Consider the following 57,428-nt stretch of genomic DNA (forward strand, 5'->3'; position numbering starts at 1 on the left):
GAAGCTAAGCCTGACAGCGCCGATGGTACTGCAACCGAAGGGTTGTGGGAGAGTAGGACACCGCCGAACTTACCTTCCGTACGGCCCGTTAGGATAGCCAGTTGGCTGCCCTGACGGGCCGTACGCGTATGTCCAGAACAAGATTTTTTCCATGGCAGGAGGCCAGGTGTCCGAGTTCGGTCGACGAGACTCAAGCGATGATGGGTCCGGCCGGTCGGCACGCCGGGACGAAGGCTCCCGGGGCCGGTCGGACGGATCCGGGGGAGACCGGCGCGGCGCGCGGCAGGACCGCGGCGGCCGCGACAGCACGCACCAGGGGCGCCCGCGCCGCGATGACCACGGCGTCCGCGGCGGCAGCAAGCCCTTCCGCGGCGGCGACGGTCCCCGTGACCGTGATCAGCGCGGAGGATCCGCAGGTCAGAGCCGTAGTGGCGGCCGCAGCTTCAGCGACCGCGACGACCGCAAGGGCGGCTACGGCAACCGCGACTCCGCCGGCCGCCCGTCCGGCGGCCGCCCGGGTGGCAGCCGCTTCTCCGACGGCCCGAGCCGCTCCGGCGGCGGCCGTTCCGACGACCGTGGCACCGGCCGGCCGGGGAGCCGGTACGAGGACCGGGGCAACAGCCGTTCGGGCACCCGCAACGACAGCTCGGGCCGCGGCTACGAAGACCGCGGCGGCCGGCCGCAGGGCAAGTCGTCCTACGGCGACCGCAAGCCCCGCTGGGAGGACCGCGGCGGTTCCGGCCGCCGCGACGACGACCGCGGCAGCCGCCCGGGAGGCTTCCGTTCGGACGACCGCGCCCGCGGCGGCCAAGACCGCGACGATTCGCGTGGCCCCCGGACGGGTGGTTTCCGCTCGGGTGGCAGCGACCGGCGTGACAGTTCGAGTGGTGGTTACCAGCGCCGGGACGACCGCGGTGGGAGCACCGGTGGCTTCCGCTCGGGCGGCAGCGACCGTCGCGACGATTCACGTGGCAGCTACCAGCGCCGCGATGACCGCGGTGGGAGCACCGGTGGCTTCCGCTCGGGCGGCAGCGACCGGCGCGACAGTTCGAGCGGTGGTTACCAGCGCCGCGATGGCAGCACCGGCGGTTTCCGTTCGGATGACCGGGGCCGTGGTGGCAGCGACCGTCGCGACGACTCCCGTGGCAGCTACCAGCGTCGCGATGATCGCGGTGGCAGCACCGGTGGCTCCCGCTCCGATGACCGGCGCGACGATTCGCGCGGTGAGCGTGGCGGTTACCAGCGTCGCGACGATGACCGTGGTACCCGGACGGGTGCTGCCCGTTCGGATGACCGCGGGCGCGGCAGCTACCAGCGGCGCGACGACTCCCGCAGCGACAGCCGGGACGGCAGCCGGGAGAACCGCGGCGAGCGCACCGGTGGCGGCTTCCGCGACTCCGGCAAGCCCTACGCCCGCGACAGCCGCAGCCAGAGCGACCGGCCCCGCCGGGACCCGCGGCCGAAGGTCGGCGCCCCGCTCGACGACGAAGCGCTCGCCCGGGAGCTGCTCGAAGCGCCCGAGCTTCCCGAGGACATCGAGTTCTCCGACCTCGACGAGGAAGCCCGCCGCGAGCTGCGGACGCTGCCGAAGGGCTTGGCCGAGACCGTCGGGAAGCACCTCGTCGCCGCCGGTGGGCTGATCGACAGCGATCCCGAGGCCGCTCTCGAGCACGCCAAGTACGCCAAGGCCAAGGCCTCGCGCGTGCCGATCGTGCGCGAAGCCCTCGGCCTGGTCGCCTACCACGCCGGCAACTGGTCCGAAGCCCTCTCCGAACTGCGGGCCGTCCGGCGGATGACCCGCAGCGACGACCACATCGCCATCATCGCCGACGCCGAGCGCGCGCTCGGCCGTCCGGAGCGGGCGCTCGATCTCGCGAAGGAAGCCGACACGACGAAGCTCGCGAAGGCCGTCCAGGTCGAGCTCGCGATCGTCGCGGCCGGGGCGCGGCGGGACCTGGGGCAGCTGGACGCCGCCGTCGTCTCGCTGCAGGGTGACGACCTCAAGGCCGAGAAGCGTGACCCGTGGAGCGCGCGGCTCTTCTACGCCTACGCCGACAACCTCGCGGCCGCCGGGCGCAAGGACGAGGCCATCCGGTGGTTCCTCAACGCCGCCGAGGCCGACGCCGAGGACGAGACCGACGCCGCGGAGCGCGCTGCCGACCTGTCGAACGAGAACGCCGACGAAAAGGCTGCCGAGGACAAGGACACCGAAGCGACCGATGAGTGACGCCCTCCTCGCGGCCTACGACGCGGTCCTCTTCGACCTCGACGGCACCGTCTACCACGGCACCCGGGTGATCCCGGGTGCCCCGGAGACGGTGCGGGCCGCGCGGGAGCACGGCACGCCCGTCCGGTTCGTCACGAACAACGCCTCCAAAGCACCCGACGAGGTCGTCGCGCACCTCACCGGGCTCGGCGTGCCCGCCGGGACCGATGAGGTGCACACCAGCGCCCAAGCCGGCGTGCAGCTGCTGAAGGAACGGCTCGACGGCGGCGCCGAGGTCCTCGTCGTCGGGACCGAGTCGCTTGCTGCCGAAGTGGCGCAGGCGGGGCTCAAGGCGGTGCGGGAAAACGGCGACGGTGTCCGGGCCGTCGTCCAGGGGCACTCGCCGGACAACACCTGGGCCGCGCTGGCCGAGGCCTGCCTGGCCATCCGCGCCGGTGCGCTGTGGGTGGCCTGCAACGTCGACGCGACGCTGCCCAGCGAGCGCGGCCTGCTGCCCGGCAACGGCTCGATGGTCGCCGCGCTGCGCACCGCCACCGATGCCGAACCCCTGGTCGCGGGAAAGCCGCAGCCGCTGCTGTTCGACACCGCCGCGCGGTCGGCCGGTGCGGAGCGGCCGCTGGTCGTCGGCGACCGGCTCGACACCGACATCGCCGGTGCGGTCGCCGCGGGCATCGACTCCCTGGTCGTCCTGTCCGGCGTGGCGACGCCGAAGCAGCTGATCGAGGCGGCCCCGGCCGAGCGGGCCACCTACCTCGCCCACGACCTCACGGCGCTCACTCAGCCGGCCGAGGACCTCAAGATCGGTCCCCGGCCGGGCTGGACCGTCAGCACCGAGGGCGGCGTCCTCACCGCAACGGGTGACGGCGACGACCTGGACCTGCTCCGGGCGCTCTGCCACACGGCCTGGGAAACCGGCGTCACGAAGCTCGGCGGCGACGCCGAGGCGCGGCTGGGCGACCGCTGACTGATACCGTTTGCACTGTGCAGGACCACCCCTTTCCCGTCCCGGGCCCGCCGCCCGGTTCGTTCTCGCCGCAGACCGACCCGCGAGCCGGCATCGACGAAGCCGTCGCCGGGCTGGCCGACCTGGACGCGCTGCCGCTCGCGGAGCACGTCGAGCGCTTCGACGCCGTGCACACCGAGCTGACGGTCGCCCTGTCCAGCATCGACAAGGTCTGATCGGCGTGCCCAAGCGGGCCCGCCTCGACGCGGAACTGGTTCGGCGCGGCCTCGCCCGCTCGCGCGAGCAGGCTTCCGCCCTGATCGCCGGCGGCAAGGTCACCGTCCGCGGCATGGTCGCGACCAAGCCCGCCACCGGCGTGGAATCCGGCGCGCCGATCGTCGTCAAGGACGAAGACGACCCCGGCTGGGCCTCGCGCGGCGCGCACAAGCTCCTCGGCGCCCTGGCGGCGTTCACGGACCTGAGCGTCGAGGGCAAGCGCTGCCTCGACGCCGGCGCGTCCACCGGCGGCTTCACCGACGTCCTGCTCCGCCACGGCGCCGCGACCGTGATCGCCGCCGACGTCGGCCGGGGGCTGCTGGACTGGCGGATCCGGACCGACGACCGGGTGGTGGTCATGGATCGCACGAACGTCCGCAACCTCACCCCCGAAGATCTCGGCGGCCGGGTCGACCTGATCGTCGGGGACCTGAGCTTCATCTCGCTCAAGCTCGTGCTGCCCGCGCTCGCCGCCTGCGCGCGCGACGGCGCCGACCTGGTACCGATGGTGAAACCGCAGTTCGAGGTGGGCAAGGACCGCCTCGGCAGCGGCGGCGTCGTCCGGGACCCCGAACTGCGCGCCGAATCCGTGCTCACCGTCATCGACGAGGCCGCGAAACTCGGGCTCGCGCTGCGCGGGGTGACCGCCAGCCCGCTGCCCGGGCCGTCCGGGAACGTCGAATACTTCGTGTGGCTCAAGAAAGAACAGGTGGCCGAGTCCACTGTGGACACGGTAGACAGGTCTGAGGCCGAGCGGCTCGTCCGGACCGCCGTCGAGGAAGGGCCCGCATGACCACCGAACGTGAAGTGCTCCTGATGGTGCACCCCGATCGCGAAGCGACGGGCGAAGCCGCGCGCGAGGTTTCGGCGCGCTTCGCCAAGGCCGGCATCCGGATCCGGGTGACCGAGCACGACGTCTGCGCGCTGATCAGCCCCGAGGAGCACGGCCTCGGCGCGACCTGCACGGTCGTCGACCCGGACGACAACCCCGCCGACGGCGTCGAGCTGGTCTTCGTCCTCGGCGGCGACGGCACGCTGCTGCGCGCGGCCGAGCTGGCCCGGCCGGCCGGCGTGCCGGTGCTGGGCGTGAACCTCGGGCGCGTCGGCTTCCTCGCCGAAGCCGACTCCGACGCGCTGCCCGACACCGTCCAGCGGGTGGTCGACGGCGATTACCAGGTCGAAGAGCGGATGACCATCGACGTCTCGGTCACCCACGACGGCGAAGAGGTGGCCCGCACCTGGGCGCTCAACGAAGCCAGCGTCGAGAAGAGCACCCGGGAGCGGGTGCTGGACGCGCTGATCGAGGTCGACGGCCGCCCGGTGTCCGCCTTCGGCTGCGACGGTGTGCTGTGCGCCACACCGACCGGCTCGACCGCGTACGCGTTTTCGGCGGGCGGCCCGATCATCTGGCCGGACGTCCAGGCGCTGCTGGTGGTGCCGAGCAACGCGCACGCGATGTTCGCGCGGCCGCTGGTCGTCTCCCGCGACTCGGTGATCACCGTCGGGATCGACCCGGACGGCTCGTCCGCGGTGCTGACCTGCGACGGGACCCGGCCGATCGACCTGCCGCCGGGCGCGCGGGTGCGGGTGACCTGCGGCAAGACGCCGGTCCGGCTGGTCCGGCTGTGGGACGGCCCGTTCACCGACCGCCTGGTGCAGAAGTTCTCGTTGCCGGTGAAGAGCTGGCGGGAGCGGCACGCGCGCCCCTGTGAGTAACCTCCGCTTGGCGCATTGTTCGAACATATCGGCGACTCGCCGGGTGCCCGCGCGCGCAGAGTGTCGGTGGTGGCCGCTACCGTAGGCGGCGTGCTGGCCGAGATGCGCATCCAGGGCCTCGGAGTCATCGAGGACGCCCTGCTGGAACTGCACGCGGGCTTCACCGTCGTGACCGGTGAAACGGGTGCGGGCAAGACCATGGTCGTCACCGGACTGCACCTGCTGTCCGGGGGCCGAGCCGAGGTGTCCAAGGTCCGGACGGGAATGCTCAAAGCGTTCGTCGAAGGGCGGTTCACCTACGCCGGCGTCGAAGGCGCCGAGCGGATCGTCGTCGATTCGGGCGCGGACGTGGACGAGGACGGCAGCGTGATCGCGCTGCGCGCGGTCGCTGTCGACGGGCGGTCCCGCGCCCACCTCGGCGGCCGGTCCGTGCCGGTCGGCGTGCTCGCGGAGCTGTCGGAACAGCTGATCGCGGTGCACGGGCAGAACGACCAGCTGCGGCTGCTGCGGCCGGCCGAGCAGCGCGCGGTGATCGACCGGTTCGCCGGCGACTCGGTGGCGAAGCCCCTGCGCACCTACCAGGAGATTCGGTCGGAGTGGCTGGCGGTGATCGCGGAGCTGACCGAGCGGTCGACGCGCTCGCGGGAGATGGCCCAGCAGGCCGACCTGCTCAAGCACGGACTGACCGAGATCGACGCCGTCGCGCCGCAGCCGGGCGAGGACGTCGAGCTCACCGACCGGATCAAGCGGCTCGCGGCGGTCGACGAGCTGCGCGCGACGGCGACCGAAGCGCACGTCGCGGTGTCCGGCTCCCCGGACGGCGACCCGGACGCGCCGGGCGCGATGGGCCTGGTTTCGGAGGCGCTGCGGCGCCTTTCGACGGCGGAGGACGCCGCGCTGCGGGAGCTGGCACCGCGGCTGGAAGAGGCGTCGGTGCTGCTCACCGACGTCGGCGCCGAGCTGGGCAACTACGTCGAGACGCTGGACGCCGACCCGGCACTGCTGGAGAAGGTGCTGGCCCGCCAGTCCGACCTCAAGCGGCTGACCCGCAAGTACGCGGCGGACGTCGACGGCGTGCTCGCCTGGGCCGACGACGCCCGGCGCCGGCTGGAAACCATGGACACGTCGGAGGAGGCGCTCGCCGAGCTGGCGCTGCGGCGTGACCAGCTCGCGATCCAGCTGGCCGCGCACGCGTCCGAAGTGTCGGCGGCGCGAGTCGACGCCGCCGCGGCGCTGGCGGCGGAAATCACCAGTGAGCTGTCCGGGCTGGCGATGGGCCAGGCGGCGATCGAGGTGACGGTCGAGCAGCGCCCGGCCGAGCACGGCGACACGCACGCGCTGACCATCGACGGCCGCGCGGTGCACGCGGGCCCGGACGGCGTCGACGACGTCGAGCTCCTGCTGCGCGCGCACGACGGCGCGCCGCCGCTGCCGGTCCACAAGGCCGCCTCGGGCGGCGAGCTGTCGCGGGTGATGCTGGCGATCGAGGTCGTGCTGGCGCACGCGGACACGGTCCAGACGCTGGTGTTCGACGAGGTCGACGCGGGTGTCGGCGGCCGCGCGGCGGTCGAGATCGGCCGCCGCCTGGCCCGGCTGGCCCGGACCCACCAGGTTCTGGTGGTGACGCACCTCCCGCAGGTCGCGGCGTTCGCGGACCAGCACCTGGTGGTGGACAAGGGCCACACCGGCGGGGTGACGCGAAGCGGTGTGAAGAACCTGAGCCAGACCGAGCGGGTCAGCGAGCTGGCCCGGATGCTCGCCGGCATGGACAACGAGACGGGCCGGGCCCACGCGGAGGAACTGCTGGCTACGGCGGAGAAGGACAAGACGGAGTTCGAGCCGAAGAAGAAGCGCGCGGCGAAGAAGAAGTAACGGCCCTCAGTCCTCGAGATCCGTGCTGATGTCGCGGAACACCTCCGCCAGCACGCGCGCCTGCTCGCCGGTCATCCGGTCGGCGAAGTGCCGCCGCACTCCGCGCACGTGCGTGGGCCAGGCCGCCTCCAGCGCCGCCAGGCCTTCGTCGGTCAGCACCACCAGCGTGGACCGGCGGTTGGCCGGGTCCGGCTCCCGGCGGGCGTAACCTGCCGACTCGAGGCCGTCGACGATCCGGGTCAGGCCGCTGGGGCTGTGCACCAGGGCGTCGGCCAGGTCCTTCATGTGCAGCCGCCGCTCCGGGGCCTCCGACAGCTGCACCAGTGCGTCGTATGTGCGGTGCGACATCCCGTGCGCGGCGCGCAGTTCGGCGTCCAGCACCCGCAGCAGCAGCGCCGAAGACCGCAGGAATCCCCGCCACGCCGCGTCGTGCTCTGGGGAAAGGCTCACCTCGGGAATACTACTCGCGCGAACAGTTGTTGTGCGGACTGTTCGCTTGCGAAGAAAGGACCCAGGATGCGCGCGGTGGTACTCCGGGAACCCGGTCCCGTCGAAAACCTCGAACTCACCGAACTTCCGCTGCCCGAGGTGAAACCCGGCTGGGTCCGGATCGCCGTCAAGGCGTTCGGCCTCAACCGGTCCGAGCTGCACACCCGGCTCGGGCTGGCCGACGGCGTCACGTTCCCGCGCGTGCCCGGGATCGAAGCCGTCGGGATCGTCGACGCCGGCGGTGACTTCACGCCCGGCCAGCAGGTCGCCACCATGATGGGTGGCATGGGCCGCACCTTCGACGGCGGCTACGCCGAATACACGCTCGTGCCCGAAAATCAGGTCATCCCGTTCCGCTCCGCCCTGCCGTGGGAGGTCCTCGGCCAGGTCCCGGAGACGCTGCAGACCGCGTACGGCTCGCTCACCACCGGCCTCGACCTGCGGGAAGGCCAGACGCTGCTGATCCGCGGGGGCACGTCCGCGCTCGGGTTCGCCACCGCGACCCTGGCGAAAGACCTCGGCGCCACCGTCTTCGCGACCACCCGGCAGCCCGGACGCATCGAAATCCTGCGCGAACACGGCGTCGACCACCCCCTGCTGGACGACGGGAACGTTGCCGGGCAGGTCCGGAAGATCGCTCCCGCGGGCGTCGACGCCGCGCTCGAACTCGTCGGCACCCCGACCCTGCCGGACACCTTGAACGCCACCCGCGTGCACGGGACCGTCTGCTTCAGCGGCATGCTGTCCAACCAGTGGACGATCTCGAACTTCTATCCGATCGGCTACCTTCCCACCGGCGTGCGGTTGACCGCTTATGGTGGTGAGGCGGACGACCTGCCGGCCTCCGTCCTCCAGCGCCACCTCGACCGGATCGCCGACGGCGAAGCGAGCCTCGGCCCGGCCAAGGTGTACGCCATGGACGAGATCCGGCAGGCGCACGACGACTTGGAGCACAACCGGACGGCGGGCAAGCTCGTCGTGCTGACCGGCCGAGCGGAGGGAGCCGCCCCGTGATCCTGCCGCCGCCCGCCGATGTCGAAGCCCAGCTCGCCGCCGCGCGGCGGGACGGCGACCTCGACCGCTACCTCGGCCTGCTCGCGGGCGAGGAGCTGTTCGTGCCCATCCGGCGGGTGGACGCCCGCAGCATCCTCGACGAGCGGGCGGAGACCTTCCCGAACGTCTACTTCGAGACCGGCGGCGACGAGTTCCTGCAGGTCTTCAGCCGCGGCGCGCTGCCGGACTTCGGCCCGGACGTCGTCGCCATGAGCGGCGCGCTCGACTGGGCGGTCGACGGCGTCGGGCGGCACGAGCGCGTGGTGTTCAACCGCGGCACCCGTGCCGAGTGGCGGCTGCCGGGGGCGACGCTGCAGCCGTGGCTCGACGCGCACGCGGGCGACGTCACGCCGCTCGAGGAGCAGGTCGAGCGGCTGATCACCGCGCCGTACGGGCACCTCGAGGGGCCGATCGCGCACGCGCTGGCCTGCGGTGCCCACCTGGCCGTGCTCAACGCGGCGCCCTGGAACCTCCTCGACGGCCGCTACCACGACTACGTCGCCGAGGTGCGCAGCCTGCGGGACTGGTGGGGCGTGCCCGACCCGGCCGGCTGGCGCGCGACCATGACCGACCTGGTCGGCGACGGCTACGCGCTGACGCCCGGCAACCTGGTCCTCATGCTGCGTCTGCGGTTCGCCGCCGAGTACGGGCTGCCGGGGGCCGAGTTCGATCCGCTGACCTGGGCGCAGCTGGTGGACCGGTGGTGCGCGGAGAACGACGCCGCCGACCAGGCCGGCGAGCTGCGGGACACCGTCCGCCGGGTGTCCCGGTACGAGCGGCGGCTGCGCGCCGACGGCCTGGTCGACCCGGACGGCTGCGTGACGACGGCGCTGTCCTGGGACGTCGGCCGGGCGGTCACCATCGCCCGCGGGGGCTTGGCGGCCGGGTACTGCGACGCGCTGAGCGCCGAGCTGATGGTGCTCGAAGCCGGTTCCCTCGCCCGCCGCTACCACCAGTCATGGGCCGACCTGTCGGCGGGGTACGTCATGGGCCGGGTGCTGGACGCCGGCGAGGACGAGTTCGGCGAGTGGTACCCGGCGGCCGTGCGCGTCCACCACCAGCTCCTTCAGGATCCGGCCAGCCCCTGGCTGAACCTCGATTTCGGCTCGCTGTCGGAGGAGTCGGAGGCCTGACCCGTGCGGGGGAGGTCACCACAACGAGTCACCCCGGCTACGGCGTGGCGTAGCTCGTCCCACGAGCAAATTTGTCACCATCGGCCACATGAAGCTCACGGGTCTGCTCACGCGGAATCAAGAACCCCTGCCGGGGATCACCGGGGTCGCCCGGGTCGACCGCCGCACCCGCGAGCTGCTGCGCCGGATCAGTCCCGGCGACATCGTCGTGCTCGACCAGCTGGACCTCGACCGCGCGACGGCCGACGCCCTGGTCGAGGCCGAGGTCGCGGGCGTGGTCAACGCGTCGCCGTCGATTTCCGGCCGGTTTCCCAACATGGGGCCGGAGATCCTCGTCGCCGCCGGTATCCCGCTCGTCGATTCGGTCGGCGGCGAGCTGCTGCGCTCGATCAAGGACGGCACGAAGCTGCGGCTGCTCGACGGCGTCGTCTACATCGGCGAACGGCAGGTCGCCTCCGGCATCGAGCAGACCATCGAGAGCGTCGCCGACCAGATGATCGAGGCGAAAGCCGGGATGTCGACGCAGCTGGAGGCGTTCTCGGCCAACACCATCGAATTCCTGCGCCGCGAGCGCACCCTGATCCTCGACGGCGTCGGCGTCCCCGAGCTGAAGGTGCCGCTGCGGGACCGGCACGTGCTGGTCGTCGCGGGCGGCAATGGGCACGCCGAGGACCTGAAGAAGCTCAAGAAGTACATCGTCGAGCACCGCCCGGTGCTGATCGGTGTCGACGCCGGCGCCGACACCCTGCGCGTGCAGGGCTACCAGCCGGACGTCGTCGTCGGCGACCCCACCGGCATCGGCACCGCGACCCTGCGCGGCGGCGGCGAGGTCGTCGTGCCCGCCCAGCCCGACGGGCACGCGCCCGGTGTCGAGCGCATCCAGGACCTCGGCATCGGCGCGGTGACGTTCCCGGCGTCCGGCAACGCCGAAGACCTCGCCCTGCTGCTGGCCGACGCGCACGGCGCGACCCTGGTCGTCACCGTCGGCTTCCAGGCCACGCTGCGCGAATTCCTCGACCACGGCCGGTCCGGTTCGAACCCGTCGACGTTCCTGACCCGGCTGAAGCTGGGCACGAAGCTCGTCGACGGCAAGGCGGTGGCGACGCTGCACCGCAACCGGGTGTCGATCGGCTCGGTCGTCCTGCTCGTCCTCGCCGCCGTGGTGGTGGTCGCCGCGGCGCTGCTGGTGTCCGACGTGGGCTCGGTCTACCTCGACTGGCTCCGGCACACCTGGACTTCGTTCTTCGCCTGGGCCAAGGGACTGTTCACGTGATTTCGCTGCGCTACCACGTAGTTTCCATCGCCGCCTGCTTCCTCGCGCTGGCCGTCGGCGTCGTGCTCGGCTCGACGGCGCTCAACGGCTCGCTGCTGTCCGGGCTGGCGGGGGAGAAGAAGGACCTCGGCAGCCAGGTCGCCGACCTGGAGGCGCAGCGCAACGCGCTCAACGCCCGGCTGGCCGACGCCGACGCCTTCGCCGGCTCGATGGGCCCGAAGGTCGTCGCCGGTGTGCTCGACAAGCGGTCGGTCGTGCTGGTGACCACCGAAGACGCGCGCCCGGCCGACCGGGACGCGGTCAAGCAGCTGATCGGCCAGGCCGGGGCCGCGGTGACCGGTGAGGTGCAGCTGACGGCGGCGTTCGCCGACCCCGGGAAGGCCGACCAGCTGCGCGACGTCGTCACGCGGCTGCAGCCGGCCGGTTCGAAGTTCCCGACCGCGGGCGACTCCGGCACGCTCGCCGGCGCGCTGCTCGGCTCGGTGCTGCTGCTGGACAAGACCACGGCGAAACCGCAGTCCTCGCCGGAGGAACTGGCGGCGGCGCTGAGCGGCCTCACCGACGGCGGGTTCGTCAAGGCGAGCCAGGACGTCAAGCCGGCGCAGCTGGCGATCGTGCTCACCGGCGCCCAGGCGACCGGCGACGGCGCGGGCGACCGCGCGGCGACGATCGCCCGGGTCGCGACGCAGCTCGACCGCAGCGGCGCGGGCGCGGTCCTGGCGGGCGACGCCGGTTCCGCCGACGGCACCGGCGCGCTGGGCGTGGTCCGGGCGGACACGTCGGCGACGTCGATCCTGTCCACAGTGGACAACGCGGACACGTCGGCGGGCCGGGTGAGCACGGTGCTGGCGTTGAAGGAACAGCTCGACGGCGGCGCGGGCCGCTACGGCGTGGCGGGCAACGCGCAGGCCCCGGCGCCGGGCGTCACCGCACCGGCCGGCAACTGACTTGGTCTGCCGCGGCTCGTCGTGAGTGGTAAGGCGGGTTAGAACCCGCCTTACCACTCACGACGGTTACTTGAGGGGCGGGTCGAGCGGGAAGCAGGACACCCGCGCCGGCCATGTGTCGCCGCCCGTGGGCAACGGCATCTGCTTGAGTGCCTTCGCCGCGTCCGTGTCGTGGGCTTCCTCGGCCGCCGCGTGGAAGATGTCCGCCGCGATCGACTGGTCGAACACGCCGATCTGCTGGTGGGGCCACACTTCCGCGCCGTGCAGCGCGGCCGGGATCAGCTGGTCGACGACCTTCCGCAACGTCACGCCGTTCGCCGCCCGGTACTTCCAGACGTCGACGCCGAGGTTCTTGCCGACCTCCGCCAGCCGGCCCCACGCCGTCAGGTTGAAGTTGACGTAGTGCCACGACATCGTGCGCGAGAGCTCGAGCGGCTGGCTGCCGTCCGCGGCGAACTGCACCGGGAACCGCTTCTGCTCCGCGTCCAGCACGATCTTCTTCGCTTCGGAGCGCTTCCCCAGGTACGCCGAGATCGTCGCGTTCTGCATGTCGAGGAACGTGCCGTGGTTGTTGGTGGCGGCCAGTTCCAGCTTGGCCTGCGGGCTGGTCTGCATCCAGCTCAGGTACTGCGTCAGCCAGGCCTTGATCCCGGAGCGGTCCGTCCCGGTCCAGCCCGGCGCGCCGCCGTCGAGGAGCGCGAACGCGTCCATCAGCTGGCTGAACGACTGCGTGGAGTCGATGATCCCGGTGCCGCTCACGGTGTTGCGGCACGGCACGATCTGCGAATACGTCATGTTCGGGTTCATCCGGGTGGCCGGGTCGAGGAACCACGTCCGGATGTCCAGCGCCGCCCGCTTCGCGTACTTCGCGTCCCCGGTGTAGTACCAGGCCAGCGAGAGGTAGTACATCGCGTCCCAGGCCCACATCCGGTAGGTGTGGTCGGTGATCGCGTCGGCCTCCGGGTTGCGCTGGCCGTCCTTGCTGACGTACGGGCAGCCCTGCGGGTTTTCCGGCGTCTTCGGCTGGCTCGCCCACCAGTAGGGCGCCTGGCTCGTGTAGTCGTGCTTGTCGCCGCTCGGTGGCGCGGACGGCTTGTCCATGACCGACCACGGCCCGGCGGTGAGCGCGGTGTCCGCCTTGGCCAGCACCGCCTTCAGCGCGTCGCGCTGGGCCTTGGTCGCGTGGCCACCGCGGATCGCTTGCTTGACGTTCGCGAGCTTGGCGCCGTCGGTGACGACGGTGTGCGGCGGGGACGCGGCCACCGCCGTCCCGCTCACCGGGACCAGGACCACGCTCATCGACAACGCCAGTGCGCCCAACACCCTTCGCACTTCGACCGCCCTTTCGGGGACGTCAAAATCCCCACTCGTCACCGGGCGGCGGTACGGCTGCAGGGATTCTGACCGGGCGGAGCGGCGGGTGTCAATCAGGCCAGGTACGGCGCTTGTCCAGCGGCTTCGCGTAGGACCCCGCGCGGCTCGTCTTGAGCCCGAGCGCCACCAGCGACTCCGCGAGCCGGACGGCGGCCGCGACGCCGTCGATGACGGGAATGTCCAGCATCGTCGCGATCTTCCGGTCCAGCCCGGTCATCCCCGCGCAGCCGAGCACCAGCACCTCCGCCCCGGCGTCCCGCGCGCGGCGGCCCGCGGTGAGCAACGCCGACTCGGTCCGGCGGCCGTCGGTCAGCTCCAGCACGCCGAGCCCGGCGCCGGTGACCGTGACGCAGTTCTGCGCCACGCCGGCGGTGTGCAGGCTGTCCTCGATCAGCCCGCACGTCCGGTCCAAAGTGGTCACCACGCCGTAGCGGCGACCGAGCAGGCAGGCCAGGTGCGCGGCGGCCTCGGTGATGTCGACGACCGGGACGTCCAGCAGCTCGCGCGCGCCCTCGCGGCCGTGCTCGCCGAACCCGGCGAGCACGACGGCGTCGAACGGTTCGTCCAGGCCCCGCAACAGGTCCAGCACGGCCGCGGCGGACAGGAAGCTGTCCAGCCAGCCCTCGGCCGACTCCGGGCCCCAGCGTGGCGTCCGGGCGAGGATCTCGGTGCCGGGGCTCGCGGCCGCGCGGGCCCCGGCTTCGATCTCCTTCGTCATCGCCTCGGTGGTGTTGCAGTTGGTGACGACGATCCTCATCGATGCTTCCTGGAAACCGCGTAGTACAGGGCAGCCGAGGACGCCGTGCCGATGAACCACGAGTACGGCGCGGCCGGGGCGAAGTACGGCACCAGCGCGATCACCGCGGCGAGCGCGGCGGTCGGGAAGAACGTCACCAGCGCGCGCGGGTTCACCCGCGGGTAGATCCCGCCGTCGACGAACAGCTGGGCGACGTCGACCTTGCCGCGCCGGATCAGGTAGTAGTCGACGATCATGATGCCGAACAGCGGGCCGAGGAACGCGCCGAGCCCGCCGAGGAAGTAGTTGACCACCGCCGGCGAGGAGTACAGCTTCCACGGCAGCACGCACAGCGCCGCCACCGCGCTGATCATCCCGCCGACGGTGAAGCTGATCCGCTTCGGCCAGATGTTGGCCAGGTCGTAGGCCGGGGAGACGAAGTTGGCGACGATGTTGACGCCCATGGTGGCGATCGCGAACGTCAGCGCGCCGATGATGAGCACCGGCGTGTTGTGCACCTTGGACAGCAGCTCGGCCGGGTCGGTGATCGCCTCGCCGAACACCTGCATGCTGCCCGCGGTGACGACCACCGACAGCAGCGCGAACGCCGTCGAGTTGATCGGCAGGCCCCAGAAGTTGCCGCGCCGCACGGTCTTCTGGTCCGGGGCGAAGCGGGAGAAGTCGCAGAAGTTGAGCATGAGCGTGCCGTAGGTGGCCAGGATGAGCCCGGCCGCGCCGAACCACTGCCGGATCTGCTCGCCGGTGGACAGCTGCTTCGGGCTGCTGGTGAAGGAGATGTTCCAGTGTCCGGCGGCGAGGATCCAGACGGCGAGCGCGATCATCACGACCCAGATCGCCGGGCCGCACCAGTCCTGGAACTTGCGCACCGACTCCATGCCGCGGGTCAGGATCAGCGCCTGGACCGCCCACAGCGCGACGAAGCAGATCCAGCCCAGCGCGTGCAGGCCGAGGAAGCCGTGTTCGGTCAGGGGTTTCAGGCCCGGGTCGATGGCGAGCACGAGCAGCGTGATGGCGACGCTCGCGAGGTAGGTCTGGATGCCGTACCAGAAGATCGCGATGACCGCCCGGATCAGCGCGGGCAGGTTGGCGCCGAACGTGCCGAAGCTGATCCGCGCCACGACCGGGAACGGTACGCCGGTGCGCTGGCCGATCCGGCCCATCAGGTTCATGCCCACGTAGATGATCACGAACCCGAACAGCAGCGCGGTGAACACCTGCCAGGCCGACAGGCCGAGCACGAACAGGCCGGCCGCGAAGGTGTAGTTGCCGAGGTTGTGCACGTCGGACATCCACAGCGCGAAGATGTCGTAGACCTTCCACCGGCGTTCCTTCGCGGGGCCGAGGTCTTCGTTCCAGAGGCGGGGATCGGGCGGCGGGGTGGTCTCTTGCGAGGGTTCGGTGAGCGGGGCGGCGGTCATGCGGAGCCCTCCGATCGACGTGCGGTGACGGCGATTTGGGATACCAAACTTTGGAATCCCAAATATCACCCCGGCGTCCGCCGCCGTCAACCCTCCGGCCGATAAACTCGGGTAACGACGTGTTACGGCGGTGTTGAGCGAGAGGGGTCCGGTGAGCGAGCGGCAACCCCTCGCGGCCACGCGGCAGCGGGTGCGCGACGAGCTGCGCGAACGAATTCTGACCGGCCGGCTCCGCCCGGGTGACCGGCTGGTGGAGCGCGAGCTGGCCGAGGACCTCGGCGTCTCCCGCGTCCCGGTCCGGGAGGCCATCCGCAGCCTGGAGGCCGAAGGGTTCCTCGTCGTGCAGTCGCCGCGCCGGGTCGTCGTCCGGCAGCTGGCCCGGGTCGACGTCGAGGAGCTGTTCGACGTCCGGGAGGCCCTCGAAGGGCTGGCCGCCGGGCTGGCGGCGGCCCGCGCGGGCGCGGCGGAGCTGAAGCGGCTCGACCGCGTGCTCGCCGACGCCGCCCGCGCGACGGCCCGCGGTGACGCGGCCCGGATCACCGCGCTGAACTCGCGCTTCCACGACGAGATCGTCGCCATCGCGGGCAACGCGCTGCTGACGACCATGCTCCAGCCCCTCGAAGGCCGGCTCCGCTGGCTCACGAGCCAGAACGAGCACTGGACCGAACTGCTCGACGAACACCGGCGGCTCTACGAGGCGATCGCGTCGGGGGACGCCGAGCGCGCCAAGGCGTCCGCGGTGGAGCACGTGCGGGTCAACCGGGACGTCACGCTGAGGTCGCTCTTTCCCCAGGTCACAGCTTGATGACGAAGGTCACGCTGCGTACCTGACAACTCACGCGTTAACATGATCGCGGGGCCCTCGCTCCTTGAGCGGCAGTGGCATATCCGACAGTGCGGAACTGCCCGGCCAACAGGCGCTTCCCAGCGGCTTCATGGGAAATTCACAGAATGGGTGGCAAGTCTGACAACGTGAACCACGCCGACGACGGTGCCGGATCGGCGGCACGATGACGACTGCCCAGGCCACGCTCGAGGCCCCCGCCCCCGCTGCGAGACGGGGCGGCAAAGCGCCCTACCTCCACCAGATCGACCTCTTCCGGTTGGTCACGTTCGCCTGCGTCATCCTCATCCACGTGGTGGGCGCGACGAACTTCGCGCAGGACGTCGGGGCCAACGCCGTCGAGACGCCGCTGCACTTCACCCGGGAAGCCTTCTTCGCGCTCACCGGGTTCGTGCTGGTGTTCCAGAACCGCCGCCGCGAGTTCACCGCGGGCGACTTCTGGCGCCGGCGGCTCCCGCTGGTCGCCACGCCCTACCTCGCGTGGTCGATGTTCTTCTGGGCGTACGGCCTGGTGACCGGCGAGCAGCAGCCGGGCTCGCTCGAGGCGTCGATGCGCCTGCTGCTCAAGGACCTCGTCACCGGCGGTGCCTGGTACCACCTGTACTTCCTGCTCGTGACGATGCAGGTCTACCTGCTGTTCCCGGCGCTGATGAAGCTGCTGCGGGCGACCGAGGGCAAGCACAAGTGGCTGCTGCTCGGCAGCGGGCTGCTGCAGGTCGGCGTGACGCTGTTCATGACCTACCAGCCGCTCGGCGTGAGCTACGAGACGATCACCCACCTGTACGGCACGATCCTGCCGTACCAGTTCTACACGCTGTTCGGCGCCGTGGTGGCCATGCACTTCGAGACCGTGCACGCCTGGGCCGGGCGGCACCGGCTGCTGCTCGGCGGCGCGGTGGTGGCGGTGCTGGCCGGCACCGAGTGGTACTACTTCCGGACCGTCCACAGTGGAACTTTTCCGCAGGTGGCCAGCGACCCGTTCCAGCCGTACCTGATCCCGTGGTTCCTCACCGTGATCGCGGCGATCTACGCGCTGGCGACGAGGTGGGCGGCGCGCCGCCGGGAAGGCAGCCGCGGGGCCCGGGTGGTCTCGTGGGCGGCGAACCGGTCGTTCAGCATCTTCCTCGTGCACCCGCTCGCCCTGGCGCTGCTCGGGCCGGCGATCCCGCACGTCGCGGAGCGGTTCGGGGCGCCGTGGCTGAGCGTGATCATCTACGCGGGGACGATCGCCCTGACCGTCGTGATCGTGGAGGTCCTGCGGCGGCTGCCGGGGAGCCGGGCGCTCACCGGCCGGCCGCGGCTCCGTCCGGTGAAGTTTGCGGCTTAAGTCACCCGGGTGGGTGGCTCAGGTCATATCCGGGGTCCCGGGCATGTCTGAGCGCGCGGATCCGCAGCGGTGGGATATGCTGGCGGCCCGTGGGACTTCAGTCACGGGCAACCAAGTACGTTTTTGTCACCGGAGGCGTTGCCTCCTCTCTGGGCAAGGGACTCACGGCTTCCAGCCTGGGTCAGCTCCTTACCGCACGCGGGCTTCGCGTCACGATGCAGAAGCTCGACCCCTATCTCAACGTCGACCCCGGGACGATGAACCCGTTCCAGCACGGTGAGGTGTTCGTCACCGACGACGGCGCCGAGACCGACCTCGACATCGGTCACTACGAGCGGTTCCTCGACCGCGATCTCGACGGCAAGGCCAACGTCACCACCGGCCAGGTCTACTCCGAGGTGATCGCCAAGGAGCGCCGCGGCGAGTACCTCGGCGACACCGTGCAGGTCATCCCGCACATCACCGACGAGATCAAGGCCCGGATCACCGCGGCCGCCGAGCCGGACGAGAACGGCCAGTCGCCGGACGTCGTCATCACCGAGGTCGGCGGCACGGTCGGCGACATCGAGTCGCTGCCGTTCCTGGAGGCCTGCCGCCAGGTCCGCCACGACGTCGGCCGGGACCACTGCTTCTTCCTGCACGTCTCGCTGGTGCCGTACCTGGCGCCGTCGGGCGAGCTCAAGACGAAGCCGACCCAGCACTCGGTCGCCGCGCTGCGCAACATCGGCATCCAGCCCGACGCGCTGGTCTGCCGGGCCGACCGGGAGATCCCCGAGGACCTCAAGCGCAAGATCGGCCTGATGTGCGACGTCGACACCGAGGCCGTCATCGCCTGCCCGGACGCGCGGTCGATCTACGACATCCCGAAGGTGCTGCACGGCGAGGCGCTCGACGCCTACGTCGTCCGCCGCCTCGGGCTGCCGTTCCGCGACGTCGACTGGACGGTGTGGGGCGACCTGCTCGACCGGGTGCACAACCCCAGCGAGATCGTGCGGATCGCGGTCGTCGGCAAGTACATCGACCTGCCGGACGCCTACCTGTCGGTCACCGAGGCCCTGCGCGCGGGCGGGTTCGCCCACCGCGCCAAGGTCGAGATCGTCTGGGTCGCCTCCGACGACGCGCAGACCGCGTCCGGGGCCGCGTCCGTGCTGTCCGATGTGGACGGTGTGCTGATCCCGGGCGGGTTCGGCATCCGCGGCATCGAGGGCAAGGTGGGCGCGATCGAGTACGCGCGCACCCGCGGCGTGCCGCTGCTCGGCCTGTGCCTCGGCCTGCAGTGCATGGTCATCGAGGCCGCCCGGCACCTGGCCGGCATCGAGGACGCCGGCTCGTCGGAGTTCGACGAGAACACCAAGCACCCGGTGATCTCGACCATGGCCGACCAGCGCGACGTCGTCGCGGGGGAACGGGACATGGGCGGCACCATGCGGCTCGGCGCCTACCCGGCGAAGCTCAAGGCGGGTTCGCAGGTCGCGAAGGCCTACGGCACCACCGAGGTCTCCGAGCGGCACCGGCACCGCTACGAGGTGAACAACGCCTACCGCAAGCAGCTCGCGGACGCGGGCCTGGTGTTCTCCGGCACGTCGCCGGACGACCGCCTGGTCGAGTTCGTCGAGCTGCCCGCCGCGGTGCACCCGTTCTTCGTCGGCACCCAGGCGCACCCCGAGCTCAAGAGCCGCCCGACCCGGCCGCACCCGCTGTTCAGCGCGTTCGTCAAGGCCGTGGTGGACCGCAAGGTCGCCGAGCGGCTGCCGGTCGAGCTGCCCGAAGCCCCGGTGGCGGCCCGATGACCGCCCCGGGCGAGCACGAGTTCAGCGTCGCGGCCAGCCGGGACGTCCACATCGGACGCGTCGTCGGCCTGCGCGTCGACGACGTCGTGATGCCGGGCGGGGACACCGCGGTCCGCGAGGTGATCGAGCACCTCGGCGCGGTGGCGATCGTCGCGCTGGACGAGGACGAGCAGGTCACGCTCATCCACCAGTACCGGCACCCGATCGGGCACCGGCTGTGGGAGCTGCCCGCGGGCCTGATCGACCACCTCGGCGAGGACCCGGTCGGCACGGCCAAGCGCGAGCTGGTCGAGGAGGTCGGCCTGGCCGCGTCGGACTGGGTGACCCTGGTCGACGTCGCGGCGTCGCCGGGCTTCACCGACGAGGTCGTGCGGGTGTTCCTGGCCCGTGGGCTGTCCGATGTGGACCGCGAGGTGCTCGGCGAGGAGGAGGCGGACCTGGTCATCCGCAAGTTCCCGCTCGCCGAGGCGGTCCGGATGGCCCTGGCGGGCGAGCTGCTCAACGGCGCCACCGTCTCCGGCGTGCTGGCCACCCACGCGGTGCTCACCGGCGTGGCTCCGGCCCGCCCGGCGGACGCCCCGTGGGAGGACCGCCCGACGGCGTTCGCCAAGCGCAAGCAAGCCTGACGTCGCGGATGACTCATTCGGGACCTCCCGCGTCCCGAATGAGTCATTCGCGGCCCGTCAGGGGCGGAGCTGGCGGCCTTCTGCGTCGGTGCCGCCGTTGACCAGGAGCATGATGCCGTCGATGATCGGCCAGAACACGCCGACGCCGGTGCAGAAGGTGGCGAAGAGCTGGGCGATGCCCAGGCCGGTCTGGCCGGTGTAGAACCGGCCGACGCCGAAGGGCAGCACGATCTGCAGCACCCCGGCCACCGTCTTCGACCGGGGCGAGTACACCACCGGTGGCGGCCCGTACGGCATCGCCACGGGCATCGAGGGCGGCGCGTACACCTGCTGCGTCGGCATCGGCATGGGGCCCGGCGGCGGCCCGAAGAAGCCCGGGTGCGGGTGCGGCAGATCGCGGAACAGCGGCCGCAGTTCGCCCAGCGTCGTCGCCGCGTAGGCGTCGGTCACCCGCGTCTCGTACTCGTCCGGGGTGATGCGGCCCATGCCGAAGTGATCGGCGAGCAACCTCGCCGACTCCTCGCGCTCGGCCGTGCCGATGCGCAGCTCCTCCGACCCCATGGATCCCAAGGTAACCGAACGGGGTTTCTGCCGGGTCACGACCGCGGGGCGGCCTAAGGTGACGGCGTGGTAGCCGCGGGCAGCACCGACGGCGTGATCGCCGCGTACCTCGACCACCTGGTCGTCGAACGCGGGACCGCGCGCAACACCCTGGACAGCTACGCCCGCGACCTGCGCCGGTACGCCGCGCACCTGGACGGCCTGGGCGTCGCGAAGATCGCCGACGTCACGTCCGCGCACGTCACGGCCTTCGGTGCCGCCCTGCGCGAGGGCGACGACGAGCACCAGCCCCTGGCCGCGTCGTCGGCCGCCCGCGCCCTGGTCGCCGTGCGGGGCCTGCACAAGTTCGCGCACGCCGAGGGCCTCACCGAGCACAACCCGGCCCGCGAAGTCCGGCCGCCGACGCCGGCGAAGCGGCTGCCCAAGGCGCTGCCGGTCGACGACGTGCTGCGGCTGCTCGAGACCCCGCCGCCCGACGGCGAGCGCCCGCTGCGGGACCGGGCGCTGCTGGAGCTGCTCTACTCCACCGGGGCGCGGATCTCCGAGGCGGTCGGCCTGGACGTCGACGACGTCGACGACACCGAGCGCACCGTGCTGCTCGACGGCAAGGGCGGCAAGCAGCGGCTGGTGCCGATCGGCCGCCCGGCGCTCGCCGCGCTGAGCGCCTACACGGTCCGCGCGCGGCCGGCGCTCGCCGCCCACGGCCGGGGCACGGCGGCGCTGTTCCTCAACGCCCGCGGCAGCCGGCTGTCGCGGCAGAGCGCGTGGCAGGTCCTCAAGGACACCGCCGGGCGCGCGGGCATCACCGCCGTCGTGTCGCCGCACACCCTCCGCCACTCCTTCGCCACGCACCTGCTCGAAGGCGGCGCCGATGTCCGGGTCGTCCAAGAACTCCTCGGCCACGCGTCGGTGACGACGACCCAGGTGTACACGCTGGTCACGGTCAACACCTTGCGTGAGGTCTACGCGACGGCGCACCCGCGGGCACTGGGCTAGACGGCCCTATATCCATCCATGCCCCCGCCACCACCCTCAACGGAGGCGCTGCGCGCCGCTGTGTTTTCCCCGAACAGCCTTCTCAGCCTGCACCGACGGTCGAGTGACATTGACCCGTCGAGTCCGGCGCGTTGCTTTGCCGGGGCTCCGACTCCGGACATAGGCTGCGGCGACGCTGACGAACAAGGAGCTTTCGCGCCATGTCGACACCGAACCAGCCGGCCGTACCGGCCGAGTCCGCCGGGTCGGCGGCGGCGAACCTCAGCCAGGTCACCATCGCCACGCCCGCGATCCACGACGGCGACGAGCAGCCGGAGCGCAACGGCAAGAAGGTGAAGCTCGAGGGCATCGGCCCGACCGGCCGCCCGATCCGCGAGCACCCCGATCCGGCGCCGCTCGACAAGCACGGCCCGGCCAAGATCATGGCGATGTGCAACCAGAAGGGCGGCGTCGGCAAGACGACGTCGACCATCAACCTGGGTGCCGCCCTCGCCGAGTACGGCCGCAAGGTGCTGCTCGTCGACTTCGACCCGCAGGGCGCGCTCGCCGTCGGCCTCGGCATCCAGCCGCACGAGCTGGACCAGACGGTCTACAACGCCATCATGGAGCGCTCGGTCAGTGCCACCGACGTGCTGATGAAAACCCGCGTCGACGGCGTTGACCTGCTGCCGAGCAACATCGACCTGTCCGCGGCGGAGGTCCAGCTCGTCGCGGAGGTAGGGCGCGAGCACACGTTGTTACGGGTCCTGCGTCCGGTCATGAACGACTACGACTATGTTCTTGTCGACTGCCAGCCCTCGCTCGGCTTGCTCACGGTGAACGCGCTGACCGCCGCGGACGGCGTGATCATCCCGCTGGAGTGCGAGTTCTTCAGTCTGCGAGGCGTCGCCCTCCTGATCGACACCATCGAGAAGGTCCAGGAACGCCTCAACCCCAAACTGGACATAGTCGGGATTCTCGCCACCATGTACGACCCGAGAACCCTGCATTCGAAGGAGGTCATGGCTCGCGTGGTGGAGGCATTCGGCGAGACCGTGTTCGACACGGTCATCAACCGCACGGTGCGGTTCCCCGAGACGACGGTCGCGGGTGAGCCGATCACGACCTGGGCGCCCAAGTCGGCCGGCGCGGCGGCGTACCGCCAACTGGCCCGCGAGGTGATCGCTCGGTGAGCAGGCGCGCTTCCCTGCCCGGAGCGTCGGAACTCTTCAGGATTACGACCAGCACCGCCAGCCCCGCCCTCGATCTCCCTCCCCAGGCGCCGCCCGAGCCCGTCGAGAAGCCCCAGCCGAAGCCCGCGGGCAACGGCCGGCCCGACCAGCTCGCGCGCAGCGCGGCCCCGCACGGCTCGGGCCGGACCAAGCACGACGCGAAGATCACCGTGTACGTCTCCGGCGACGAGCTCGTCGCCATGGAGCAGGCCCGGCTGACGCTGCGCGCGAAGCACGACCTGGTCGTCGACCGCGGCCGGCTGGTGCGTGAGGCCGTGGCGGTGCTGCTGGCCGACTTCGACCAGAACGGCGAAGAGTCGGTGCTGGTGCAGCGGCTGCGGGTGGTCGGCTCAGACGGCGGCGAAACCGAGGACTGATGGACGAGCCGGCACCGGCTCCGGAGGTCCCCGAAGAGCACCAGACAGTGCACGGCGGGATGATCCCCGAAGGCGTCAACACCGAAGAACTGAGCACGTCGAAGTTCAAGGTGCGGCTGGCCAACTTCGAAGGACCGTTCGACCTGCTGCTGCAGCTGATCTCGCAGCACCAGCTCGACGTCACCGAAGTGGCGTTGCACCGGGTCACCGACGACTTCATCGCGTACACGCGCGCGCTGGGGACCGACTGGAACCTCGACGAGACCACGGAGTTCCTGGTCATCGCGGCGACCCTGCTCGACCTCAAGGCCGCGCGGCTGCTGCCGTCGGCCGAGGTGGAGAACGAGGACGACCTCGCCCTGCTCGAGGCCCGTGACCTGCTGTTCGCGCGGATCCTGCAGTACCGCGCGTACAAGCAGGTGGCGGCGCTGTTCGGCGAGCTGGAACAGAACGCGCTGCGGCGCTACCCGCGGTCGGTGGCGCTGGAGGAGCGGTTCATCGGGCTGCTGCCCGAGGTGATGCTGGGCGTGACGCCGCAGAAGTTCGCCGACATCGCGGTGGCGGTGTTCCGGCCGAAGCCGCCGCCGACGGTGTCGATCGCCCACATCCACATGGGCCGCATTTCGGTCCGCGAGCACGCGGCGATCCTGCGGGTGATGCTGGCCGAACGCGGCCAGGCGACGTTCGGCGAGCTGGTCGACGACTGCGAGCACACGGTGGAGATCGTGGCGCGCTTCCTGGCGCTGCTGGAGCTGTACCGCGAGGCGACGGTGCAGTTCGAGCAGAGCGAGGCACTGGCCGAGCTGCACGTCCGCTGGACGGGCGGCTCGAAGGAAGAAGCCTCCGCGGCGGCCGAGCTGGACCGCACCGCCGGAGACGAAGAGGAGTACGGGTGAGCCCGGAGAACAACGAGCAGGTTTCCCCGCCCGAGCCGCCGCCGGGCGAGCCCGCGGAGGCCGCGGCGGAGCTGGCCCTGGACGAGGCCCTCTCCGGCGAGCCGGTGACCGAGGACGGCGACCCGGTGGAGCCGCTGGTCGAGGTCGAGGCTGCCGCCGAGCCGGATGCACCCGCTCAGTCTGAAGCTGCTGCTGGGCTGGGCGAGGATGCGCCGGCTGAGCCTGAAGCCGCTGCTGGGCTGAGCGAGGATGCGCCTGCCGAGGCTGAAGCCGCTGCCGACCCGGCGGAGCCTGCCGAGGAGGCCGCCGCTGAGCCGGAGGAGCCTGTCGCGGAAGCCGCGGCCGGGCCCGCCGAAGCGGCCGGGCCCGAGTCCGGCCTGGTCGCTGCCGGGGATGCCGACTCCATGCCCGACGTCACCTCCGACGAGGCCCTCGAAGCCGCCCTCGAAGCGCTGCTCCTCATCGTCGACTCGCCCGCCGGGGAAGAACTCCTGGCCGACACCCTCGGCCAGCCCAAGTCGCGGATCGTCGTCGCGCTGCGGACCATGGCGCAGAAGTTCACCGACCGGGCGTCCGGGATCGACCTGCGGCGAGTCGGCGAAGGGTGGCGGTTCTACACTAGGGACGTCTATGCCCCGTTCGTGGAGAAGCTCCTGCTGGACGGCCAGCGGTCGAAGCTGACCCGGGCCGCGCTGGAGAGCCTCGCCGTGATCGCGTACCGGCAGCCGGTGACCCGCGCCAGGGTCGCCGCGGTGCGCGGCGTGAACGTGGACGGCGTGATCCGGACGCTGCTCGCGCGCGGCCTCATCGAAGAGATGGGGACCGATCCCGAGACGACCGGCACGCTGTACGTGACGACCGAGCTGTTCCTGGAGCGACTGGGGCTGTCGTCACTGAACGACTTGCCCGCCATCGCTCCGTTGCTACCCGAAGTGGACACCATCGATGACATCCAGTGAACACCCCGACGGCGTCCGGCTGCAGAAGGTGCTGTCGCAGGCCGGGGTCGCCTCCCGGCGCGCGGCGGAGGACCTGATCGTCGCCGGCCGGGTCGAGGTGGACGGCGAGGTCGTCACCGAGCTGGGCCGCCGCGTCGATCCGGATGCCGCGATCATCCACGTCGACGGCACCCGCGTGAACCTGCGCGACGACCTGATCTACCTCGCCCTGAACAAGCCCAAGGGCGTGCACTCGACGATGTCGGACGACCGGGGCCGCCCGTGCGTCGGCGACTACCTGCGCGGCCGCTACGAGGAGACGCCCGGCGTCGTGCACGTCGGCCGGCTCGACGAGAACACCGAGGGCCTGCTGCTGCTGACCAACGACGGCGACCTCGGCCACCGGCTGATGCACCCGTCGTACCGGGTGCTCAAGACCTACCTCGCCGAGGTCGACGGCCTCGTCCCCCGCGGGCTCGGCAAGGAGCTGCGCAAGGGCTGGGAGCTGCCGGACGGCATCGTCAAGGTCGACCAGTTCCGCGTCAAGGACATGCACTCCGGCAAGTCACTGGTGGAGCTGGTGATCCACGAGGGCAAGAAGCACATCGTGCGCCGCCTGCTCAAGGACACCGGCCACCCGGTGCTCAAGCTGGTCCGCACCGCGGTCGGCGACGTCCAGCTCGGCAACCAGCGCGTCGGCTCGATCCGGCGGCTGACGAAGGGCGAGGTCGGCGCGCTCTACCGCAACGTCGAGCTCTGACGCACGGCAGTGACGAAGCCGTCGGCGGTCGCGGTGCCGTCCGCCGGGCGGCCGTAGCTCTGTGCGGCCTCGGCACGCGTGACCGTCGACGCCTGCCAGCCGTGGGCGGTCAGCCACTCCGCCACGGTGGTGCGCAGGCCGCCGCGCCAGAGGCCGGTGACGTGTTCGGCGCCTTCGGCCGCCCGGGCGCGCGCGATCAGGCCGTCCGGCGCGTCGGCCGCCCGGTGCTCGCACGACAGCCGGCTGCCCGGCGCCGACAGCTCGCCGACGGTGGTCAGGAGCCGGTCGGCGTCCTCGTGCGAGAGGTAGATCAGCAGCCCCTCGATCAGCCATGCCGTCGGCACGCCCGGATCGAAGCCCGCCTCGCGCAGCGCCGTCGCCCAGTCTTCGCGCAGGTCCGTGCGCACGACGATCCGTTCGCACGTCGGTGACGCGCCTCGGCCGGCCAGGACTTCGTCCTTGAACTCCAGGACCTCCGGCAGGTCGACCTCGAACACACGGGTCCCGGGCGGCCAGGCCAGCCGGAACGCCCGCGCGTCCAGCCCGGCGGCGAGCAGGATCACCTGCGCGCAGCCGGCGTCGAGCAGGTAATCGTCGTAGAACCGGGTGCGGGTCACGATCTGCGGGTACATCAGCGCGCCCAGGCCGGCCTGGGCCGAGTCGCGCCCGCTGCCGGGCAGCGCCGAACGGCCGGCCTCGGCGAACGCGGCCGCGTACGGGTCGTCGAACAGCCGGTCCGGCCGGCTGCTTTCGTAGGCGCGCAGGGCGGCGACACCGACGGCGGTGCGGCTCACCGGGGGCAAGGACTCGGTCACGATTTCCAACGTACGCCCGACTTTCCGCCGTAGCAGGCTGCGGCCCCGGCTCGCTAGCGTGGCCGGTATGCGACTCGGTGTGGTCTGCGGCGTCCTCGCGGTGCTCCTGTCCGGCGCGGTGGCCCCGGCCGCCGCGGCCCCCGCGGGGAGCGAACCGGTCTACGACTACGCGAAGGCGGTCCGCGAAACCGTCTGGGTCGACATCGGCCGCGACGGCGACGGCGACGGCCGCTCGGACCGCGTCGCCGCCGACATCGTCCGGCCGGGTGAAGCAGCGGCGTCACGCGTTCCGGTGATCATGGACGCCAGCCCGTACTACTCGTGCTGCGGGCGCGGCAACGAGAGCGAGCTGAAGTCCTACGACAGCGCCGGGAAACCGGTGAAGTTCCCGCTGTTCTACGACAACTACTTCGTGCCGCGGGGCTACGCCGTGGTGCTGGTCGACCTGGCCGGGACGAACCGGTCGGCCGGCTGCACGGACGTCGGCGGCGCCTCGGACGTCGACTCGGCCCGCAAGGTCGTCGACTGGCTGAACGGCCGCGCGACCGGCTACACCGCCAAGACCGGCGGCAGCGCGGTGACCGCGGGCTGGAGCACCGGGAACGTCGGGATGATCGGCAAGTCCTACGACGGCACCATCGCCAACGGCGTCGCGGCGACCGGCGTCGCCGGGCTGAAGACCATCGTCCCGATTTCGGCCATCAGTTCCTGGTACGACTACTACCGCTCCGACGGCGCGACGTTCGGCTTCAACCCGGACGGGCTGGCCCAGACGGTCGAAGCGCGCAACAGCGGGCAGGACTGCGCGGCGCAGAACCAGCTCCTCCGGCAGGGCGCGACGGCGAACGGCGACTACGGGCCGCTGTGGGCGGCGCGGGACTACGTCACGAACGCGCGGAACGTGCGCGCCAGCGTGCTGCTGTCCCACGGCGTCAACGACCTCAACGTCAAGACCATCCACTTCGGACAGTGGTGGGCCGGGCTGAACGTGGAGAAGAAGATCTGGCTGTCGCAGACCGGGCACGTCGACCCGTTCGACTACCGGCGCGCGGACTGGGTCGACCTGCTGCACCGGTGGTTCGACCACTACCTGCTCGGCATCGACAACGGCGTCCAGAACGGGCCGGGGGCCAGCGTCGAGCGGCAGCCGGACCAGTGGGCGGACCAGAGCGCGTACCCGGCGGCCGGTGCGGTGGCGACGACCCTGCGGCCGCACGCTTCCGGTTCGCTCGGCACGGGAGCGGCGTCCGGCACGGCGTCGTTCACCGACAACCCGGGCGTCGGCGAGGACACCTGGGTGACCAATCCGGGCAGTGCCGCGCTGACCTACTCGACCGGGACGCTCGCGTCCGACCTGCAGGTCTCGGGAACTACGTCGGTGACCGTGACGGCGACGCCGAGCACGTCGTCGGCGCGGCTGTCGGCCCTGCTCGTGGACCTCGGCCCGGCGACGATCCGCAACTTCGCGGGCAGCGGCGAGGGGATCAAGACGGGGACGTCGGAGACCTGCTGGGGCTCGTCGACGTCCGGGGACGACGCTTGCTACCGCGTGGCGACGGCGGACGTGAAGAAGGTGAGCTACACGATCCTCAGCCGCGGCTGGGCGGACCTGGCGAACTACGCGTCCCTGTCCCAGGAACGACCGCTGACGCCGGGAACGGCGTACACGATGACGTTCCGGCTGGCGTCGACGGACCACATCGTGCCCCGCGGCCACGCACTGGCGCTGATCATCGGCGGCACGGACGGCAGCTTCATCCGCGGCCCCGCCCAGCCGGGCCGGGTGACGCTGGACCTGGCGAAGACCTCGGCCTCGGTGCCCCTGCTGGGCATCCCGCCGGCCGCGACGACTCACCCGGTCGTCACCGGCGGCGAACACGTACCGTCGGCGGAACGGGTGGACTTGCGCTGACCGGTTGCCCCGGAAGGCCGATCCCGCCCGCAAAATCCGGTGCTAGGCTCGAATTTCCCTTGCCGCGCAACAAGGAGCCGCCATGCCGGACCGGACGAAATCGAAGGCCGCGTGGGCGGCCGCCGCCGTCGTGACGGCGGCCGGCGTGCTGTCGCTGGCTCCCGCGACACCCGCTTCGGCGGCGACCACGACGTCCTGTGCGTCGGCGTACTCGATCGGCCCTCCCGGCTGGCACCTCCCTTCGCCCACGATCCACCTGGGGACGTCGTGCACGGGGTTCTCCGACGCAGGTTCGCCGTACGTCTTCAAGATCGCCGTTTTCAACGCCATCTCGACTCAGCAGCCGTACAACACTTACCTCCACAACATCACGGAGACGTGCACCGCGTACTCCTACAGCGGGACGGATCTGGTCGCGACGGGCTGCACCTTCAGCGCCTGATCCGGCGCCGGCCGGGAGCACTCAGCCGGCCTCGGCCGGCGAGGTTTTCGGGGCCGTTTTCCGTTGCAGGGCGCGGGCGATCGGCTCGACGACCCGGGCGGCCGTCGGGCCGAGGATCGCCATCAGCAGCACGTACGCCGTGGCCAAGGCCGCCAGTTCGCCGGTGACCGCGCCCGCCGCCACCGCCAGGCCGGCGATGACGATCGAGAACTCGCCCCTCGCGACCAGGGCCGCGCCGGCCCGCGCGCGCCCCATCTTCCCGATGCCCTGGCGGCGCGCCGCCCACCAGCCGGTGCCGACCTTCGTCAGCGTCGTCACCACCGCCAGCACGATCGCCCAGCCGAGCACCGGCGGGATCGACGCCGGGTTCGTGTTGAGCCCGAAGACCACGAAGAACACCGCGGCGAACAGGTCGCGCAGGGGTTCCAGCATGCGCGTCGCGTTCTCCGCCGTGGAGCCGGAGATCGCGATGCCGAGCAGGAACGCCCCGACCGCCGCCGACACCTGCATCGCCGACGCCAGCCCGGCCACCAGCAGCGCCGCGCCGAGGACCTTGAGGAGGAACACCTCGCGGTCCGGGCTGTCGACGGCCGCCGAGACGTACCGGCCGAACTTGAGCGCCACGACCAGCACCACGGTGATCACCAGCAGCGAGATGCCGACGGCCTCCAAGCCGCCGAGCAGGGAGACGCCGCCCAGCACCGCGGTGAGGATCGGCAGGTAGAGCGCCATCGCGAGGTCCTCGAACACGAGGATCGAGAGCACCACCGGCGTCTCGCGGTTGCCGAGCCGGCCGAGGTCGCCGAGCACCTTGGCGACGATCCCGGACGACGAGATGTACGTGACGCCCGCCATCACCATCGCGCCGACCGGGCCCCAGCCCAGCAGCAGCGCGACGGCCGCGCCGGGGGCGGCGTTGAGGACGATGTCGAGCAGGCCCGCCGTCCACGAGCGGCGCAGCCCGGTGAACAGCTCGGCCGCGGAGTACTCGAGGCCCAGCAGCAGGAGCAGGAGCACGACGCCGATTTCGCCGGCCAGGTGCGTGAAGCCGCCGATGTCGGTCAGCGGGATGAGCCCGCCTTGCCCGAAGCAGAGGCCGCCGAGCAGGTAGAGCGGGATGGGGGAGAGGCCGATCTTGCCGGCCAGGCGGCCGAGGACGCCCAGCACGAAGAAGACCGCCCCCAGTTCGATCAGGGACAGCGCGGTGTGGTTCATCGCACCGCTCAGCCGTACTTGAGGATCTTGGCGGCGGCTTCGAGGCCTTCGCTCGTGCCGACCGCGACCAGCAGATCGCCCCCGGTGAACGTGAAGTCCGGCGCCGGCGACGGGTGCACCTGGCCGGCCCGCGCCACCGCGACCACCGAAACGCCGGTGCGGGTGCGCATCGCGGTGTCGCCGAGCGTCCGGCCGTCGAACGGGCCGGACGGCTGGATCGGCAGCTGCCGCGTGCTGATCCCCGGCAGGTCCCGGTGCTCCTCCGTCAGCTGGGCGACCAGCTGCGGCGCGCCGAGCAGGTTGGCCAGCGCGCCGGCCTCGTCCGCGGTGAGCGGGATCGAGGCGGCGCAGGCATCGGGATCGTCCGATTCGGACACGATCAGCTCGATGTGGCCGTCCCGCTGGGTGACGACGCCGATGCGGCGGCCGGTACGGGTGGCGAAGTCCTTGCGGACCCCGATGCCGGGCAGGGGAGTTACTTCGACGTTCACCCAACCACCGTAACCCAGGTGTCCGATTCGCGGGATTTCAGCCGAGCAGCAGAAGCAGGCCCGCGACGGCCATCACGGCGGCGGTCCCGCCGTGGACGCCGAAGGCGATGGCCTTCTTCCCGCGGTGGCGCAGGACGATCAGCATGTCGAAGACGGGCCAGAGGGCCGCGACGAGGATGACCCAGCCCAGCGCGCGCGGGTCGCCGTAGATCATCAGGGTCAGCGGGATCAGGCCGGCCCCGATGTCGCGGCCGCCCTTGACGTTCAAGAACGTGTCGGCGTTCTCGGGGACGTCGGTGAAACCGAAGCCGGCGGCGGTCTTCTTCGGGGCGAAGACGTAGTTGAGGCCGACGTAGATGATCCCGAGCGAGACGATCCCGACGAGGACGTAGTCGGTGACGAGCATGGTGTTCCCTCCGGTTTCTAGCGTTGCTAGTATTGCTAGCAACGCTAATCTAGCGGAGCTAGTTTGTCTAGCAGTGCTAGCATGTGACGTATGACCCAACGACAACGGCGTGTGCGCGACCGGACCGAGCGGGGGCAGCGGATCGTCGCCGCGGCCCGGGAGCTCGCCGAGGCGGAGGGCTGGGACGCGGTCACCACCCGGCGGCTCGCGGCCCTGATCGAGTACAGCCAGCCGGTGCTCTACAGCCACTTCCCGGGCGGCAAGGACGCGATCATGGCGGCCGCCGCGCTGGAGGGCTTCGCCGAGCTGGCCGCGGCGCTGACCGGCGCGCGCGACGGCGGTCTCGCCGGGATCGTGGGCGCGTACATCGAGTTCGCCGAGGCGAAACCGGCGCTCTACGACGCGATGTTCACCCTCGCGTCCGAGCTGCGGTTCGCCCAGGACGACACCCCGGAGGTGATGAAGGCGAACTTCGCGGAGCTGCTCGCGGTCATCGAGCCGGTGGCGGGCAACCAGGACGCGGGCATCCTCACCGAGGTGTTCTGGAGCACGCTGCACGGCCTCGTGACGCTGGATCGCGGCCGTCGGCTGTCCCCGGAGAACCGTGACGAGCGCCTCGCGCTGGTGGTGGCGCGCTTCGGCACGCGGGGCGACTGATCTCCTCCGGGGCCCGACCGGCAGAATGGACGCCGAGCCGATCGAGACGAGGACGCGAGGAGAGTGCTGGTGACGGGAGCCCTACGTGGTGTGGTCGCGCTGGACGGCCCGTCGGGGACCGGGAAGACCACCGTCGCCCGCAAGCTCGCCCAGCGCCTCGGGGCCGGCTACCTCGACACCGGCGCGATGTACCGGATGGTCACCCTCGCCGTGCTGCGCGCCGGCGTCGACCCGGCCGATGCGAACGCCGTCGCCGCGCTGGCCGACCGGACCGAGTTCACCATCGGCACCAGCCCCGACCGGCCCGAGATCCGCCTGGCCGGCGCGGACGTCGCCGCCGACATCCGCGGGCCCGAGGTCACCAAGGCCGTCTCGCCCGTGTCCGCCGTGCCGCACGTGCGGGAGCTGCTGGTCGCGCGGCAGCGGCAGATCATCGACGACGTCGTGGCGCACCGCGGCGGGATCGTCGTCGAGGGCCGGGACATCGGCACCGTCGTCGCGCCGGACTCGCCGCTCAAGGTCTTCCTGACCGCCTCGGCCGACGTCCGCGCGTCGCGCCGCAGCACCCAGGACACCGCGGCCGGGCGCCAGTCGTCGGTCGCCGACGCCCGGGCGAGCGTCGAGCGCCGCGACCACCTCGACTCGACCCGCGCCGCCTCGCCGCTGCGCGCGGCCGAGGACGCCGTGCCCGTCGACACCTCCGAGCTGTCGATCGACCAGGTGATCGTCGCTCTCAGTGAGCTGGCCAGCCACCGCGGTCTGCTGGCGGGGTGCAACGCCGAGGTAGTGCGATGACCGCTGACGGACTCCCCCAGGGATCCGTCGGCAGGCTCCACGACGCCGGGCGGGTCTTCGCCCGGTACTATTTGCGCTCGGCCTTCCGCATCCGGGTGCACGGCCGCGAGCGCGTCCCCGCCACCGGGTCGCTGCTCGTGATCGCCAACCACAGCTCCATGGTCGAGCCGCAGCTGATCTTCGGAATGCTTCCGCGGCGTTCGGCGTTCCTGGTCAAGGCCGAGATGTTCGGTGGGATCGTCGGCAAGTTCATGCTGGCGATCGGGCAGATCCCGCTCAAGCGCGGCGAGATCGACCGCAAGCCGCTGCTGACCGCGGTCGGTGTCCTGAAAGGCGGCGGAGTCGTCGGGATCTTCCCCGAGGGCACCCGCGGTACCGGGGACGTCGGCGCGGCCGAACGCGGCGCGGCCTGGCTGGTCCGGGCCTCCGGCGCGACCGTGCTCCCGGTCGCGACGCGGGGCACGCTCAAGCCGGCCGACGGCAGACGACGGTTCCGGCCGCGGGTGGACATCCTCGTGGGCGAGCCGTTCTCGCTGAAGGTCGGTCCCGGGAAGACCGGGCTCGACCAGGGCACCGAAGAGCTGCGCGGTGAGCTCGCGGCGCTCGTGAAGACTTTGGACGACTGGCGTGCCGAACACGGATTCGGTGCGGTATAAGGGAAATTGGGTAGTGATGGCAGTGTATGATCCCGCCTCCGCGGGAAAGAGTACGTCGGCGGAGTTGGACAGCGTCGGCGAAGTCGACGGCACCTGGTCGGAAGAGACCGAGTTCGCCGCGCTCGACGCGCAGATCGAGGCCGCCGAGCTGGCCGAGGAGGCCGCGCTCGCGCAGCCGGTGCTCGCCGTCGTCGGCCGCCCGAACGTGGGCAAGTCGACGCTGGTCAACCGCATCCTCGGCCGGCGCGAAGCCGTCGTGCAGGACGTGCCGGGCGTGACCCGCGACCGCGTCGCCTACGACGCCTACTGGGGTGGCCGCAAGTTCACCCTGGTCGACACGGGCGGCTGGGAACCGGACGCGACCGGGCTGCAGGCCTCCGTCGCCGCCCAGGCCGAGCTGGCCATGCAGACCGCGGACGCGGTCCTGCTGGTCATCGACGCCTCGGTCGGCGCCACGGCCACCGACGAGGCCGTCTCCCGGGTGCTGCGCCGCTCGAAGAAGCCGGTGCTGCTGGCCGCCAACAAGGTCGACGACGACCGCCTGCTCGCGGACACCGCGTCGCTGTGGTCGCTCGGCCTCGGCGAGCCGCACCCGGTCAGCGCGTTGCACGGCCGCAGCTCCGGCGACCTGCTCGACGCCATCCTCAAGGCCCTGCCCGAGTCGCCGCGCGAAGGTGGCGCCGCGACGTCGGGGCCGCGGCGCGTCGCGCTGGTCGGCAAGCCGAACGTCGGCAAGTCGAGCCTGCTCAACAAGCTCTCCGGCGAGGAGCGCTCGGTCGTCGACTCGGTGGCCGGCACCACCGTCGACCCGGTCGACTCGCTGGTCGAGCTGGACGGTGACACCTGGCGGTTCGTCGACACGGCGGGCCTGCGCAAGCGCGTCAACTTCGCCGCCGGCGCCGAGTACTACGCCTCGCTGCGCACCAAGACCGCGATCGACGCGGCCGAGGTCGCGATCGTGCTGCTGGACGCGGCCGAGCCGCTGTCCGAGCAGGACCTGCGGGTGCTGACCATGGTCGTCGAGGCCGGCCGGGCCTGCGTGCTGGCGTTCAACAAGTGGGACCTGGTCGACGAGGACCGCCGCTACGCGATGGTCCGCGAGCTGGACCGCGGCCTGGTCCGGGTGCCGTGGGCGGAGAAGGTCAACATCTCGGCGCTGACCGGCCGTTCGGTGCGCAAGCTGGCGCCGGCGCTGCGCACGGCGCTGGCCTCCTGGGACAAGCGGGTGCCGACCGGCCAGCTCAACGCGTGGCTGTCCGACCTCATCGCGGCCACCCCGCCGCCGGTCCGCTCCGGCAAGCAGCCGAAGGTGCTGTTCGCGACGCAGGCCGGCATCCGGCCGCCGACGCTGGTGCTGTTCACCACCGGCTTCCTCGAGGCGGGCTACCGCCGGTTCATCGAGCGCAAGTTCCGTGAGCAGTTCGGCTTCACCGGCAGCCCCGTCCGGGTGAATGTGCGGGTCCGGGAAAAGAAGGCGAAGCCGAAGGTCGGCGGAAAAGCCGCCCGAACCCGGTGATCACCTGACGTCTTGACCAGCGTGACCCAAAATTGCGACCGGGATCACGCTGGTCAGGGCCTTGATCGTGAGGTCTGACACGCGAGCGTGATCCTGGGGTTATCTTTCGTTCATCTTGCGTTACAGTCGAAGGTCGTTGCGGGCGCCTCAACCAGGAGAGCGAGCCCGGTTGAGGCTCCCGAAAGGTGAGTGGTGGGCTTGCGCGCCCATGGTTTGTCCCTGCACGTCTTCGTTCCGGTCGAGGTGAACGCCTGATGACCGTCACGATCGAACCCACCGGTTCCGCCCCCGAGGTCACCCTCGCCGACCGCGCCCTGTTCTGGTCGGGCCTCGGCGCCGGTGAGCGCACCCTCCTCGACGTCCTCGCCGCCACCGCCGAGCGGCACCCGAACGCCGCCGCGATCGACGACGGCACCACCACCCTGACCTACCGGCGGCTCCTCGAGGAGATCGACGTCTACGGGCGTCGCCTCCGGAGCTACGGCGTCGGCCTCGGCGATCGCGTCGGCATCCGGATCTCCTCCGGCACCGCCGAGCTGTACATCGCCATTCTCGCCACCCTGTCCGTCGGCGCGGCCTACGTGCCGGTCGACGCCGACGACCCGGACGAGCGCGCCGAGCTGGTCTTCGAAGAGGCCCAGGTCGCGGCGGTCGCCACCGACGGCGCCATCAACGTGCACAGCACGCCCGGTGGCCGCGAAGGCACCCCCGGCCCGGCCGACGACGCGTGGATCATCTTCACCTCCGGCTCCACCGGCAAGCCCAAGGGCGTCGCGGTCACCCACGCGAGTGCCGCGGCGTTCGTCGACGCCGAGGCCGAGCTGTTCCTCACCGACGAGCCGATCGGTCCCGGCGATCGTGTCCTGGCCGGGCTGAGCGTCGCCTTCGACGCCTCCTGCGAAGAGATGTGGCTGGCCTGGCGGCACGGCGCCTGCCTGGTCCCGGCGCCCCGCGCGCTGGTCCGCACCGGCGTCGACCTCGGCCCGTGGCTGGTCGCGCAGCAGATCACCGTCGTGTCCACCGTGCCGACGCTGGCCGCGCTGTGGCCCGCCGACGCGCTCGAAGACGTCCGCCTGCTCATCTTCGGCGGCGAGGCGTGCCCGCCGGAGCTGGCCGAGCGCGTCGCCGTCGAAGGCCGCGAAGTCTGGAACACCTACGGCCCGACCGAGGCCACCGTCGTCGCCTGCGCCGCGCAGCTGACCGGCGAGGGCCCGGTCCGCATCGGCCTGCCGCTGGCCGGCTGGCAGCTCGCCGTGGTCAACGACGAGGGCGAGCCGGTCGCCATGGGCGAGACCGGCGAGCTCGTCATCGGCGGCGTCGGCCTGGCCCGCTACCTCGACGCGGCCAAGGACGCCGAGAAGTTCGCGCCGCTGCCGTCGCTGGGCTGGCAGCGCGCCTACCGCTCGGGCGACATGGTCCGCGCCGAAGAAGACGGCCTGCTGTTCCTCGGCCGGCTCGACGAGCAGGTCAAGCTCGGCGGCCGCCGCATCGAGCTGGGCGAGGTCGACGCCGCGCTGCAGGCCCTCCCGGGTGTGCAGGGCGCGGCCGCCGCGATCCGCCGCACGAAGGCGGGCAACCAGGTCCTCGTCGGTTATGTCGTTCCGGGTACCGAGCCTTTCGACCATGACCAGGCCGCGACGCGCCTGCGCGAGCACCTGCCCGCCGCGCTCGTCCCGCTGCTCGCCGTCGTCGAGGACCTGCCGACCCGCACCTCCGGCAAGGTCGACCGCAACGCGCTCCCGTGGCCGCTGTCCACAGTGGAGGCTTCCGGGCTGACCCCGACCGAGACGTGGCTCGCCGAAGGCTGGGCCGAGATCCTCGGCGTCTCGGTCGACAGCCCGAAGGCGGACTTCTTCACCCACGGCGGCGGCAGCCTGACCGCCGCCCAGGTGGTCGCCCGCATTCGCACCCGGCACCCGCAGGTGTCGGTGGCCGACATCTACGCCCACCCGAAGCTGGGCACGCTGGCCGCGATGCTGGACGCGCTGAGCGGCCAGGCCACCGAACGCCGGGACATCGCGCCGACGAAGCGGCGTGCCGGGGTGGTCCAGACGCTGCTGATGGTCCCGCTGATGGGGCTCGTCGGCCTGCGCTGGGCGACGCTCGCCGCCGCGCTGTCGAACGTCCTGTCGCTGCTCGGGTTCGCCTGGGCGCCGACGCTGAGCTGGGCGTGGATCGGCCTGGCCTGGGTGGTGCTGTTCAGCCCGGCGGGCCGGATCGCCATCGCCGCGGGCGGCGCACGCGTGCTGCTCTCGGGTGTGCGCCCGGGCACCTACCCGCGCGGCGGCAGTGTCCACTTGCGACTCTGGACGGCCGAGAAGCTCGCCGGGTTCTCCGGCGCGGACAGCGTCGCGGGCGCGTCCTGGATGACGACGTACGCGAAGGCGCTCGGCGCGCGGATCGGCAAGGACGTCGACCTGCACTCGCCGCCGCCGGTCACCGGCTTCCTCAAGCTGGGCCGCGGTGCCGCGATCGAGCCCGAGGTCGACCTGACCGGCCACTGGGTCGACGGCGACGTCGTGCACATCGGCAAGGTCCGCGTGGGCGCCGAAGCCCGTGTCGGCGCGCGCAGCACGCTGTTCCCGGGTGTCCGCGTCGGCAAGGGCGCGGAGATCGCGGCCGGGTCGACCGTTCGCGGCGCCGTCCCGGCCGGGCAGCGCTGGGCCGGTTCGCCCGCCGCCCGCGTGGCCAAGGACGAGCGCGACGCGCTGAAGTGGCCGTCGAGCCGCCCGCCGCGGTCGCACTTCTGGGCCACCGTCTACGGCGTGACTTCGCTGGCTCTGGGCTTCCTGCCCGGCGTGGCCGCGCTGGCCGGGGTCGCCGTGCTCGGCTACGCGATCGCCGGCGCGCCGACGCTGCTGGACGCGTTCACCCGCGCGCTGGTCTTCGTGCCGGTGGCGACCGCCGCGTACTTCCTGGCGTACATGCTGCTCGTGCTCGTCGGCGTCCGGTCGCTGAGCATCGGCATGGTCGAGGGCTACCACCCGGTGCACGGCCGCGTCGCGTGGCAGGTCTGGGCGACCGAACGGCTGATGAGCATGGCTCGCGAAGGCCTGTTCCCGTTGTACGCCAGCCTGTTCACGCCGGTGTGGCTGCGGCTGCTCGGCGCGAAGGTCGGCCGCAACGTCGAGGCGTCGACCGTATTGGCCCTGCCGAAGATGACCAAGGTCGACAGCGGCGCGTTCCTGGCCGACGACACCATGGTCGCCACCTACGAGCTCAACCACGGCTGGCTGCACGTCGCCCCGGCGCGGATCGGCAAGCAGGCCTTCCTCGGCAACTCGGGGATGACCGCGCCCGGCCGCTCGGTGCCGAAGCGCGGGCTCGTGGGTGTGCTGTCCTCGACGCCGCTGAAGGCGAAGAAGGGCTCGTCGTACCTCGGGATGCCGCCGCTGCCGGTCCGCCGCGCGATCGGCGACGCCGACACGAGCCGCACCTACACCCCGGCGCTGCACCTCAAGGCGGCGCGGGCGCTGGTCGAGCTGTGCCGGATCGTCCCGGTCATGTGCGGCGTCGCGCTGACCGTCGTGGTCGCCTTCGGCCTGCTGTGGACGGCGACGGCGTTCGGTTTCGGCGTCGCCGCGCTGCTGGCCGGGCCCGCCCTGCTGGCCGCCGGGATCGTCGCGGCGCTGACCGCGACCGTCATGAAGTGGCTGCTGGTCGGCAAGTTCCGCGAGGTCGACCACCCCTTGTGGAGCTCTTTCGTCTGGCGCAACGAGCTGGCCGACACCTTCGTCGAGGCGCTCGCGGTGCCGTGGCTGATCGGCTCGATCGGCGGCACGCCGCTGCTGAGCGCCTGGCTGCGCACGATGGGCGTCAAGATCGGCCGGGGTGTCTGGCTCGAGACGTACTGGCTGCCCGAGGCCGACCTCGTCGAGCTCGGCGACGGCGCGACGATCAACCGCGGCTGCGTCGTGCAGACGCACCTGTTCCACGACCGGATCATGAGCATGTCCCGGGTGACCCTCGGCGAAGGCGCGACGCTCGGCCCGCACGGCATCGTGCTGCCGGGCGCGGGCATCGGCGCCCGGACGACGGTCGGCCCGGGCTCGCTGGTGACCCGCGGCGACGAGGTGCCGGCCGACACCCGCTGGCTGGGCAACCCGATCTCCGCGTGGCCGGGCAAGTAGAAAGTCACGAAGTACCCACCAGGCTCGCCGGACTCACCCGTCCGTGCGAGCCTGGTTTCAGTACGGCTCGAGGAAAGGTTCGGCACGGGTGATTTCGAAGGCTCCTGCTCCCGCACCCGGCGCGGACACCTCCGGCGACCCCTACCTGCCCGCCCACGGCAACGGCGGCTACCGGACCCGGCACTACGACCTGAACCTCGACTACAAGGTCGCGCCCAACCGGCTGTCGGCGTCGGCGGTGATCACCGCGGAGGCGACGCAGGCGCTGTCCCGCGTCAGCCTCGACTTCGGCGAGTTCCGGATCAACCGCGTGCTGGTCGACGGCAAGCCCGCGAAGTACCTCAAGCGCGCCGCGAAGCTGCACGTCAAGCCGGCGAAGTCGATCCCGGCGGGTGCCCTGTTCACCGTCGAGGTCCACTACGTCGGCAACCCGCGCCCGGTCGGGAGCCGCTGGGGTGACGTCGGCTGGGACGAGCTGACCGACGGCGCGCTGGTGGCGAGCCAGCCGGTCGGCGCGCCGTCGTGGTTCCCGTGCAACGACCACCCGTCGGACAAGGCGGCCTACCGGGTGAGCGTGACGACGGCGTCGCCGTACCTGGTCGCGGTCACCGGCACACTGGTCGAGCGCACGACGTCGGCCAGCACGACGAAGTGGGTCTACGAGCGACGCGAGCCGACGGCGACGTACCTGATGAGCGTGCAGATCGGCCGCTACGACGAGGTCGAGCTGACCGGCCGCGGCTGGTTCCCGCACACGGGCGTGGGGCTGCGCCGGCTGAGCCTCGGCATCGGGCGCGCGACCGGCCAGGTCGAGTCGATCTTCGAAACGGTGCCGCAGCGCGCGGCCGTACCGCCGCGCCTGCGCCGCCTGTTCGACCGCGACTTCGGGCGGCAGGGCCGGATGATGGAGTTCCTGCAGCGGCTGTTCGGCCCGTACCCGTTCGCCGAGTACGTCATCGTGGTGACCGACGACGCCCTCGACGACCCGATCGAGGCCCAGGGCATGGCGATCTTCGGCGCCAACCACGTCGACGGCCGCCGCACCCACGAGCGGCTCGTGCTGCACGAGCTGGCTCACCAGTGGTTCGGCAACAGCCTGACGGTGGCCGACTGGCGCCACATCTGGCTGAACGAGGGCTTCGCGACGTACGCCGAGTGGCTGTGGTCGGAGGAGTCGGGCGGCGCTTCGGCTGCGGTGCTGGCGCGTGACTGGTACGCACGCATCAAGGCCAGGCCCGCGGACGTGCGGATCGCCGACCCGGGCGTGTCCCGGATGTTCGACGAGCGCGTCTACAAGCGCGGCGGCCTGACGCTGCACGCGCTGCGGGCGGAGATCGGGGACCCGGCGTTCTTCGCGTTGCTGAAGTCGTGGGCCGAGGAGCACCGGCACGGGCTGGTCACGACCGAGCTGTTCGTGTCCGCGGCGGAGGCGCACGCGGGGCGGTCGCTGAGCGCGTTCTTCACCCGGTGGCTTTACACCCCGGCGTTGCCCCCACTTCCCTGACCCGTCGCCGGTCGTGAGTGGTAAGGAGGGTTCTAACCCTCCTTACCACTCACGACCAGCCGCGGCAGGGCTGCTGGCGATAGGTCGGATGTCTCTGCCGCTTTCCGGGTGAACTCCTCTGGCCTTTTGGGCACCCCTCTGCAAGTATGACCGGACGCCGCCGCGTGATCTCGCCGAAACGTAGTATGAATTCGGAGGATGCTTCATGGACGCAGTGTCCCGGCGGACGGTGCTTCGCTCTGCCTCGGTCCTCGCCGGGGCGGCGGCCTTCGGGGGCTTGTGGGCTCGGGCGGCCCCGCCCGCGCTCGCCGGCGGCGGCGGAGGCGGCGGCGGAGGCGGTGGGAACCCGCACCGGGACGTCGCCGAAGACGCCCGGATGATCTGGCGGCGGCTGCCGAAGAACTGGCAGGAAGGCCCGTTCCTCGCCAACGGTTACCTCGGCGCGCAGGTCTACGCCGGCAAGACCCCGCAAGAGCTCAAGGTCATGTTCAGCCACACCCAGGTGCAGGACCAGCGGATCCAGTGGGAAGCCGGGATCGGGCTCTCGCGGCTGCCCATCGGCTTCCTCACGCTCACCCTGGCCGGCGCGATCACCGCCGTCGACTGGACCCTCGACCTCTACAACGCCGAGCTCGGCGGCACCATCACGACCACCCAGGGCTCGGTCGCCTTCTCCGCCGTCGTGCACAACGACCTCGGTGTGCTGCTCGTCTCGCTGACGCCGAGCGCGGGGGAAGCGAAAGCCGCCTGGGCGTTCCAGCCGCTGGAATCCGCGACCACCCGGACCGTCCGCAAGCCGCCCGAGTACGTCGCCAACCCGGCGCCCGAGACCGGGGACGGCTACTGCGCGCAGCCCCTGCTCGCCGGCGGCGGGTACACCACCGCGTGGCAGGAGCGCGCGATCGGCACGAGACGGCTGCTCGCCGCCGCCGTCGCCTACAGCTTCCCGGCCACCACCCACACTGCCGACGCGAAAGCGGCCGTCCGGAAAGCGCTTGCCGCGCCGCCGGACGCGCTGCTCGCCCGGCACCGCCGCTGGTGGAACGACTACCACCGGCGCAGCTTCGTTTCGGTGCCGGACAAGCAGGTGCAGCGGTTCTACTGGATCCAGCTGTACAAGATCGCGGCCGCCACCCGCGCGGACGGGCCGGTCGTCTCCGAATGGGGGCCGTGGTTCCCCGAGGTCGGCAACAGCTGGACCGCGGTCTGGTGGAACCTCAACGTCCAGGTCACCTACCCGATCGTCAACAGCAGCAACCACCCCGAACTCGACGCCGTCACCGAGACCTTCCGGCGCGACCACGCGAACCTCGAGGTGTCCGTCCCGCCCGCGTACCGCGACGGCGACACGTTCGCCCTCTCGCACCCGGGCGACTGGCGGCTGCGCCCCGGCGGCACGCGCTCGGTCGGCGTCCCCGGGACGACGTCCAAGACCGACCAGACCGGGAACCTGCTGTGGGGCCTGCACAACGTGTGGCTGTCCTACCGGCACCACCTGGACAAGCGCGTGCTGCGCGATGTCCTGTACCCGACGCTGGCGAAGGCGCTGAACTTCTACCGCCACTTCCTGTTCACCGGCCCGGACGGGTTGCTGCACCTGCCGCTGACCCGGTCGCCGGAGTACGCCGACGCGCCCGACTGCACCTACGACCTGTCGCTGATCCGGTGGGCGGCCCGCACGCTCGTCGAGTCCGCCCGCATCCTGTGCCTCGACGAGCCGCGCGTGCCGAGCTGGCGCGAAATCGGCGCGAAACTCGTGCCCTACCACGAGGATCCCGCGAACGGCGTACTGATCGGCGACGGTGTCCCCCTCGCCGCCTCGCACCGGCACTTCTCGCACCTGCTCTGGCTGTACCCGCTGCGGGAGAAGGTCTGGGACGCACCCGGCGACCGCGACCTCATGACGCGCACCTTCGCCCACTGGGCCGCCGACCAGACGGCGTGGCACGGCTACAGCTACGCGGCGGCGTCGTCGATGAACTCGGTGATGGACGCGCCCGAGGAAGCGTTGCGGTACTTGAAGTTCTTCCTCGACCGGAACGTCGTGGCCGACACCGAGCTGACCGCGAACACGATGTACCGCGAAGGGTCCAACTTCGCCATCGAGAGCCCGATCACCGCCGCCCAGTCCGTGGTGGACATGCTGATGCAGGGATCCGGCGGGGTGCTCAAGGTCTTCCCGTCGGTCTCGGCGACCTGGCGCGACGCCTCGATCGCCGGGCTGCGCGCGGAGGGCGCGTTCCTCGTGGACGCCTCCCGTCGCCACGGCAAGACCGAGTTCGTCCGCGTGCACAGCGAAGCCGGTGAGCCGCTGGTTCTCCAGCACGGCGTCGCCGGGGACGTCGACGTCCGCGACGAGCACGGCCGCCGGCTGCCGTGGCGGGCGGCCGGCCCCGGCCGGATCGCGATCGGGCTGCGCCGCGGCGGCACCGCCGTCGTCACCCCGCGGGGCGGACGGCCGGACTTCACGCCACGGGACGTCCCCGCGCTCGGCCCCGCGCCGGCGTGGGGCCTGCCGAACTGAACCCCGCTTTCGACAAGGAGGTCGGAATGGACATCACCCGCAGGACCGTGCTCGGCGGAGCGCTCGCCGGGCTGGCCGTCGCCGGCATGACCCCCGCGTTCGCGGAAGCGGCCGCGGCCGCGGCACCCGGAAGCGACGACTTCGGCTGGGCCGGGTTCCTGGGCGCCGCGGACCTGTACTGGCGGCGGCTGCCGAAGACCTGGTACGAGGGCCCGTTCCTGGGCAACGGGTTCCTCGGTTCCGGCATCTACGCCGAACCCGGGCAGAACGCGCTCCGGTTCAACGTCCAGCACAGCCAGGTCCAGGACCACCGCCCGGAGTTCGGCTCGCTGTTCGGCCTGGCCCGGCTGCCGATCGGGTACTTCACGCTCGAGCCGGTCGGGGCGATCACCGCGATCGACTGGCGGATGGACCTGTGGAACGCCGAGCTGACCGGCACGATCACGACCGCGGCGGGCAGCCTGAGCCTGCGCGCGATCGTCCACACCGGACAGTCGCTGCTCGCCGTCGAAATCCGCCCGTCCGAGGGCGAACGCGGGTTCAAGTGGGTGTTCCACCCGGCGGTCGCGGTCAGCCCGCGGGCCGACCCGGTGTGGAACAAGCCGCCGCCGGCGGGGTACACCGCGAACCCGCCGGTGCAGCTGTCGGCGAGCGGTGACACGCGGCTGGCCGTCCAGCCGCTGCTGGCCGGTGGCGAGCACGTGACGGCGTGGCGTGAAGTCACCCGCGGCGGCGCCCGCACCTTGTACACGTCGGTGGCGTGGTCGCACCCCGAGAAGACGTCGGTGACGCGGGCACTGGGCACGGTCCGCCGGGCGCCGGAGTTCGGTGCGCTCACCCAGGACCACCGGCGCTGGTGGCACGACTACTACCGGCGGAGCTTCCTGTCCATTCCGGACACCCGGCTGCAGGGCTTCTACTGGATCCAGCTGTACAAGGTGGCTTCGGCGGCCCGGCGCGAGGCGCCGGTGATGGCGACGTCGGGGCCGTGGCTGGAGAACACGCCGTGGCCGGCGACGTGGTGGAACCTCAACGTCCAGCTCGAATACTGGCTCATCCAGGGCTCGAACCACCTCGAGCTGGACGCGGTCAGCTACGCTTTGGACAAGTACCGCGCCAACCTCACCAGCCAGGTGGCGCAGCCGTACCAGGCCGATTCGGCGGGGATCCCGCGCACGACCGACATGACGCTGCTCAACGGCCTTTCGAACGCCACCAGCGGGTTCCCGGTCGGGATCCCGGGGCAGGACACGCCGACGCCGGAGGTCGGCAACCTGACCTGGGCGCTGCACAACGTGTGGCTGTCCTACCGGCACACGATGGACCGGAGGCTCCTGCACGGCACGCTGTTCCCGTTGCTGCGCAAGGCGATCAACTACTACCTGCACTTCCTCGCGCCCGGTCCGGACGGGAAGCTGCACCTGCCGCCGACGTTCTCGCCCGAGTACGGCGTCAACGCCCCGGACTGCAACTACGACCTCTCGCTGATCCGCTGGGGCTGCAAGACGCTGCTCCAGACGGCACCCGGCGATCAGCTCGCCCCGAAGTGGCGGAACGTCCTGGCGACCCTGGTGGACTACCCGGCCGACGCCAACGGCTACATGATCGGCGCCGGGGTGCCGTTCGCGAAGTCGCACCGGCACTACTCGCACCTGCTGCAGATCTACCCGCTCTACGACGTCACCTGGGAGCAGCCGGAGCACCGGGCGATCATCGAGACGTCGCTGAACCACTGGGTCGGCTTCGAAGGGGCGCTGCAGGGCTACACGTTCACCGGGGCCGCGTCGATCTCGGCGCAGATGCTGCGCGGCGACCAGGCCGCGTTCTACCTCGGCGAGCTGCAGCGGCGGTACATCCAGCCGAACACGATGTACAAGGAGTCCGGGCCGGTCATCGAGACGCCGCTTTCGGCGGCGAAGTCCCTGCAGGACATGCTGGTCCAGAGCTGGGGCGGGGTGGTCCGGCTGTTCCCGGCGGTGCCCGCGGCCTGGGGCGACGTCGCGCTGCGGGACTTCCGCACCGAGGGCGCGTTCCTGCTCAGCGCGTCCCGCACCGGCGGGAAGACGCGCTGGCTGAAGGTGCACAGCGAGGCCGGGGCGCCGTGCGTGCTGCGGCCGGGTATCGACGGCGAACTCGCGGTGACGGACGCGCGGGGCCGGGCCCGGCGCTGGCGGCGGCTGGCCACCGGGGACGTCCAGGTCGAACTCGGCTGCGGTGAGGACGCGTTCGTCTACCGGAAGGGGGATCGGCCCGACTTCGGCGTCCGGCCGGTCGCGCCCGGTGGGGCGAGTGCGCCGTGGGGTCTGCCGTGATCGGCGTTTTCGCCCGGAGCGGCGGCCCGCACGGCAGAATGGTGCTCTCCGACGACGGGAGCGTGGATGAGCGAGCCGGACGGCAGACCCGGGCAGGGCCGGCCGCCGTACCAGTACCCGCAGTGGCGGCCACCGGTGCCGCCGAAGCGGACGTCCCCGGCCGCCGTGGTGCTGATCGCCGGGTCGGCCGGGGTCGTCGTCCTGATGGTGCTGGCCTTCCTGGCCTGGGGGTATCCCGGGTTCCTGCGTGAGCTGGACGGGCAGGCGGAGGTCGCGCCGGGGCACCGGCCCGCCCCGCCGGCGACGGTCGTGACTCCGCCGCCGTCGGGGCCGAGCACCCCGGTGACATTGCCGGGTGGCCGGGCCACGATGCCGAAGCGGGCGAAGCCGCTGGCCGACCCGGTGACGTGCGCGTTCACCCCCGACTCGACCTCACCGGCGCCGAAGAAGGCCACGCTGCCGCCCGACGGGCCGGCGCCGTCGACCGGGACGGTCGAGGTGCGGCTGGCGACGACCGCGGGCGACCTCGGGCTCACCCTGGACCGCGCGCTGGCGCCGTGCACCGTGGTGAACTTCCTGAGCCTGGCGAAGCAGGGCTTCTACGACGGCACGTCGTGCCACCGGCTGTCGGTGACGCCGGGATTTCGGATGCTCCAGTGCGGTGACCCGGTCGGCGACGGCACCGGCGGCCCGGGCTACACGATCCGCGACGAGCTGTTCCCCGAGCTGACCTACGGCCGCGGCGTCGTCGCGATGGCGAAGACGTCCGCCCCGGACTCCGGCGGTTGCCAGTTCTTCCTGGTCTTCGGCGAGATCGGCATCCCGCCCGAGTACACGGTGTTCGGCAGCATCGACGACCCCGGCCTGGCCACCCTGGACCGGGTCGCCCGCGGCGGCATCGACCAGTCCAAGCCGGGCATCGGCGACGGCAGCGGCCCCCCGAAGACCCCCGTCACCCTCACCGGGGTCACCACCCCGTGATGGAACAGCCGACACGCGTGATTGAGAGGTCGACACGCGTGATTGAAGGGTCGACACGAGCTGCCGCGGCCGGCTCGCCGTGTCGTCGCCCCAATCACGCGAGTTGACCATGCAATCACGCGAGTCGACTCCTCAATCACGGGCGAGGAGGGTGCGCAGGGCGGTGAGGAGGGCCTTGGCCGGCGTGGGGGACTGCGTGGGGTGGCGGTAGGCGACGTAGCCGTCGGGGCGGATCAGGAGGCAGCCGTCCTCGTCGATGCCGCTGAGGCGGGACCAGTCGCCGTAGGCGTCGCGGACGCCCGGGTCGCCGATGCGGACCGTCCGCAGGTCCAGGCCCAGCTCGGCGCCCACTTTGGCCGCCGCGTCGTGCCACAGCGTGCCGGTGAGGCCGGTGAGGACCGTCCAGCGGCCGCCGCCGACGAGGTCCAAAGTGGACACGCGACGCCCGTGCGGCCCGACCAGCCACGCGTGCGGCAGCTTCGCCCCCGGCTCGGTGCTCGGCCGGTGGAACAGCTCGGGATCCCGGTCGGGACCAGGAGCGGGGACGCCGTCGGGCAGCACGGCCCCGGACACGTACCGCTGGTCCAGCTCGACGCCGTGGGCGTTGAACTCGTAGTGCTTGAGCTCGATCGCCTGCTCCAGCTCACGCCGTTTCCGCGCCCCCTCGGCCGTGGGCGCGAGGCAGGTCTCGAGCCCGGCCGTGATGCCGTCGGCGTCCGTGTCGCCGGAGATGCCGAGCGCGGCGAAGATCGGCCCGAACTGGTCGCGGCTGAGGTTCGCCCGGTCGACGATCTGCTTGCCCACCGGCGCTCGTTCGGCGGTGTAGCTGTCCAGCAGCCCCTCGCCCGCCTCTCCGCGCAGCACCATCGCGAGCTTCCACGCCAGGTTGTACGAGTCCTGGACGGACGTGTTCGAGCCCAGCCCGTTGGACGGCGGGTGCCGGTGCACGGCGTCCCCGGCGCAGAACACCCGGCCGCTGCGGTACTCGGTCGCGTAGTTGTGGTTGACCGTCCACAGGGACGTCGAGGTGATTTCGACGTCCAGCGCAGGGTCGCCGACCAGGTCGCGCACCAGCCGCGTCGCTTCCTCGGCGTCGACTTCGGGCGGCGGCTGGGCGATGTCGTAGCCCCAGGTCAGCAGCCATTCGTTCCACGGCCGCACCATCCGGACCAGGCCCATTCCGATCCCGCCGAGGTGCGCGCCCGGCCGCATCACCCAGTACAGGACGCTCGGCCGGTGCGCCACGTACCGCGCGAGGTCGGCGGTGAAGGTGATGTTCATGCTGCCCGCCTTGCCGGTCTGCCCGGCGATGGGTAGCCCGGCCTGCTCGGCGACGCGGCTGCGGGCGCCGTCGGCACCGATGAGGTACTTGGCGCGCAACGTGAACTCGTCGCCGCGCACCCGGTCGCGGAACCGCGCGGTGACCCCGGAATCGTCCTGGGCGAAGGACAGGAACTCGGTGTCCAGCCGCAGTTTCGCGCCGCGCGCGGCGGCCTCGCTCACCAGGATCGGCTCCAGGTAGGTCTGCGGCAGGTCGATCATGTGACACGGGCTGGCGGCGGCGTATTCGGCCGCCGACCGGTCGCCGGTGCCCCAGCTGGCGATCCGGCCGATCTCCGGCCCGGTCAGCGACGTGCAGAGCACGGTGTCGCCCATCAGCTCGGGCGGTGTCCCGGCGGCCAGGGCCTTGTCCTCGACACCGAGGTCGCGCAGCACCTCCATGGTCCGCTGGTTGGTGATGTGGGCGCGCGGGGTGTTGGCGGTCCAGCCGTACTTGGTGGCCAGCACCGTGGGCACGCCGTAGGTGGTCAGCAGCAGCGCCGCGGCGCCACCGGCCGGGCCGCTGCCGACCACGATGACGTCGGTGTCGTAGCTCATTCGCTGCTCCCTGAGATGCGGAAGGTGAAGTCGAGCCGGCCTTCGGAGAAGTCGACGATCAAGCCGTCCTTGACGCCGAACACGGTGTCCGAGTCGAGGTATTCGCCGCCGGCGACGAACAGCTGCGTGATCAACGTGCGGTAGCCGGGTTTGGCGATCATGAAGTGCACGTGCGGCGCCCGGTAGGGGTGCCGCCCGACGGCGTCGAGCATTTGCCCGACGGGGCCGTCTGCGGGGATGGGGTACGCGCTCGGCACGATCGTCCGGAAGCGGAGCCGTCCTTGGGCGTCGGTCCGGAAGCGGGCGCGCAGCACCGGACCGTCCACCTCGGGCAGCTGGACGTCATAGAAACCGTCCTCATTGGACTGCCAGACGTCGACGATCGCGTCCGCGACCGGCGTGTCCGCGGTGTCGACCACGCGGATGTCCGCCGACAGCGGCGTGCCGGGCAGACCCTCCGCGAGGTCGGCGCCCTGCGGGGTCTCCGGCGGGCCGTCGACGTAGAACGGCCCGAGGACGGCGGACGGCGTCGTGTCCGGCGTCCGCGAGTTGGTCAGGACGTCGACCACGCTCGACACGCCGAGGGTGTCCGACAGCAGGATGAACTCCTGCCGCGTGTCGGTGGTGATGTGCCCGGCGCGGGTCAGGAAGCCGATCGCGTACTCCCACTCGTCCTGGGTGAGGCCGGTGCGGATCGCGTAGCCGTGCAAGGTCTCGACGAGGTCGGTCAGGAGCAGGCGGACCCGGTCCGGCGCCCCGGCGAAGCTGTCGACCACCTGTTTCGTGAGTGCATCGAGGCTCGGCGGCAGCGCGGGGCGGACGCCGTGCAACGCGGCGCGCAGCAGGTCCGCTTCCGGCTCGCCCTCGATGTCCGCTTCGGTGAGGCCCAGCTCGGCCAGCGAATGCGGGATCGGGAGCGACGCGGCCAGTTCGAACACCTCCGCGGCGTCGTCGAGGCCCTGGTGCGCCATGACGTGGGGGAGGAGGACGGCGTGGGTCTCGGCGTGCGGCAGCCCGAACTTGCCGCCGAGGTGGTGGCAGAGCCGGTGGTGCGGGCCCATCGACACGGCGTCGAGGCACGTCCCGGCGAGCCACGCCCCGCGCAGCGCGTCGGTCCGGGCGTCCACATCGGACGGATCGGCGGCGATCCGCGGCAGGGCGTTCATGAGCAGCTTCGCCGCCTCCGCGGCGAGCAGGTCGGTCATCGGGTTGGCGTCCGGGGCGTAACGCGCTTCGACGGCGTGGGCGAGCGCGTTGAGCCCGCTCGCCGCCGACACGGGGACCGGCAACGAGAGGGTGAGCTCTACGTCGTAGAGGACGGTTTCCGGCCGGACCGCCGGGGTCCGCCGGGTGGTCTTGCGGCCGTCGGCGGTCTCGCCGAGGACGGACGTCAGCTCGGAACCCGCGTACGTCGTCGGGACGATCAGCTGCGGCAGGCCGGTCCGCAGCGCGATGGCCTTGGCCAGGCCGGTCGCCGAGCCGCCGCCGATCGCGACGACGCCGTCGACGTCGTTCTCCGCGGCGACCTTGAGCGCGCGTTCGGTGACGTCGACCGGGGTGTGCGTGGTGGCGTCTTCGAAGCGCGCGGCCAGCCGGGGGCCGAGCGCCGCCGCGGCCCGGTCGCCGTGGCGCGGGCGGCCGATCAGCAGGACCCGGCCGAGCCCGAGGCGGTCCGCCTCCGTGCCGAGCGTGTCGAGCGAGCCGAAGACCACCCGGACGGGGTTCGCGGCGTAGCTGAACGAGGTCATGCGAGGCAGTATTCAAGCCGCAAAGGGCCCCGGTCCTGCACGTTCGTGCTGCGCGACGGCACGAAACGCGCGTTGTTCAGCGTCAGCGGGAACGGCGCAGCGCGGCCGGTGTGGTGCCGAGCTGGGCGCGCAGCACCCGCGTGAGGTGCTCCTGGTGGGAAAACCCGCAGCGGAGGGCGATCTCGGCGATCGGGTCGTCGCCCGTGCGCAGCAGCAGCCCGGCCTGTTCGACGCGCAGCCGCAGCAGGTAGCGGTGCGGCGGCAGGCCGGTGCGGGCCTTGAACCGGCGGGAGAACCGGCTGACGCTCAGCCCGGTGTGCGCGGCCAGGTCGGCCAGCGGCACCGGCTCGGCCAGCCGTTCGGCCATCAGGTCGCGGACCCGCGCGAACTGGCGGTCGGAGAGGCCGCGGGCCGGCTCGGGCTCGGGGACCGGCCCCGCGCGGTGCCGGCGCACGAGCTGCGCGGCGACGAGGGCGCCGAGCTGGTCGGCGTAGGTGCGGGCGCCCGGCTCCCAGTCGCGGACGACGCCGTCGAGGCCGAGCACGAGCTGTTCGAGCAGCGGATCGTGGCTGCCGAGCTCCTCGGCGAGCCGCACCGGCGCGTGCTCCCCGGCGGCGTCCTGCACGGCGTCGTCGGCGAGGTAGACGTGCACGGTGTCGAGCGCTCCGCCGAGTTCGACGGACAGCTCGGCGTGCGACGGCTGCAGGAAGAGCCCGCCGGCGGGCATCCGCCGGCTCTGTTCGCGCGCGGTCCCGACCCCGCGGCGGACGGTGACCGGGCCGTCGACGTGCAGGATCAGCTGGTGGCTGCGGGCGGCCCCGAACTCGGCGCGGTAGGGACGTTCCCGCTGGCGGGAGACGTAGACCCGGTCCCAGCCGAGGCCGGCGCTGGTCCGGTCGGGGCGGACCCAGGGCAGCGCGAGGATGCCGTTGGTGTCGGCCAGCCCGAGTTCGCCCACGCTGCCTCCTCGACGTCGAGGCTGAGCGCGATGGTACCCGCCCTGAGCTGGGCGGCCGGAGAGCCAGACACCGGTTGCCGTTCACCTTCGCGCACCCGGCCGCCGTGGTACCGCCGGCCCGGTGGCTGTGGCTGCCCGGCCTGCCCGGCGCCGAATGCCGCGCCGAGCACCCCCGCCGCGGGGGCGCCCCCCGTTTTCCACGCTACCGGAGGGCACCGACAATTCCGGGCGCCCGAAGTGGCCCCCGCTGGTCGAAGGCATGGTCGCCATCCGCCGCGAACAGCGCATCCGGGACATCGCCGGCTCCGCCTGAAAGGGGCGGCTCGCGTACCCGAGAGGTCGACCGGCGTACCGGGGGAGTCGGCTTGCGTACCCGAGAGGTCGACCGGCGTACCGGGGGAGTCGGCTCGCGTACCGGAAGGGTCGGCTCAGGAAGGGTCGGCTCAGGAAGGGGCGGCTCATGAAGGGGCGGCTCAGGAAGGAGCGGCTCAGGAACCGCCCGCCGAGGTGCCCGAACCGACTCTCCACGTACGCCAACCGACCCTCCAGGCACGCGAACCGGCCGTCTCGGTCACCCCGGGACCCGCTGCCCCGCACCGGCCGGGCAGTGGTGGCGGCTGGGCTCGGCTCGGGGCTGGTGGTGGGAGCGCTGCTCGGGCTGACGGACCCGGTGAGCAGGGTCAGCGGCTACGACTGGGTCCGGTGCTTGCTGATCGGCGCGGTCCGCGGCGGCCTGGTCGCGGCGGCCGGTTACGTCGTCGCGTGGCCGCTGATCGGCCCGCGGGTCCGGTCAGAGGTCCAGCACGAGCCGCGGTGACAGCGAGCGGGACACGCACGGGTACATCCGGCCCGGCGCGGCGCCGATGTCGTCGCGGTGCTCGGGTTCCCCCTCGAGCACCGTGATCTCGCAGCTGCCGCAGACCCCTTCCCGGCACGCGGACGCCACCGGCCGTCCGGCGTGGTTCAGCGCGTCGAGCAGCGACTCGTCCGCCGGGACCCGGATCGTGCCCCCGGACCGGGCGCACCCCACCTCGAACGCGGTGTCCGGCCCGAACGTCCGCCGGGTGGGCTCGAACCGCTCGGTGTGCACCCCGGGGAACACCGCCTCGGCCGCGTCCACCATCGACGCCGGGCCGCAGCAGTACACCTCCGCGGCCGGGAACTCTTCGGCCAGGGCGGGGAAATCGGGGCGCGCGAGCCGCACGCGGTCTCCGTAAAGCGACGAGAGTTCCGCGGCGAACGGCCGGGACCGGCCCGCGTACACGAGCGTCACCGCGGCACCGGACGCGACGGCGGACCGCAGCATCGGCACGATCGGCGTGATCCCGATCCCGCCCGCCACGAACAGGTACTCCGCCGCCGGGACCAGCGGGAAGTGGTTGCGGGGCAACGAAACCGACAGTGTCCGGCCCGGCCGCAGGAACAGGTGGACGTACTCGGAGCCACCGCGGCTCAGCGGGTCGTGGCGGACCGCGATGCGGTAGGCCGACAGGTCACCGGGGTCGCCGCACAGCGAGTACTGGCGGGTCAGCCAGTTCGGCAGCTCCAGGTCGATGTGCGCCCCCGGCTCCCACGGGGCCAAGGGACCTTCGTCGCCGCGCAGGACCAGCGTGACGACGTCGTCGGTGACGTGCTCGACGCGGTCCAGGATCGTCTTCTGCATGTCGGGCACGTCAGTACAGCTTCCGGTAGCCGTCTTCGAGGAGCTGCTCGAACAGCACCGGGTCGACGTTCATCTTCTCGGCGGCCATCTCGGCGGCCGACGGCAGCTCCGCGGCCAGCGCCTGGCTCGCCGGGTCCCACATGCGCGACCGGATCAGCGCGCGCCCGCAGTGGAAGTACACCTCGGCGACGTCGACGACGATCGCCAGCGTCGGCGCCTTCGCCTCGGTGCGCATCCGGGCGAGCACGTCCGGGTCGTCGGTGACGTACGCGCTTCCGTTGACCCGCAGGGTTTCCCGCATGCCGGGGACGAAGAACAGCAGGCCGACGCCGTCGTTCTCGGCGATGTTGCGGAAGGAGTCGGCGATCTTGTTGCCGACCCGGTCGGGCAGCGCGACCGTGCGCTCGTCGAGGACCTTGACGAAGCCGGGGTAGTCGCCGCGGGGCGAGCAGTCGGCGCGGCCCGCGGCGTCGGCGGTGGCCAGCGTCAGGAACGGCGAGTGCGCGATGAAGCGGCGGGCGTGCTCGTCGATGCGGTCGCCGATCTTGGCCTTGATCATCGCCTCCGGCTCGCCCAGCTGGGCCCGCACGTCGGCCGGGGAGACACGATGCAGCATATTTGTGCTGGTCATGACACAATTATGAGCAAACATTCAGATCTTGACTACTCGCTTTCCCGGAGGCTTCGGTGACGCCGGACCAGCGCCGCATCCAGCCACGTAAACAGCCGCGTCAGGTGCGCGCCGAGCTGACCCGGCAGCGGATCCTGACCGCGGCTGCTCACGTTTTCGCCGATCACGGCTACCCGGCCGGCACCACCAACCGCATCGCCGAGCGCGCCGGCATCTCGATCGGCTCGCTGTACCAGTACTTCCCGAACAAGGACGCGATCCTCGCCGAGCTGCTGACCCGGCACCTCGACGACGGCACGGCGGCCCTGGCGAAGCTCCTGGCCGGCCCGCTGCCCGGCCCGATCGAGGAGGTCTTCCGCGTCTTCGTCCGGCTGGCGGTCGAAGCCCACCTCGACGACCCCCACCTGCTGCGGATGCTGCGGGAGCAGGCCCCGCGGTCGGACGAGCTGATCGCGCGGCTCGACGGGATGAAGCGGACCATGGTCGACCACACCCGCGTCCTCCTGGAGGGCCATCCCGAGGTCCGCGTCGCCGACACCGCCACCGCGGCCCGCCTGATCTTCGCGACGGTCGAGCTGGCCGTCCACGACTTGCTGGCCGAGCCCGACCCGATCGACGCCCGGCGGCTCGAGGACGAGATGGTCGCGATGCTGACGCGGTACGTCAAGGGGTGAACTGGTAGGCGCCGGCGTCGATCCGGGTGCCGACGGTGTTGCCGTCGACGTCGATGCCGGCGTACTTCCTGACGCCGAGCCCGATGGCCGGGCTGCCGCTCTTGAGGACGAGGTTCGTCGCGGAGGTGAACTTCGGGTCGGCGACCTTGTCCGTGGCGCCCGGGGTGAACTGCCGCTGGCCGCCGGAGAAGACGTTGTGGTCGGTCGCGGTCCAGCCGGGGTCGGCGTACCCGATCTTCATCGCGGCCTGGATGACGTTCTGGGTCAGCTCGAGCGTCTGGTCGGTGCAGCCGCCGTAGCAGACGAACCCTTCGGATTCGGCGTTGCCGAGCCGGACGGAGTTGTTGCGGAAGACGGTGCCGGTCACCGGGCCGTTGCCGTCCTGGGCGCCGCGCGTCACGATGCCGCCGCGGGTCTTGGCGCCGAAGACCGCGTTGTACTCGTAGACGTTGTTGCGCGACACGCCGTCCGGGTCCTCGGCGTCGGTGCCGAGCTCGGTGAAGGACTCGTTGTCTTCGGAAAGGTTGTGGTGGATGACGTTGTCCGAACCGTAGAAGACCTCGACCGCGGCCCCGTCGAGCCCGCCGAAGTCCTCGCTCACGGCGATCGACCCGCTGATCCGGTTCCAGCCGATGTCGGAGCCGTTGCCCTGCACCAGGATCGCGAACGCGCCGGAGTCGTCGTTGCCGCCCGGTGTCACGACGGTCATGTGGTTGTTGTCGACGAGGTCGTTCTGGGTGACTTCGGTCCCGTCGGCGCTCGGCGCGATGTAGACGCCGGCGCCGGCGCCGGTGATGTAGTTCGAGAGGACCTTGTCGTGGTCCCCGCCGACCTCGACGCCGGCCCAGGAGCAGCGCCCGGCATCGGCCGCGACGCCGATCTGCAGGTCCCGCACGGTGAGGTGGTCGCCGGGCAGGTTGACGCAGGCTTCCTTGTTGCCCTGGACGATCGGGCGGGCGCCGTCACCATAGGCGCCGATGGTCACGGGCGCGGAGTCCGAACCGTGGCCGAAGACGCTGAGCCCGCCGGTCCAGGTCCGGCCGCGGCGGAGCAGCACGGTTTCGCCGGGTTTCAGTTCCGTCGCGGCGACCTTGGCGAGCGACTTCCACGGCGCGGCCGCGGTCCCGGCCGCGTTGTCGTTGCCGAGGGTTTGATCGACGTAGTAGGTGTTCGGCGCGGCGGCGGCCCCGGTGGCGGTGACTGTGCCGGTCACGAGGGTGGCGAACACGCCGAGTGAGAGCAGTTTCCACTGGTTCGACATGGCGTGCGACGGTAAGCCGGGCCGGTACACGCGACGTACAAGGCCGGACTCCGCCTCACTTCACCGCTTGTCTCCCGGGCGTGAGCGGCCGGGAACCCGGTGCGCCGTGCACCAGGGCGAAAGCCGGATCACCGGTCCTTCGCCACGAGAGCCGCCTGCGTGCGGCTGGTCACCCCGAGCTTGGCCAGCACGTTGCCGACGTGCGCCTTCACCGTCCGCTCGGCCAGCCGGAGCCGGGCCGCTATGTCGCGATTGGACAGTCCTTCGCCCAGCAGCTCCAGCACGTCCCGCTCCCGCGGCGTCAGCACACCGCCGCCGCTCAGGGCGGCTGCCGCCGCCGGGCTCAGGGCCGTCACGCCCTGGTGGGCCGCCCGGACGGCGGCCGCGAGCTCGTCGCCCGACGCCTCCTTCAACACGAACCCGGCCGCGCCCGCACTGAGGGCTTCGCGGATCTCCCGGGGGCGGCCGACCGTCGTCAGCATCAGCACGCGTGGCGCCGAGGGGCCGAGCCGGCGGAGGACTTCGAGGCCGTCCATCCCGGGCAGGTACAGATCGAGGAGCACGACGTCGGCTTCGACAGCCGAAGCGAGCAGTTCCGGGCCGCTCGCGTACTGCGCGACGACGTCGAGGTCCGGCTGCGCGCCCAGGATCAGCGCGATGCCCTCGCGCACCAGCGCGTGGTCGTCGACGACCTGAACCCGGATCACGCCCGCACTCTACTGTCGGCGCATGCGCCAGTCTTTCGTCACGACGACGGCCGTCGCCGCGGTGTTCTTCGCCAGCGGGGCGTGGACGCCGCAGCAGGGGTGGCTCGCCGCCGGGCTCAGTGCGGCGCAGCTCGTCCCGCTGCTGTGGTCGCGCCGCGCCCCGGCCGTCGTGCTCGTCGTGGTGACCCTCGCGACGGCCGGGCACCTGCTGCTCGACCAGCCGCGCAACACGATGTACGTGCCGGTGCTGCTGGCCCTCCACAGCACGCCGCAGCGGTGGCTCGCGGCGGCCTCGGCGCTGGTCGTCGGCGCCGCCGTGTTCCCGGCGAAAGGCCCCCTCGACGGCACGGTCCTCGCGATCACGATCGCCGCGGTGGCCTGGCTGCTCGGCGCCGAACGCCGCCGCGCGCTCGCCGACCGGGCCGAGCGCGCGGCCCGGCGGCTGCACGACACGCTCGCCCAGACCACGGCCGTCATGCTGGTGCAGGCCGAGACGCTGCGGGCGGTCGGCGACCTGACCGACGCCGACCGCGAACGCCTCGACACCCTCCTGGCCGCCGGCCGGGGCGCGCTGACCCTCGTCCGCCGCACGCTGGACGACCTGCGTGCGGACGCCGAACGCGCCCCGGACCTCGCCGAGGTGCTGGCCCGGCTCCGCACCGCGGGACTGGTCCTCGACCGCGACCCGGTGCTGCCCGCGCTGCCGCGCCCGGTGCGGGAGCTGGCCGAGCGGTTCGTCGCGGAAACGGCGGTGAACGCCTTGCGCCACAACGGTCCCGGCGTCCGGCTGCGGCTCGACGTCGAAGCGGGCGAGCGGCTGACGATCACCGCGCGGAACACGCTCAAGGGCACTTCGCACGAAGGCGACGGCTACGGGCTGGCCGGGCTCGCGGAGCAGGCCGCGGCGGCCGGGGGAGCGCTGACCCGCGGCCCGCGGGACGGCGAGTGGGTGGTCAGCGTCGAGCTGCCAGCAGCTGCGTCACGGTCACGAACCGGTAGCCGCGCTGCTTGAGCCCGTCGAGGATCGGCCCGATCGCTCGCCGGGTTTGCTCGCGGGAGCCGTACATCGCGTGCAGCAGCACGATCGAGCCCGGCCGGACCTGGCCGAGGACAGCGCTTTCGACGGTGGCCGCGTCCGGGGTGCCGTCGGAATCCGGCGCGACGTCCCAGGTGATCGTCGTGCGGTGGTGTTCGGCCAGGTAGTGCGGGAGGACGAAGAGCTTCTTGCCGTTCGGTGGCCGGAAGAGGATTTCGCCGTGGTACCCGGCCGCGCGGATGAGGGCGTCGGTGGCTTCGACCTCGTCGGCGACCCACGACGGCGTCACGCCGATCATCCGGTCGTGGCTGAAGCTGTGGTTGCCGATTTCGTGCCCGGCGGCGGCGATGTCGCGGGCGAGGTCCGGGTGCGCGGCCATCTCCCGGCCGATGAGGAAGAAGGTCGCGGGCACCTGACGGCTGTGCAGCGTGTCCAGGATCGCGTGCGTGCCCGCGGGATCGGGCCCGTCGTCGAAGGTGAGGGCGACGAGCTTTTCGGTGGTGTCGACGCGGTCCACCAAGGTGCCGAAGAACTGGAAGGTCCGCGACTTCGACACCTCGAACAGCACGACCGCACCGGTGAGCACGACGACCAGCACGCTCGCCACGACGATCGCCCACTTCCGGGCCCGGCGGGATTTCAAGATCATGCCGCCACCCTGGCGGCGGTGCCGGGACGCGGGAAGCCGCAAAGGTACTAGTACCCGTCAGCA

Annotated in this window: 51 protein-coding genes; 34 read left to right on the forward strand and 17 right to left on the reverse strand. The window is 71.8% G+C overall.

The features are described 5' to 3' along the window. Positions 1 to 166 precede the first annotated feature (166 nt). The 6 genes from C2L58_RS49835 (at position 167) to recN (ending at position 7,034) form a co-directional block, all read left to right on the forward strand. Entirely contained in the window at positions 167 to 2,227 is a 2,061-nt protein-coding gene (locus C2L58_RS49835; protein WP_103338583.1) for a hypothetical protein, read from the forward strand. Further along, positions 2,220 to 3,191 (forward strand): HAD-IIA family hydrolase, encoded by a 972-nt coding sequence (locus C2L58_RS17140; RefSeq protein ID WP_103338584.1) that lies wholly within the window; start codon positions 2,220 to 2,222, stop codon positions 3,189 to 3,191. Before C2L58_RS49835 ends, C2L58_RS17140 begins: the two co-directional genes overlap by 8 nt. A gap of 17 nt (positions 3,192 to 3,208) precedes the next feature. Then, positions 3,209 to 3,406, forward strand: a complete 198-nt coding sequence (locus tag C2L58_RS17145) for a hypothetical protein (RefSeq protein ID WP_103338585.1) — start codon at positions 3,209 to 3,211, stop codon at positions 3,404 to 3,406. 5 nt (positions 3,407 to 3,411) lie between these two features. Next, positions 3,412 to 4,239, forward strand: coding sequence for a TlyA family RNA methyltransferase (locus tag C2L58_RS17150; protein WP_103338586.1), 828 nt, complete (start codon positions 3,412 to 3,414; stop codon positions 4,237 to 4,239). Continuing rightward, entirely contained in the window at positions 4,236 to 5,162 is a 927-nt protein-coding gene (locus C2L58_RS17155; protein WP_103338587.1) for an NAD kinase, read from the forward strand. The genes C2L58_RS17150 and C2L58_RS17155 overlap by 4 nt, the downstream gene beginning before the upstream one ends. Positions 5,163 to 5,252: 90 nt before the next feature. After that, on the forward strand, positions 5,253 to 7,034 hold the full coding sequence (recN, locus tag C2L58_RS17160; protein ID WP_199191312.1) for a DNA repair protein RecN: 1,782 nt from the start codon (positions 5,253 to 5,255) through the stop codon (positions 7,032 to 7,034). 6 nt (positions 7,035 to 7,040) lie between these two features. On the opposite strand, the gene C2L58_RS17165 is transcribed toward recN, so the two are convergent. Beyond that, positions 7,041 to 7,484 carry a MarR family winged helix-turn-helix transcriptional regulator gene (locus C2L58_RS17165; protein ID WP_103338589.1) on the reverse strand — a complete coding sequence of 148 codons (444 nt, stop codon included), beginning with the start codon at positions 7,482 to 7,484 and terminating at the stop codon, positions 7,041 to 7,043. 66 nt (positions 7,485 to 7,550) lie between these two features. Here C2L58_RS17165 and C2L58_RS17170 point away from each other — a divergent pair, with 66 nt between their 5' ends. The 4 genes from C2L58_RS17170 (at position 7,551) to C2L58_RS17185 (ending at position 11,929) form a co-directional block, all read left to right on the forward strand. Then, positions 7,551 to 8,537, forward strand: coding sequence for a zinc-binding alcohol dehydrogenase family protein (locus C2L58_RS17170; protein WP_103338590.1), 987 nt, complete (start codon positions 7,551 to 7,553; stop codon positions 8,535 to 8,537). Then, positions 8,534 to 9,709, forward strand: coding sequence for a DUF1266 domain-containing protein (locus tag C2L58_RS17175; protein WP_103338591.1), 1,176 nt, complete (start codon positions 8,534 to 8,536; stop codon positions 9,707 to 9,709). Before C2L58_RS17170 ends, C2L58_RS17175 begins: the two co-directional genes overlap by 4 nt. An 88-nt stretch (positions 9,710 to 9,797) precedes the next feature. Further along, positions 9,798 to 10,982, forward strand: coding sequence for a putative cytokinetic ring protein SteA (gene steA / locus C2L58_RS17180; RefSeq protein WP_103338592.1), 1,185 nt, complete (start codon positions 9,798 to 9,800; stop codon positions 10,980 to 10,982). After that, positions 10,979 to 11,929, forward strand: coding sequence for a copper transporter (locus C2L58_RS17185; RefSeq protein ID WP_103338593.1), 951 nt, complete (start codon positions 10,979 to 10,981; stop codon positions 11,927 to 11,929). The genes steA and C2L58_RS17185 overlap by 4 nt, the downstream gene beginning before the upstream one ends. 66 nt (positions 11,930 to 11,995) lie before the next feature. Here C2L58_RS17185 and C2L58_RS17190 read toward each other — a convergent pair whose 3' ends face one another. From C2L58_RS17190 to C2L58_RS17200, 3 genes are all read right to left on the reverse strand, one after another. Beyond that, positions 11,996 to 13,261 (reverse strand): alginate lyase family protein, encoded by a 1,266-nt coding sequence (locus tag C2L58_RS17190; RefSeq protein WP_233225769.1) that lies wholly within the window; start codon positions 13,259 to 13,261, stop codon positions 11,996 to 11,998. 91 nt (positions 13,262 to 13,352) lie between these two features. Further along, positions 13,353 to 14,060, reverse strand: a complete 708-nt coding sequence (locus tag C2L58_RS17195) for an aspartate/glutamate racemase family protein (RefSeq protein ID WP_103338594.1) — start codon at positions 14,058 to 14,060, stop codon at positions 13,353 to 13,355. Continuing rightward, positions 14,057 to 15,478, reverse strand: a complete 1,422-nt coding sequence (locus C2L58_RS17200; RefSeq protein WP_103338595.1) for an NCS1 family nucleobase:cation symporter-1 — start codon at positions 15,476 to 15,478, stop codon at positions 14,057 to 14,059. Before C2L58_RS17200 ends, C2L58_RS17195 begins: the two co-directional genes overlap by 4 nt. Positions 15,479 to 15,629: 151 nt before the next feature. Between C2L58_RS17200 and C2L58_RS17205 the strand changes: the two genes are divergently transcribed. The 4 genes from C2L58_RS17205 to C2L58_RS17220 all read left to right on the forward strand — a co-directional run bounded on the left by C2L58_RS17205 (position 15,630) and on the right by C2L58_RS17220 (position 20,065). Beyond that, a complete protein-coding gene (locus tag C2L58_RS17205; protein ID WP_103338596.1) occupies positions 15,630 to 16,283 on the forward strand; it encodes a GntR family transcriptional regulator in 654 nt (217 codons plus the stop codon). A 205-nt stretch (positions 16,284 to 16,488) separates the two neighbouring features. Further along, positions 16,489 to 17,649 (forward strand): acyltransferase, encoded by a 1,161-nt coding sequence (locus C2L58_RS17210; RefSeq protein WP_103338597.1) that lies wholly within the window; start codon positions 16,489 to 16,491, stop codon positions 17,647 to 17,649. 89 nt (positions 17,650 to 17,738) lie between these two features. Further along, on the forward strand, positions 17,739 to 19,439 hold the full coding sequence (locus C2L58_RS17215) for a CTP synthase (protein WP_103338598.1): 1,701 nt from the start codon (positions 17,739 to 17,741) through the stop codon (positions 19,437 to 19,439). After that, positions 19,436 to 20,065 (forward strand): NUDIX domain-containing protein, encoded by a 630-nt coding sequence (locus C2L58_RS17220; RefSeq protein WP_103338599.1) that lies wholly within the window; start codon positions 19,436 to 19,438, stop codon positions 20,063 to 20,065. The genes C2L58_RS17215 and C2L58_RS17220 overlap by 4 nt, the downstream gene beginning before the upstream one ends. A gap of 57 nt (positions 20,066 to 20,122) precedes the next feature. On the opposite strand, the gene C2L58_RS17225 is transcribed toward C2L58_RS17220, so the two are convergent. Continuing rightward, on the reverse strand, positions 20,123 to 20,626 hold the full coding sequence (locus tag C2L58_RS17225; RefSeq protein WP_103338600.1) for a DUF1707 domain-containing protein: 504 nt from the start codon (positions 20,624 to 20,626) through the stop codon (positions 20,123 to 20,125). Between the two features lie 93 nt (positions 20,627 to 20,719). On the opposite strand from C2L58_RS17225, the gene xerD reads away from it, so the two are divergent. The 6 genes from xerD to C2L58_RS17255 all read left to right on the forward strand — a co-directional run bounded on the left by xerD (position 20,720) and on the right by C2L58_RS17255 (position 25,804). Beyond that, entirely contained in the window at positions 20,720 to 21,622 is a 903-nt protein-coding gene (gene xerD, locus C2L58_RS17230) for a site-specific tyrosine recombinase XerD (protein ID WP_103338639.1), read from the forward strand. A gap of 200 nt (positions 21,623 to 21,822) precedes the next feature. Beyond that, a complete protein-coding gene (locus C2L58_RS17235) occupies positions 21,823 to 22,794 on the forward strand; it encodes a ParA family protein (RefSeq protein ID WP_103338601.1) in 972 nt (323 codons plus the stop codon). After that, a complete protein-coding gene (locus C2L58_RS17240; protein ID WP_103338602.1) occupies positions 22,791 to 23,210 on the forward strand; it encodes a cobyrinic acid a,c-diamide synthase in 420 nt (139 codons plus the stop codon). The genes C2L58_RS17235 and C2L58_RS17240 overlap by 4 nt, the downstream gene beginning before the upstream one ends. Then, a complete protein-coding gene (locus C2L58_RS17245; protein WP_103338603.1) occupies positions 23,210 to 24,106 on the forward strand; it encodes a segregation and condensation protein A in 897 nt (298 codons plus the stop codon). The genes C2L58_RS17240 and C2L58_RS17245 overlap by 1 nt, the downstream gene beginning before the upstream one ends. Further along, entirely contained in the window at positions 24,103 to 25,065 is a 963-nt protein-coding gene (gene scpB, locus C2L58_RS17250; protein ID WP_103338604.1) for an SMC-Scp complex subunit ScpB, read from the forward strand. The genes C2L58_RS17245 and scpB overlap by 4 nt, the downstream gene beginning before the upstream one ends. Then, positions 25,052 to 25,804: a pseudouridine synthase gene (locus C2L58_RS17255; protein WP_103338605.1), complete on the forward strand. Its 753-nt coding sequence runs from the start codon at positions 25,052 to 25,054 to the stop codon at positions 25,802 to 25,804. Before scpB ends, C2L58_RS17255 begins: the two co-directional genes overlap by 14 nt. Here C2L58_RS17255 and C2L58_RS17260 read toward each other — a convergent pair. Continuing rightward, positions 25,783 to 26,619: an SAM-dependent methyltransferase gene (locus tag C2L58_RS17260; protein ID WP_233225770.1), complete on the reverse strand. Its 837-nt coding sequence runs from the start codon at positions 26,617 to 26,619 to the stop codon at positions 25,783 to 25,785. The genes C2L58_RS17255 and C2L58_RS17260 overlap by 22 nt on opposite strands. A 67-nt stretch (positions 26,620 to 26,686) precedes the next feature. Here C2L58_RS17260 and C2L58_RS17265 point away from each other — a divergent pair, with 67 nt between their 5' ends. Further along, positions 26,687 to 28,531, forward strand: a complete 1,845-nt coding sequence (locus C2L58_RS17265) for a Xaa-Pro dipeptidyl-peptidase (RefSeq protein WP_233225771.1) — start codon at positions 26,687 to 26,689, stop codon at positions 28,529 to 28,531. 82 nt (positions 28,532 to 28,613) lie between these two features. Beyond that, on the forward strand, positions 28,614 to 28,973 hold the full coding sequence (locus C2L58_RS17270) for a hypothetical protein (protein WP_103338608.1): 360 nt from the start codon (positions 28,614 to 28,616) through the stop codon (positions 28,971 to 28,973). 21 nt (positions 28,974 to 28,994) lie between these two features. On the opposite strand, the gene C2L58_RS17275 is transcribed toward C2L58_RS17270, so the two are convergent. The 3 genes from C2L58_RS17275 to C2L58_RS17285 are packed head-to-tail and all read right to left on the reverse strand — an operon-like array spanning position 28,995 to position 31,085. Further along, positions 28,995 to 30,188, reverse strand: coding sequence for a cation:proton antiporter (locus C2L58_RS17275; RefSeq protein ID WP_103338609.1), 1,194 nt, complete (start codon positions 30,186 to 30,188; stop codon positions 28,995 to 28,997). Between the two features lie 8 nt (positions 30,189 to 30,196). Beyond that, positions 30,197 to 30,679 carry a cation:proton antiporter regulatory subunit gene (locus tag C2L58_RS17280; protein ID WP_199191307.1) on the reverse strand — a complete coding sequence of 161 codons (483 nt, stop codon included), beginning with the start codon at positions 30,677 to 30,679 and terminating at the stop codon, positions 30,197 to 30,199. A 37-nt stretch (positions 30,680 to 30,716) separates the two neighbouring features. Further along, entirely contained in the window at positions 30,717 to 31,085 is a 369-nt protein-coding gene (locus tag C2L58_RS17285; RefSeq protein WP_103338611.1) for a DUF4267 domain-containing protein, read from the reverse strand. A 90-nt stretch (positions 31,086 to 31,175) separates the two neighbouring features. Here C2L58_RS17285 and C2L58_RS17290 point away from each other — a divergent pair, with 90 nt between their 5' ends. From C2L58_RS17290 to C2L58_RS17330, 9 genes are all read left to right on the forward strand, one after another. Further along, positions 31,176 to 31,742 carry a TetR/AcrR family transcriptional regulator gene (locus C2L58_RS17290; protein WP_369904206.1) on the forward strand — a complete coding sequence of 189 codons (567 nt, stop codon included), beginning with the start codon at positions 31,176 to 31,178 and terminating at the stop codon, positions 31,740 to 31,742. 90 nt (positions 31,743 to 31,832) lie between these two features. Continuing rightward, the gene (gene cmk, locus C2L58_RS17295) at positions 31,833 to 32,537 is read left to right on the forward strand and encodes a (d)CMP kinase (RefSeq protein ID WP_103338613.1); all 705 of its coding nucleotides are present in this window, start codon (positions 31,833 to 31,835) and stop codon (positions 32,535 to 32,537) included. Further along, positions 32,534 to 33,193 carry a lysophospholipid acyltransferase family protein gene (locus C2L58_RS17300; protein ID WP_199191308.1) on the forward strand — a complete coding sequence of 220 codons (660 nt, stop codon included), beginning with the start codon at positions 32,534 to 32,536 and terminating at the stop codon, positions 33,191 to 33,193. The genes cmk and C2L58_RS17300 overlap by 4 nt, the downstream gene beginning before the upstream one ends. 16 nt (positions 33,194 to 33,209) lie before the next feature. Beyond that, positions 33,210 to 34,709 (forward strand): ribosome biogenesis GTPase Der, encoded by a 1,500-nt coding sequence (gene der, locus C2L58_RS17305; protein WP_103338614.1) that lies wholly within the window; start codon positions 33,210 to 33,212, stop codon positions 34,707 to 34,709. Between the two features lie 254 nt (positions 34,710 to 34,963). Further along, positions 34,964 to 38,839, forward strand: a complete 3,876-nt coding sequence (locus C2L58_RS17310) for a Pls/PosA family non-ribosomal peptide synthetase (protein ID WP_103338615.1) — start codon at positions 34,964 to 34,966, stop codon at positions 38,837 to 38,839. 88 nt (positions 38,840 to 38,927) lie between these two features. Further along, positions 38,928 to 40,343, forward strand: a complete 1,416-nt coding sequence (locus tag C2L58_RS17315; protein WP_103338616.1) for a M1 family metallopeptidase — start codon at positions 38,928 to 38,930, stop codon at positions 40,341 to 40,343. A 205-nt stretch (positions 40,344 to 40,548) separates the two neighbouring features. Continuing rightward, positions 40,549 to 42,867, forward strand: a complete 2,319-nt coding sequence (locus C2L58_RS17320; RefSeq protein WP_103338617.1) for a glycosyl hydrolase family 95 catalytic domain-containing protein — start codon at positions 40,549 to 40,551, stop codon at positions 42,865 to 42,867. A gap of 26 nt (positions 42,868 to 42,893) precedes the next feature. Further along, positions 42,894 to 45,179, forward strand: a complete 2,286-nt coding sequence (locus C2L58_RS17325; RefSeq protein ID WP_103338618.1) for a glycosyl hydrolase family 95 catalytic domain-containing protein — start codon at positions 42,894 to 42,896, stop codon at positions 45,177 to 45,179. Between the two features lie 66 nt (positions 45,180 to 45,245). Continuing rightward, positions 45,246 to 46,160, forward strand: coding sequence for a peptidylprolyl isomerase (locus C2L58_RS17330; protein ID WP_103338619.1), 915 nt, complete (start codon positions 45,246 to 45,248; stop codon positions 46,158 to 46,160). 132 nt (positions 46,161 to 46,292) lie between these two features. Here the strand turns inward: C2L58_RS17330 and C2L58_RS17335 are convergent, their stop codons facing one another. The 3 genes from C2L58_RS17335 to C2L58_RS17345 all read right to left on the reverse strand — a co-directional run bounded on the left by C2L58_RS17335 (position 46,293) and on the right by C2L58_RS17345 (position 50,744). Continuing rightward, positions 46,293 to 48,038 (reverse strand): FAD-dependent oxidoreductase, encoded by a 1,746-nt coding sequence (locus C2L58_RS17335; RefSeq protein WP_103338620.1) that lies wholly within the window; start codon positions 48,036 to 48,038, stop codon positions 46,293 to 46,295. Beyond that, positions 48,035 to 49,786 (reverse strand): maleylacetate reductase and hydroxyquinol 1,2-dioxygenase domain-containing protein, encoded by a 1,752-nt coding sequence (locus C2L58_RS17340; protein WP_103338621.1) that lies wholly within the window; start codon positions 49,784 to 49,786, stop codon positions 48,035 to 48,037. The genes C2L58_RS17335 and C2L58_RS17340 overlap by 4 nt, the downstream gene beginning before the upstream one ends. Before the next feature lie 82 nt (positions 49,787 to 49,868). Then, positions 49,869 to 50,744: a helix-turn-helix domain-containing protein gene (locus C2L58_RS17345; protein WP_103338622.1), complete on the reverse strand. Its 876-nt coding sequence runs from the start codon at positions 50,742 to 50,744 to the stop codon at positions 49,869 to 49,871. Positions 50,745 to 51,354: 610 nt separating this feature from the next. On the opposite strand from C2L58_RS17345, the gene C2L58_RS17355 reads away from it, so the two are divergent. Beyond that, a complete protein-coding gene (locus C2L58_RS17355) occupies positions 51,355 to 51,561 on the forward strand; it encodes a hypothetical protein (RefSeq protein WP_233225772.1) in 207 nt (68 codons plus the stop codon). Here the strand turns inward: C2L58_RS17355 and C2L58_RS17360 are convergent. After that, positions 51,535 to 52,407: a PDR/VanB family oxidoreductase gene (locus C2L58_RS17360; protein WP_199191313.1), complete on the reverse strand. Its 873-nt coding sequence runs from the start codon at positions 52,405 to 52,407 to the stop codon at positions 51,535 to 51,537. The genes C2L58_RS17355 and C2L58_RS17360 overlap by 27 nt on opposite strands. A gap of 10 nt (positions 52,408 to 52,417) precedes the next feature. Next, positions 52,418 to 53,038, reverse strand: a complete 621-nt coding sequence (locus C2L58_RS17365; protein WP_199191309.1) for an MSMEG_1061 family FMN-dependent PPOX-type flavoprotein — start codon at positions 53,036 to 53,038, stop codon at positions 52,418 to 52,420. A 56-nt stretch (positions 53,039 to 53,094) separates the two neighbouring features. Here C2L58_RS17365 and C2L58_RS17370 point away from each other — a divergent pair, with 56 nt between their 5' ends. Continuing rightward, entirely contained in the window at positions 53,095 to 53,712 is a 618-nt protein-coding gene (locus C2L58_RS17370) for a TetR/AcrR family transcriptional regulator (protein ID WP_233225773.1), read from the forward strand. On the opposite strand, the gene C2L58_RS17375 is transcribed toward C2L58_RS17370, so the two are convergent. Both C2L58_RS17375 and C2L58_RS17380 read right to left on the reverse strand, forming a co-directional pair. Next, a complete protein-coding gene (locus tag C2L58_RS17375) occupies positions 53,702 to 54,973 on the reverse strand; it encodes a right-handed parallel beta-helix repeat-containing protein (RefSeq protein ID WP_103338642.1) in 1,272 nt (423 codons plus the stop codon). The genes C2L58_RS17370 and C2L58_RS17375 overlap by 11 nt on opposite strands. A gap of 128 nt (positions 54,974 to 55,101) precedes the next feature. Then, entirely contained in the window at positions 55,102 to 55,680 is a 579-nt protein-coding gene (locus tag C2L58_RS17380) for a response regulator transcription factor (RefSeq protein ID WP_103338625.1), read from the reverse strand. 22 nt (positions 55,681 to 55,702) lie between these two features. Between C2L58_RS17380 and C2L58_RS17385 the strand changes: the two genes are divergently transcribed. Then, positions 55,703 to 56,692, forward strand: a complete 990-nt coding sequence (locus tag C2L58_RS17385) for a histidine kinase (protein WP_103338626.1) — start codon at positions 55,703 to 55,705, stop codon at positions 56,690 to 56,692. Here C2L58_RS17385 and C2L58_RS17390 read toward each other — a convergent pair. Continuing rightward, positions 56,634 to 57,365, reverse strand: a complete 732-nt coding sequence (locus C2L58_RS17390; protein WP_233225774.1) for a polysaccharide deacetylase family protein — start codon at positions 57,363 to 57,365, stop codon at positions 56,634 to 56,636. The two genes, C2L58_RS17385 and C2L58_RS17390, sit on opposite strands and share 59 nt — an antisense overlap. Positions 57,366 to 57,428: the final 63 nt, after the last annotated feature.

Source organism: Amycolatopsis sp. CA-126428 (assembly GCF_002904335.1).
Classification (GTDB): Bacteria; Actinomycetota; Actinomycetes; order Mycobacteriales; family Pseudonocardiaceae; genus Amycolatopsis.

Coding starts and splice junctions, on each gene's coding strand:
- C2L58_RS17140 (WP_103338584.1), top strand. CDS start 2,220: ATGAGTGACGCCCTCCTCGCGGCCTACGACGCGGTCCTCTTCGACCTC.
- C2L58_RS17155 (WP_103338587.1), top strand. CDS start 4,236: ATGACCACCGAACGTGAAGTGCTCCTGATGGTGCACCCCGATCGCGAA.
- C2L58_RS17170 (WP_103338590.1), top strand. CDS start 7,551: ATGCGCGCGGTGGTACTCCGGGAACCCGGTCCCGTCGAAAACCTCGAA.
- steA (WP_103338592.1), top strand. CDS start 9,798: ATGAAGCTCACGGGTCTGCTCACGCGGAATCAAGAACCCCTGCCGGGG.
- C2L58_RS17195 (WP_103338594.1), bottom strand. CDS start 14,060: ATGAGGATCGTCGTCACCAACTGCAACACCACCGAGGCGATGACGAAG.
- C2L58_RS17200 (WP_103338595.1), bottom strand. CDS start 15,478: ATGACCGCCGCCCCGCTCACCGAACCCTCGCAAGAGACCACCCCGCCG.
- C2L58_RS17210 (WP_103338597.1), top strand. CDS start 16,489: ATGACGACTGCCCAGGCCACGCTCGAGGCCCCCGCCCCCGCTGCGAGA.
- C2L58_RS17220 (WP_103338599.1), top strand. CDS start 19,436: ATGACCGCCCCGGGCGAGCACGAGTTCAGCGTCGCGGCCAGCCGGGAC.
- C2L58_RS17225 (WP_103338600.1), bottom strand. CDS start 20,626: ATGGGGTCGGAGGAGCTGCGCATCGGCACGGCCGAGCGCGAGGAGTCG.
- C2L58_RS17235 (WP_103338601.1), top strand. CDS start 21,823: ATGTCGACACCGAACCAGCCGGCCGTACCGGCCGAGTCCGCCGGGTCG.
- C2L58_RS17245 (WP_103338603.1), top strand. CDS start 23,210: ATGGACGAGCCGGCACCGGCTCCGGAGGTCCCCGAAGAGCACCAGACA.
- C2L58_RS17255 (WP_103338605.1), top strand. CDS start 25,052: ATGACATCCAGTGAACACCCCGACGGCGTCCGGCTGCAGAAGGTGCTG.
- C2L58_RS17265 (WP_233225771.1), top strand. CDS start 26,687: ATGCGACTCGGTGTGGTCTGCGGCGTCCTCGCGGTGCTCCTGTCCGGC.
- C2L58_RS17270 (WP_103338608.1), top strand. CDS start 28,614: ATGCCGGACCGGACGAAATCGAAGGCCGCGTGGGCGGCCGCCGCCGTC.
- C2L58_RS17275 (WP_103338609.1), bottom strand. CDS start 30,188: ATGAACCACACCGCGCTGTCCCTGATCGAACTGGGGGCGGTCTTCTTC.
- C2L58_RS17285 (WP_103338611.1), bottom strand. CDS start 31,085: ATGCTCGTCACCGACTACGTCCTCGTCGGGATCGTCTCGCTCGGGATC.
- C2L58_RS17290 (WP_369904206.1), top strand. CDS start 31,176: ATGACCCAACGACAACGGCGTGTGCGCGACCGGACCGAGCGGGGGCAG.
- C2L58_RS17300 (WP_199191308.1), top strand. CDS start 32,534: ATGACCGCTGACGGACTCCCCCAGGGATCCGTCGGCAGGCTCCACGAC.
- der (WP_103338614.1), top strand. CDS start 33,210: ATGGCAGTGTATGATCCCGCCTCCGCGGGAAAGAGTACGTCGGCGGAG.
- C2L58_RS17310 (WP_103338615.1), top strand. CDS start 34,964: ATGACCGTCACGATCGAACCCACCGGTTCCGCCCCCGAGGTCACCCTC.
- C2L58_RS17320 (WP_103338617.1), top strand. CDS start 40,549: ATGGACGCAGTGTCCCGGCGGACGGTGCTTCGCTCTGCCTCGGTCCTC.
- C2L58_RS17325 (WP_103338618.1), top strand. CDS start 42,894: ATGGACATCACCCGCAGGACCGTGCTCGGCGGAGCGCTCGCCGGGCTG.
- C2L58_RS17330 (WP_103338619.1), top strand. CDS start 45,246: ATGAGCGAGCCGGACGGCAGACCCGGGCAGGGCCGGCCGCCGTACCAG.
- C2L58_RS17335 (WP_103338620.1), bottom strand. CDS start 48,038: ATGAGCTACGACACCGACGTCATCGTGGTCGGCAGCGGCCCGGCCGGT.
- C2L58_RS17340 (WP_103338621.1), bottom strand. CDS start 49,786: ATGACCTCGTTCAGCTACGCCGCGAACCCCGTCCGGGTGGTCTTCGGC.
- C2L58_RS17360 (WP_199191313.1), bottom strand. CDS start 52,407: ATGCAGAAGACGATCCTGGACCGCGTCGAGCACGTCACCGACGACGTC.
- C2L58_RS17365 (WP_199191309.1), bottom strand. CDS start 53,038: ATGACCAGCACAAATATGCTGCATCGTGTCTCCCCGGCCGACGTGCGG.
- C2L58_RS17375 (WP_103338642.1), bottom strand. CDS start 54,973: ATGTCGAACCAGTGGAAACTGCTCTCACTCGGCGTGTTCGCCACCCTC.
- C2L58_RS17385 (WP_103338626.1), top strand. CDS start 55,703: ATGCGCCAGTCTTTCGTCACGACGACGGCCGTCGCCGCGGTGTTCTTC.
- C2L58_RS17390 (WP_233225774.1), bottom strand. CDS start 57,365: ATGATCTTGAAATCCCGCCGGGCCCGGAAGTGGGCGATCGTCGTGGCG.